54 protein-coding genes and 1 other annotated feature (1 of these 55 only partly in view) are annotated in these 57,671 nt (G+C 35.0%); of the genes, 11 read left to right on the top strand and 43 right to left on the bottom strand.

Features of this window, described 5'->3' with window-relative positions; genetic code table 11:
* From trxB to BM305_RS06955, 3 genes are all read right to left on the bottom strand, one after another.
* Nucleotides 1-83: the 5' end (the start) of a thioredoxin-disulfide reductase gene (gene trxB, locus BM305_RS06965; RefSeq protein ID WP_092559972.1), read on the bottom strand. It extends 841 nt beyond the left edge of the window; only the first 83 of its 924 coding nucleotides appear in the window; its start codon is at nt 81-83; its stop codon lies beyond the left edge, outside the window.
* Nucleotides 84-109: 26 nt separating this feature from the next.
* Nucleotides 110-1,069, bottom strand: coding sequence for a CPBP family intramembrane glutamic endopeptidase (locus BM305_RS06960; protein WP_177214600.1), 960 nt, complete (start codon nt 1,067-1,069; stop codon nt 110-112).
* 63 nt (nt 1,070-1,132) lie between these two features.
* Nucleotides 1,133-1,510 (bottom strand): RidA family protein, encoded by a 378-nt coding sequence (locus BM305_RS06955; RefSeq protein WP_092559970.1) that lies wholly within the window; start codon nt 1,508-1,510, stop codon nt 1,133-1,135.
* A gap of 137 nt (nt 1,511-1,647) precedes the next feature.
* Here BM305_RS06955 and BM305_RS06950 point away from each other — a divergent pair, with 137 nt between their 5' ends.
* On the top strand, nt 1,648-2,352 hold the full coding sequence (locus tag BM305_RS06950; protein ID WP_092559969.1) for an acyl-[acyl-carrier-protein] thioesterase: 705 nt from the start codon (nt 1,648-1,650) through the stop codon (nt 2,350-2,352).
* A gap of 10 nt (nt 2,353-2,362) precedes the next feature.
* Nucleotides 2,363-3,214, top strand: coding sequence for a CvfB family protein (locus tag BM305_RS06945; protein WP_092559968.1), 852 nt, complete (start codon nt 2,363-2,365; stop codon nt 3,212-3,214).
* A gap of 51 nt (nt 3,215-3,265) precedes the next feature.
* Here BM305_RS06945 and BM305_RS06940 read toward each other — a convergent pair whose 3' ends face one another.
* The 8 genes from BM305_RS06940 to mreB all read right to left on the bottom strand — a co-directional run bounded on the left by BM305_RS06940 (nt 3,266) and on the right by mreB (nt 10,754).
* Entirely contained in the window at nt 3,266-3,676 is a 411-nt protein-coding gene (locus BM305_RS06940; protein WP_092559967.1) for a flagellar protein, read from the bottom strand.
* A gap of 13 nt (nt 3,677-3,689) precedes the next feature.
* Nucleotides 3,690-4,406: a ComF family protein gene (locus BM305_RS06935; RefSeq protein WP_092559966.1), complete on the bottom strand. Its 717-nt coding sequence runs from the start codon at nt 4,404-4,406 to the stop codon at nt 3,690-3,692.
* Nucleotides 4,407-4,431: 25 nt separating this feature from the next.
* Nucleotides 4,432-5,346: a nucleotidyltransferase family protein gene (locus BM305_RS06930; RefSeq protein ID WP_092559965.1), complete on the bottom strand. Its 915-nt coding sequence runs from the start codon at nt 5,344-5,346 to the stop codon at nt 4,432-4,434.
* Between the two features lie 67 nt (nt 5,347-5,413).
* A complete protein-coding gene (gene recD2 / locus BM305_RS06925; protein ID WP_092559964.1) occupies nt 5,414-7,663 on the bottom strand; it encodes an SF1B family DNA helicase RecD2 in 2,250 nt (749 codons plus the stop codon).
* Between the two features lie 54 nt (nt 7,664-7,717).
* Nucleotides 7,718-8,059 (bottom strand): rod-binding protein, encoded by a 342-nt coding sequence (locus BM305_RS06920; RefSeq protein WP_092559963.1) that lies wholly within the window; start codon nt 8,057-8,059, stop codon nt 7,718-7,720.
* 25 nt (nt 8,060-8,084) lie between these two features.
* Nucleotides 8,085-8,900, bottom strand: coding sequence for a flagellar basal-body rod protein FlgG (flgG, locus tag BM305_RS06915; RefSeq protein WP_092559962.1), 816 nt, complete (start codon nt 8,898-8,900; stop codon nt 8,085-8,087).
* Between the two features lie 10 nt (nt 8,901-8,910).
* Nucleotides 8,911-9,687 carry a flagellar basal-body rod protein FlgF gene (gene flgF, locus BM305_RS06910; RefSeq protein ID WP_092559961.1) on the bottom strand — a complete coding sequence of 259 codons (777 nt, stop codon included), beginning with the start codon at nt 9,685-9,687 and terminating at the stop codon, nt 8,911-8,913.
* Between the two features lie 77 nt (nt 9,688-9,764).
* Nucleotides 9,765-10,754, bottom strand: a complete 990-nt coding sequence (mreB, locus tag BM305_RS06905) for a rod shape-determining protein MreB (RefSeq protein ID WP_092560006.1) — start codon at nt 10,752-10,754, stop codon at nt 9,765-9,767.
* A 273-nt stretch (nt 10,755-11,027) separates the two neighbouring features.
* Here mreB and BM305_RS18955 point away from each other — a divergent pair, with 273 nt between their 5' ends.
* On the top strand, nt 11,028-11,198 hold the full coding sequence (locus tag BM305_RS18955; protein WP_177214599.1) for a hypothetical protein: 171 nt from the start codon (nt 11,028-11,030) through the stop codon (nt 11,196-11,198).
* Between the two features lie 131 nt (nt 11,199-11,329).
* Here BM305_RS18955 and BM305_RS06900 read toward each other — a convergent pair whose 3' ends face one another.
* From BM305_RS06900 to BM305_RS06875, 6 genes are all read right to left on the bottom strand, one after another.
* The gene (locus BM305_RS06900) at nt 11,330-12,892 is read right to left on the bottom strand and encodes a methyl-accepting chemotaxis protein (RefSeq protein ID WP_207649462.1); all 1,563 of its coding nucleotides are present in this window, start codon (nt 12,890-12,892) and stop codon (nt 11,330-11,332) included.
* 305 nt (nt 12,893-13,197) lie between these two features.
* Entirely contained in the window at nt 13,198-14,121 is a 924-nt protein-coding gene (locus BM305_RS06895) for a CPBP family intramembrane glutamic endopeptidase (protein WP_177214598.1), read from the bottom strand.
* A 41-nt stretch (nt 14,122-14,162) separates the two neighbouring features.
* Nucleotides 14,163-16,145, bottom strand: coding sequence for a fructose-1,6-bisphosphatase (locus tag BM305_RS06890; protein ID WP_092559958.1), 1,983 nt, complete (start codon nt 16,143-16,145; stop codon nt 14,163-14,165).
* A gap of 750 nt (nt 16,146-16,895) precedes the next feature.
* Entirely contained in the window at nt 16,896-17,033 is a 138-nt protein-coding gene (locus BM305_RS06885; RefSeq protein ID WP_092559957.1) for a cyclic lactone autoinducer peptide, read from the bottom strand.
* A 67-nt stretch (nt 17,034-17,100) separates the two neighbouring features.
* Nucleotides 17,101-17,823: a LytR/AlgR family response regulator transcription factor gene (locus BM305_RS06880; protein ID WP_092559956.1), complete on the bottom strand. Its 723-nt coding sequence runs from the start codon at nt 17,821-17,823 to the stop codon at nt 17,101-17,103.
* Nucleotides 17,824-17,836: 13 nt separating this feature from the next.
* Nucleotides 17,837-19,156, bottom strand: coding sequence for a sensor histidine kinase (locus BM305_RS06875; RefSeq protein WP_092559955.1), 1,320 nt, complete (start codon nt 19,154-19,156; stop codon nt 17,837-17,839).
* 231 nt (nt 19,157-19,387) lie between these two features.
* On the opposite strand from BM305_RS06875, the gene BM305_RS06870 reads away from it, so the two are divergent.
* The gene (locus tag BM305_RS06870) at nt 19,388-20,707 is read left to right on the top strand and encodes an MATE family efflux transporter (protein WP_092559954.1); all 1,320 of its coding nucleotides are present in this window, start codon (nt 19,388-19,390) and stop codon (nt 20,705-20,707) included.
* Here the strand turns inward: BM305_RS06870 and BM305_RS06865 are convergent, their stop codons facing one another.
* Nucleotides 20,708-22,606 (bottom strand): glycoside hydrolase family 127 protein, encoded by a 1,899-nt coding sequence (locus tag BM305_RS06865; protein WP_092559953.1) that lies wholly within the window; start codon nt 22,604-22,606, stop codon nt 20,708-20,710. It lies immediately after the preceding gene.
* Nucleotides 22,607-22,799: 193 nt separating this feature from the next.
* Between BM305_RS06865 and BM305_RS06860 the strand changes: the two genes are divergently transcribed.
* On the top strand, nt 22,800-23,498 hold the full coding sequence (locus BM305_RS06860; RefSeq protein ID WP_207649461.1) for a helix-turn-helix domain-containing protein: 699 nt from the start codon (nt 22,800-22,802) through the stop codon (nt 23,496-23,498).
* A gap of 23 nt (nt 23,499-23,521) precedes the next feature.
* On the opposite strand, the gene BM305_RS06855 is transcribed toward BM305_RS06860, so the two are convergent.
* The 4 genes from BM305_RS06855 to BM305_RS06840 all read right to left on the bottom strand — a co-directional run bounded on the left by BM305_RS06855 (nt 23,522) and on the right by BM305_RS06840 (nt 25,156).
* Nucleotides 23,522-24,139 carry a manganese catalase family protein gene (locus BM305_RS06855; RefSeq protein ID WP_092559951.1) on the bottom strand — a complete coding sequence of 206 codons (618 nt, stop codon included), beginning with the start codon at nt 24,137-24,139 and terminating at the stop codon, nt 23,522-23,524.
* Between the two features lie 3 nt (nt 24,140-24,142).
* Entirely contained in the window at nt 24,143-24,406 is a 264-nt protein-coding gene (locus BM305_RS06850; protein ID WP_092559950.1) for a spore coat protein CotJB, read from the bottom strand.
* On the bottom strand, nt 24,407-24,784 hold the full coding sequence (locus BM305_RS06845) for a spore coat associated protein CotJA (RefSeq protein WP_242940481.1): 378 nt from the start codon (nt 24,782-24,784) through the stop codon (nt 24,407-24,409).
* A 114-nt stretch (nt 24,785-24,898) separates the two neighbouring features.
* Nucleotides 24,899-25,156 carry an HPr family phosphocarrier protein gene (locus tag BM305_RS06840; RefSeq protein WP_092559949.1) on the bottom strand — a complete coding sequence of 86 codons (258 nt, stop codon included), beginning with the start codon at nt 25,154-25,156 and terminating at the stop codon, nt 24,899-24,901.
* 246 nt (nt 25,157-25,402) lie between these two features.
* Here BM305_RS06840 and BM305_RS06835 point away from each other — a divergent pair, with 246 nt between their 5' ends.
* Complete coding sequence (locus tag BM305_RS06835) at nt 25,403-26,434, top strand: sugar kinase (protein ID WP_092559948.1); 1,032 nt, start codon at nt 25,403-25,405, stop codon at nt 26,432-26,434.
* A gap of 70 nt (nt 26,435-26,504) precedes the next feature.
* Here the strand turns inward: BM305_RS06835 and BM305_RS06830 are convergent, their stop codons facing one another.
* The 4 genes from BM305_RS06830 to BM305_RS06815 form a co-directional block, all read right to left on the bottom strand.
* Nucleotides 26,505-28,487 (bottom strand): FtsX-like permease family protein, encoded by a 1,983-nt coding sequence (locus BM305_RS06830; protein WP_242940485.1) that lies wholly within the window; start codon nt 28,485-28,487, stop codon nt 26,505-26,507.
* 1 nt (nt 28,488) lies between these two features.
* On the bottom strand, nt 28,489-29,274 hold the full coding sequence (locus tag BM305_RS06825; RefSeq protein ID WP_272481949.1) for an ABC transporter ATP-binding protein: 786 nt from the start codon (nt 29,272-29,274) through the stop codon (nt 28,489-28,491).
* A gap of 118 nt (nt 29,275-29,392) precedes the next feature.
* Entirely contained in the window at nt 29,393-30,394 is a 1,002-nt protein-coding gene (locus BM305_RS06820; RefSeq protein WP_092559946.1) for a sensor histidine kinase, read from the bottom strand.
* Nucleotide 30,395: 1 nt separating this feature from the next.
* Complete coding sequence (locus BM305_RS06815; protein ID WP_092559945.1) at nt 30,396-31,073, bottom strand: response regulator transcription factor; 678 nt, start codon at nt 31,071-31,073, stop codon at nt 30,396-30,398.
* Between the two features lie 138 nt (nt 31,074-31,211).
* Between BM305_RS06815 and BM305_RS06810 the strand changes: the two genes are divergently transcribed.
* Nucleotides 31,212-31,811: a DNA-3-methyladenine glycosylase gene (locus BM305_RS06810; protein ID WP_092559944.1), complete on the top strand. Its 600-nt coding sequence runs from the start codon at nt 31,212-31,214 to the stop codon at nt 31,809-31,811.
* Here the strand turns inward: BM305_RS06810 and BM305_RS06805 are convergent.
* From BM305_RS06805 to BM305_RS06755, 11 genes are all read right to left on the bottom strand, one after another.
* Entirely contained in the window at nt 31,808-32,416 is a 609-nt protein-coding gene (locus BM305_RS06805; RefSeq protein ID WP_092559943.1) for an ABC-2 transporter permease, read from the bottom strand. The two genes, BM305_RS06810 and BM305_RS06805, sit on opposite strands and share 4 nt — an antisense overlap.
* On the bottom strand, nt 32,413-33,291 hold the full coding sequence (locus BM305_RS06800; RefSeq protein WP_330393433.1) for an ABC transporter ATP-binding protein: 879 nt from the start codon (nt 33,289-33,291) through the stop codon (nt 32,413-32,415). The genes BM305_RS06805 and BM305_RS06800 overlap by 4 nt, the downstream gene beginning before the upstream one ends.
* Nucleotides 33,281-33,655 (bottom strand): GntR family transcriptional regulator, encoded by a 375-nt coding sequence (locus BM305_RS06795; RefSeq protein ID WP_092559942.1) that lies wholly within the window; start codon nt 33,653-33,655, stop codon nt 33,281-33,283. Before BM305_RS06795 ends, BM305_RS06800 begins: the two co-directional genes overlap by 11 nt.
* 106 nt (nt 33,656-33,761) lie before the next feature.
* A complete protein-coding gene (locus tag BM305_RS06790) occupies nt 33,762-34,559 on the bottom strand; it encodes an ABC transporter permease subunit (protein ID WP_177214596.1) in 798 nt (265 codons plus the stop codon).
* A gap of 13 nt (nt 34,560-34,572) precedes the next feature.
* Nucleotides 34,573-35,373, bottom strand: a complete 801-nt coding sequence (locus tag BM305_RS06785; RefSeq protein WP_092559940.1) for an ABC transporter permease subunit — start codon at nt 35,371-35,373, stop codon at nt 34,573-34,575.
* A gap of 16 nt (nt 35,374-35,389) precedes the next feature.
* Nucleotides 35,390-36,274 carry an ABC transporter ATP-binding protein gene (locus BM305_RS06780; protein ID WP_092559939.1) on the bottom strand — a complete coding sequence of 295 codons (885 nt, stop codon included), beginning with the start codon at nt 36,272-36,274 and terminating at the stop codon, nt 35,390-35,392.
* A gap of 96 nt (nt 36,275-36,370) precedes the next feature.
* Complete coding sequence (locus BM305_RS06775) at nt 36,371-37,216, bottom strand: transglutaminase domain-containing protein (protein ID WP_177214595.1); 846 nt, start codon at nt 37,214-37,216, stop codon at nt 36,371-36,373.
* 159 nt (nt 37,217-37,375) lie between these two features.
* Nucleotides 37,376-37,591, bottom strand: coding sequence for a heavy-metal-associated domain-containing protein (locus tag BM305_RS06770; protein WP_092559937.1), 216 nt, complete (start codon nt 37,589-37,591; stop codon nt 37,376-37,378).
* 22 nt (nt 37,592-37,613) lie between these two features.
* Complete coding sequence (locus BM305_RS06765) at nt 37,614-39,854, bottom strand: heavy metal translocating P-type ATPase (RefSeq protein ID WP_092559936.1); 2,241 nt, start codon at nt 39,852-39,854, stop codon at nt 37,614-37,616.
* A 28-nt stretch (nt 39,855-39,882) separates the two neighbouring features.
* Entirely contained in the window at nt 39,883-40,155 is a 273-nt protein-coding gene (locus BM305_RS06760; RefSeq protein WP_092559935.1) for a metal-sensing transcriptional repressor, read from the bottom strand.
* 262 nt (nt 40,156-40,417) lie between these two features.
* A complete protein-coding gene (locus tag BM305_RS06755) occupies nt 40,418-41,023 on the bottom strand; it encodes a TetR/AcrR family transcriptional regulator (RefSeq protein WP_092559934.1) in 606 nt (201 codons plus the stop codon).
* Between the two features lie 179 nt (nt 41,024-41,202).
* Here BM305_RS06755 and BM305_RS06750 point away from each other — a divergent pair, with 179 nt between their 5' ends.
* The gene (locus tag BM305_RS06750; RefSeq protein WP_092559933.1) at nt 41,203-43,278 is read left to right on the top strand and encodes an efflux RND transporter permease subunit; all 2,076 of its coding nucleotides are present in this window, start codon (nt 41,203-41,205) and stop codon (nt 43,276-43,278) included.
* A gap of 2 nt (nt 43,279-43,280) precedes the next feature.
* Nucleotides 43,281-45,191 carry a YhgE/Pip domain-containing protein gene (locus BM305_RS06745; RefSeq protein ID WP_092559932.1) on the top strand — a complete coding sequence of 637 codons (1,911 nt, stop codon included), beginning with the start codon at nt 43,281-43,283 and terminating at the stop codon, nt 45,189-45,191.
* A gap of 49 nt (nt 45,192-45,240) precedes the next feature.
* Here the strand turns inward: BM305_RS06745 and BM305_RS06740 are convergent, their stop codons facing one another.
* A complete protein-coding gene (locus BM305_RS06740; protein WP_092559931.1) occupies nt 45,241-49,371 on the bottom strand; it encodes an Ig-like domain-containing protein in 4,131 nt (1,376 codons plus the stop codon).
* A 309-nt stretch (nt 49,372-49,680) separates the two neighbouring features.
* Nucleotides 49,681-49,939, top strand: a binding site (T-box leader).
* 76 nt (nt 49,940-50,015) lie between these two features.
* Here BM305_RS06740 and ilvB point away from each other — a divergent pair.
* Together ilvB and ilvN are read left to right on the top strand one after the other, a co-directional pair.
* Nucleotides 50,016-51,740, top strand: coding sequence for a biosynthetic-type acetolactate synthase large subunit (gene ilvB / locus BM305_RS06735; RefSeq protein WP_092559930.1), 1,725 nt, complete (start codon nt 50,016-50,018; stop codon nt 51,738-51,740).
* 30 nt (nt 51,741-51,770) lie between these two features.
* A complete protein-coding gene (ilvN, locus tag BM305_RS06730) occupies nt 51,771-52,271 on the top strand; it encodes an acetolactate synthase small subunit (RefSeq protein ID WP_092559929.1) in 501 nt (166 codons plus the stop codon).
* Nucleotides 52,272-52,330: 59 nt separating this feature from the next.
* Here ilvN and BM305_RS06725 read toward each other — a convergent pair whose 3' ends face one another.
* From BM305_RS06725 to BM305_RS18950, 5 genes are all read right to left on the bottom strand, one after another.
* Complete coding sequence (locus BM305_RS06725) at nt 52,331-53,551, bottom strand: HD-GYP domain-containing protein (protein ID WP_092559928.1); 1,221 nt, start codon at nt 53,549-53,551, stop codon at nt 52,331-52,333.
* A 23-nt stretch (nt 53,552-53,574) separates the two neighbouring features.
* A complete protein-coding gene (locus BM305_RS06720; RefSeq protein ID WP_242940484.1) occupies nt 53,575-54,543 on the bottom strand; it encodes a DHH family phosphoesterase in 969 nt (322 codons plus the stop codon).
* 125 nt (nt 54,544-54,668) lie between these two features.
* Nucleotides 54,669-56,012 (bottom strand): sensor histidine kinase, encoded by a 1,344-nt coding sequence (locus BM305_RS06715; RefSeq protein ID WP_092559926.1) that lies wholly within the window; start codon nt 56,010-56,012, stop codon nt 54,669-54,671.
* Complete coding sequence (locus BM305_RS06710; RefSeq protein ID WP_177214594.1) at nt 55,999-56,727, bottom strand: LytR/AlgR family response regulator transcription factor; 729 nt, start codon at nt 56,725-56,727, stop codon at nt 55,999-56,001. Before BM305_RS06710 ends, BM305_RS06715 begins: the two co-directional genes overlap by 14 nt.
* Before the next feature lie 425 nt (nt 56,728-57,152).
* Nucleotides 57,153-57,671: cellulose binding domain-containing protein (locus BM305_RS18950; protein WP_272481948.1), on the bottom strand; the 519-nt coding region annotated here is incomplete at its 5' end.

Genomic DNA, 57,671 nt, shown 5'->3' with positions numbered 1-57,671 from the left:
AATTCTGCACGGCTTGCATAAATGCCTGCTGTCAGACCTGCTGGGCCAGAACCAATAATAATTAAATCTAAAATATTTTCCATTTAACAACCTCACCTTCATATATTTTTCAGCTGACTTCGGTTAAAATCATTATTAAAATGCAAATTCCCATCCCCATAGCAAGTGGAATCGTAATTAGCTTCTGTCCTGATTGTCCTTCTACATTTTTAACCTGATTTTTTTGTCCAAAAACTTTCTTTATATACTCCCATCTTCCTTCATTTTTTACAATAACAGTATACAGTATAATTGCAATCATTAACGTTGCAATTGCATAAAAGCTATAGCCAAAGCTAGCAGTCAATATCTCTTTTTTAGTTAAAGTTCTATTTAGCATCAACTTATCTGCCATATCCTCTCCATATACCTTAATTGCTGCCTCCTGCAAGTATGGCTTGATATAAAGTGTCATTACAGAGGTAGCATTAATGCAGAAATGCACAATCATAGAACTTACAATAGACCCCGTGCCTTCCACTAGAATGGCAAAAATCATTCCCATTACAAATGCATATGAGAATTGATTGAAATTTAAATGCAAAAGTCCAAAAAGTAATCCGCAAAGCAGCACACCTCGTCTTGCATCTATCTTTCTATATTCCGTAAGAAATGCACCGCGGTAAACGCTTTCTTCTAATAACGCTGGTATTACAGCAATAATTATAAGACTCAGTACTAATGGTTTTCCCTCTACAATACTTTCCAATTTTTCATTAATTACATTTTCAGAAAATAATAGAGAAAGCATATTAATTAATTGCATAATTGGCGTAATAAAGAAGGAAAACAATATTAGCAAAAAAACATTAACTATTTTAATTTTGTTAAAGCGAAAAAATTCTTTAGCATTAATCTTATTTTTTAAAACATAGGCAAAAGTTGGAATCACTAGTATGATCTGATTAAATGCCAATGAGAGAAAAAAATCGTCTCTAGGCAAACCTAGTAAAACATATAAAACAGAGCCGCCTACTGCTGAAACAATTGTCCACAAGAAAATTTGATTTATTTCATTTACTCTAGTCATTTTATTCTCCTGTCGTTCCTTTTGAAGGTTTACCATACTCTAGCTTTTATACGTAAATAAAACTTATTTGTAAGCAATTGCTTCAATTTCAATTAATACATCCTTTGGCAGCCTGGCAACTTCAACACAGGATCGTGCCGGATACTCTTTTGTAAAATATTTTGCGTAAATTTCATTTATTTTTGCAAAATCGTCCATGTTTTTAATAAATACAGTTGTTTTAATTACCTTTTCTACACTTGTTCCAGATTCAGTTAATAATGCTGCTAAATTTTTAAATGCCTGTTCTGCCTGAACTTCAACAGGTCCTGTAATAAGCTGACCAGTTGCTGGATCAATAGGGATAATTCCTGATGTATAAACCATATTATTAAATTCTATTGCCTGTGAATATGGTCCAATTGCTGCTGGTGCTTTGTCAGTACTAATTATTTTCTTCATTTTTCTACCTTCCTTTTCTATTTATCCTATCTAACTTTGGTTTTCTTATCCATTATAGCTTATATTTTTTTTCTTTTCACTAGTTTTTTTTTATAGAAATGCTATAATAAGAGAATCATATTACAAAGGAGATTACCATGTATAGTTTTAAAAGCAGAATTCGGTATAGTGAAGTTAATGAAAGAAAGACTCTTGATTTGTCATCTGTAATCAATTATTTTCAAGACTGTAGTACTTTTCATTCAGAAGATACCGGTAATGGCATTGATTATTTAACCAGTCAAAATCGAGTTTGGCTTTTAAATTCATGGCAGATTATTGTTTATCGTTATCCTGTCTTATTTGAAACCATAAAAGTGAGTACTAATCCTTACTCATTTAAAAGTATGTTTGGATACCGGAATTTTATGATTCAAGATGAAAATGATGCGGTATGTGTTGTTGCAGATTCAAAATGGATTTATTTGAATTCAGATACACTGCGTCCCGTCCGCGTAGCAGAAAGTGATATTGCTTCTTATGGTCTAGGTGAAAAAATACCAATGGATTATAAACAAGGTAATATTATTCTCCCAGAACAGCGTGTCAGTAAAGAACCTTTTCCTGTTGTACCAGCTAATATTGATACCAATCATCACGTGAATAACGGGCAATATATTAAGATGGCAGAAAACTACCTTCCTGACCAGTTTTCAATACGCCAGATGCGTGCTGAATACCGTTCTGCTGCAACTTTGGGAGATGTAATTTATCCTGAAGTTGCTTTGACAGATACATCTTGTACTGTTTGTCTGGCTTCAGAAAACAAAAAGCCTTACGCCATTATAGAATTTATTAGCTAAGGAGGCTGACATGATAGAATTAGGCAAAGTTCAAACCTTACAAATTGTAAGTGAATCAAAATTTGGTGTTTATTTGAAAGACACCAACTCCCCAAAAGAAGAAAAAGTTTTACTACCTAAAAACCAGGTAACAACAGATATGAAAATAGGAAGTGAGGTAGAGGCCTTTATTTACAAAGATTCTGAAGATAGAATAATTGCAACTACCTCTGTTCCTGCTTTAACACTTGGAGAAATTGCACTACTAAAAGTGAAAGAAACTACCCAGATAGGTGCCTTTTTAGACTGGGGCCTTTCAAAAGACTTATTCCTGCCCTTTAAAGAACAGACAAGACGGGTTCAACAGGATCAGCAGGCACTTGTAGCCCTTTACTTAGACAAATCAAGCAGACTATGTGCTACCATGAACGTTTATAACTACTTATCGAATACCAGCCCTTATAAAAAGGATGACAAAGTGTCTGGAATTATATATGAGATCATTGACAGCTTTGGTGCTTATGTTGCTGTTGATAAAAAATACTCTGCAATGATTCCTAATAAGGAACTGTTTTCACAGTTAAAAATTGGAGACTGGGTTGAAACAAGGGTTACTGAGGTAAAAGAAGATGGACGTTTAAATCTTAGTATTCGTGACAAATCTTTTCTTCAGATGGATACGGATGCTTTACAGATTTATAAGGAACTTCTGAAATATGGTGGCTTTCTGGGCTTTAATGATAAGAGTTCACCTGAGGAAATTAAAAATCGTTTTAATCTAAGCAAAAATGCTTTTAAACGTGCCATAGGTCATTTGTATAAAGAACGGAAAATTACCATCTGTGATGATGGCATTGAAGCTACTGAATATTCAAGAAAATAATAATTATATAAAAAACAGTGTACTGACCATCTGGCGGTACACTGTTTTTCGTTATTCGTGATCTAAAAATCTCATTTTATGGTTCACACCAGTATTCTTTTTAAGTGTTCCCTCAATTTTAGGTTTTGCATAAAGATTTTCCAAGCCAGACGCCATCTTATTTTTACAGTCCTTACAGAATCGCCCTGTCTTAATCATTGCCCCACATTTTTCACATGCAATTCCAATTGGCGAATCATCAGAAAAGCTTAGTCTTTCATCACGTATCCACTTTTTTATCTGGTTGACTGTTACATCATTTTCTTCTGCAACCTCCTGTATCCCTGCATTTGGATTATCATAAACGTAAGCTTTCACTTCTTGATATTTTTCTTCCAAAGCATTCTCACATTTTGGACATATTGGTGCTCCTCCCATATAATTAAAAAGTCTTCCACACATTTTACAGTTTCGTACTTCCATCTCATTCACCTCCTTAAATACCTCGGCCAATACACAAACTTACAAAATACACTTTTTTTACTCCTGCTGAAATTAATACCTTGGTACATGCTTCTATCGTGCTTCCCGTTGTGTAAATATCATCTACAAGTATTACTTTTTCAAATTCTTTTGACTGCCAAGTATCCATCTTACCTATACAAAAAGCCTGTTCAAGGTTTAAAAAACGCTCCTTGTTGCTTAATTCCTTCTGAGGTGTCGTTTTTCTTTTTCTAATTATTATATCAGAACAAACTGGAACTTTTAATTCCATACTTAATTTCTCCGCAAAGAGCTGAGCTTGATTAAACCCACGTTGTCTTTGCTTTGAAATATGTAATGGTACTGGCACCAGCACATTGGCATTTAGTTGTAATAGTTTATCCTTAAATTTCTTTAAAAATTCCTCCGCATAAAAGTCAATATACTCACGCCTTCCACTGTACTTATAATGTCCAATAGATTTTTTGGCAACCTCATCGTATATCCACAGAGCATATCCTGCTTCATAATGAAACTGTTTCTGATTACAATCATAACAATATTCTGCTTCCTCATCCTCAATAGGTTTACTGCACTTCTTACATCTTGGCTCCTCTATTACAATAAGGCCGGGCATACACTCGGGGCAGGCTTTCTTTCCCCTCTGGGCAATAATATCATCACATATGGGACATCGTCTTGGGTATAGTAGCCGTATTCCTGTTTCCATTATCTCATAAATAAGCTACCGCCTCCTAAGAAAACAATTTTTCAGGATAAACACCTTCAGATACAAGACGTTTAAAGGACTCTACCACAACTTCCTTATCTTCTTTATAGGTAACACCAAACCATTTGTCACCTGTATTTAAAACAGAAACTTCCGCTTTTCCCTCTTTTATCATATCATCAATAATTGCAGGCAATAAAAACTCTGCTTTTAAATCGCCCTCTTTGACATTGTCTAAGAATCTCCTAAAACGGCTTTCTAATTCATTTAGAAAATCTGGCGTTAACCCCCACATATTCATGGATACAGGAACATCTAACTCCAATTCAATCTCTTTTCCATCTCTGATAGCAGCTGCCTTATCTCCTTTATGGCGAATCTCGTGAGTTTCCGTCACTTCTCTTAATATCCCGTCTTTACCCACAGAGCAAACTCCTCTTGTTACGGTTCCATTCTCACTTAACGTATTCCCCAACAAAAAACCTGCCATGCAAAAATGGTACTGTCTGTCTGTTGCTGGAGGATCATTTAAAAATGTGCTAATAATCTTAAAGCCTTCTTTTCCATAATAATCATCTGCATTAATTACAACAAAGGGCTCCTTTACCTGTCCCAAACAGCTTAAAATTGCTTGTCCTGTTCCCCATGGCTTTGTCCTGTCTTCTGGCTTTTGATATCCTTCCGGAAGATTATCTAATTCCTGAAATACATACTCTATCTCAATATATTTTGATAAACGGTTTCCAATTACTTCACGAAAATCTTCTTCCAAATCCCTTCGAATGATAAAAACCACTTTCTTAAAACCAGCCTCGATTGCATCATAAATGGAATAATCCATAATTATTTCACCACTTGGCCCAACTGGTTCAAGTTGTTTTACCCCGCCAAATCTGCTTCCCATTCCAGCAGCCATTATTACTAAAGTATTTTTGCTCATAGCTACCTCCTTTATTATTCTGCTCTAATTTCATTATACCTCACAGCAAGAAAAAATGCACGCGCTTTTACTCTTGCATTTGTATTTCTGCCAATCTCAAATCAAGGCTTGAATAACGTTTTGTTTCACTAATGTTTTCAATCATTTTCTCAATCGTTTCTCTCTTACCAACAATTGTCACACACTTTTTAGCTCTGGTAACGGCCGTATATAATAAGTTTCTGTTAAAAAGCATTCTAGGGCCTGTTAAAAGAGGCATCACAACAGCTGGGTATTCACTTCCCTGAGATTTATGGATAGTAACCGCATATGCCAGCTCCAGTTCATCTAATGCTGAAAAACCATACTGAATCGCCTTTCCTTCTTCAAATATAACCGTAAGTGTTTCCGCAAACGTATTGATTTCCTTAATTGTTCCCATATCACCATTAAAAACACCAGTTCCCTGATCTATTGTAAACCCATGTTTATTCTTAATTTCCCACTCAATCTGATAATTATTCTTAATCTGCATAACTTTATCCCCTACTCGAAAAAATCCCTCACCTATAACTTTTTCATTTTTATCAGGAGACGGTGGGTTTAAATATTGCTGTAATACCTGATTAAGTTTTTCAACCCCTAACTCTCCTTTTCGCATTGGCGTTAAAACTTGTATATCATAAGGTGCCGCATTTACGTAACCTGGAAGTTTCTGCATGATAAGCTGCAACATCACATTGATAATAACCGGCGCAGTTTCTCTTTGAAGCAAAAAAAAGTCTTTACTTTTGTTATCTAATGCAATACTTTTTCCTTCATTTATTTTATGTGCATTTATTATAATATCACTTTCAGCCGCTTGTCTGAATATTGTTGTAAGCCTCACCATCGGAAAACAGTTAGAATAAATAATATCCCTCAGCACATTGCCCGGACCAACGCTAGGAAGCTGATTCTCATCACCAACTAATATTAATCTGGTTCCAACTGCTGTCGCTTTTAACAAAGAATTCATGAGACTAATGTCTACCATTGACATTTCATCTATTATCAAAACATCTGTTTCTAGGGGATTTGTTTCATTTCGTTCAAAATGGTTTCCCTTTTCACTTTCCACAGAACTTCCAGATATCTCCAGCAATCTATGTATTGTCTGGGCTTCAAATCCTGTTGTTTCAGACATCCTTTTTGCTGCTCTTCCTGTTGGTGCTGCTAAAAGAATCTCCATCCCCTCCGACTCAAAAAATCGAATTATTGTATTGATGGTTGTGGTTTTTCCTGTACCTGGTCCACCTGTTACAATTAAAACACCATTTCTAGCTGCCTCCATAACAGCTTTCCGCTGCATTTTATCCAATTCTAATTTTGTGATCTTTTCTAAATTTTTCAATCTCTCTTCTAAATCATCCTCATAAACAGAATATGGAACATTTAAATCCAGCAGCATTCTGGCACAGTTCAATTCCATATAATAAAATGCAGATGCATATATCATAACATCTTCTTCTGTTTCCTTCGCAACGATCTTCTTATCGATCACTAAATCCATTATCTGATTTTCTATCTTTTCCTTATCCACCTGTAATAACTCTTGCGTTTGTGCAAATAATTCTCTCTTAGGCAGATAGACATGCCCATTGGTGCTTGCGTATAATAGAACATGATGGATTCCTGCCTTTACTCGATAATCTGAGTCTGTGTTAATTCCTATTTTTTCAGCTATTTCGTCAGCCTGTTTAAACCCCACTCCATTAATGTCTTCTGCCAACTGATATGGATTTTCTTTTATAACTTCATATAACCGATTACCATAGGTCTGATAAATTTTAATTGCCAGATTCATTGTAATACCATACTGCTGCAAGAAAATCATCGCACTTCTCATTTCTTTCTTTTCTTCAAACTGCAAGCTTATTTCTCTGGCCATCCGCTCACTAATACCTTTAATTTCTGACAGTCTTTCTGGTTCTTCTTCAATGATTCGAAAGGTATCTTTTTTAAATCGTCTGACAATTCTGGCTGACAATCCTGGACCAAGACCTTTAATTGCACCTGATCCTAAATATCGTTCAATAGAAAGCATATCTTCTGGCTCTTTTATTTCATAATTTAAAACCTTCAGCTGTTCACCATATACCGAATGAGAAGTTAGTTCCCCCTCCACTTCAATAAAGTCTCCTTCATTAATAAAAGAGAAAGTTCCTACACAGGTCATCTCTCCCTCTTCTCCTGATATATTTAATACAGTATACCCATTGTCCTTATTCTGGTATACAATTCGCTCAACATATCCACTAATTTTTTCTGCCAACGTAATCTCCTCATTACCATTCATTATTCCTCACATTATTACAAATGCGTCCAATAACTGGACGCATTCCTTACTTTATTATAATCCGTTTCGCTTCATTGATTCATACAACATCTGAGCAATCCCATAACCACTGTTTTCTGTGGCTTCCTCGGCATAAGACTCCGTCATCATATCACCAAAATATTTCATATATTCATTATCCTCGTCAGAACTCTGTACTGTCTTCTTCATCGCCTTAAAAACTTGTTCTACAAAATAAGATTCAAAACTCTTGCATACATCCAGTAATTCTTCATCTGTGGAATTAACCAACTGACTCTCTGACAATGTATTTTGTAAATTCTGTGCTTTATTTGTTGAAGAAAGACTGCTGGATTGATACAAATCCAAATTGCTATTTCCAATTGAAATCGACATAATATACAATCCTTTCCTACTCAGTCTATTGCTTTAAGTTATTCGCCATTTGAAGCATGTCATCTGAAGCAGTAATTACTTTAGAATTCATCTCATATGCTCTTTGAGCTACAATCATACTTACCATTTCATCTACTGCCTGAACATTGGATGCTTCCAGATATCCCTGCCAAATGGAACTTTTCATCTTTGTAGTACCATCTACTTCTATATTCGCAACTCCTGATGCATCTGTCTCAACTACTAAACTGTTTGAAACCTTTTCAAGTCCCGCACTGTTTGCAAACTGTGCCAAACCAATCTGAATCCCAATTGGCTGTGGATTATTATTAGCATCTGGATAACACAAACGTCCACTGGAATCAATGCTCAACTTATCGGCGGAATATGTATCAGGCACGACTATTGGCTGTCCATTCGTGTCCAATACAGGATTACCTTCTGCGTCACTTAATGTAAGACCCTCATTTCCAATTGACATTTGAAAAGCTCCACTTCTTGTATATCCTGTTCTTCCATCACCCATCTGAACCATAAAAAAACCAGTTCCCTGAATTGCAAAATCAAATGAATTTCCTGTCTGGGTCATATTTCCTTGTGTATACTGTGAAGTAATAGCTGCTGTCTTAACACCTAACCCCACCTGAACACCTACTGGTTTCTGCTCTCCATCTGCATCTGTGGATGTTTTCTGTATTGTTTGATATAATAATGATTTAAATTCAGCCGTTTCTTTTTTATATCCAGTCGTATTAATATTTGCCAGGTTATTAGAAATTGTATCAACACATAGCTGCTGTGCCGCCATACCGGATGCAGCTGTCCATAATGATCGAACCATATTCAGCCTCCTAATTTACTTTTCCCATTTCATTTACGACTTTCTGTAAAGTCGAATCTACACTTTGAACAACCTTATAATTTGCTTCATAAGCTCTTGTAATGTTAATCATTTCTACCATTTCTGAAACAACATTCACATTAGACTGTTCTGTATAACCCTGAAGTATAGAACCCGTATTTTCCTTTGGAGTCGCACCGTCCACTGCCCTATACAAGTTTGTTCCATATTTTTCAAGATAATCATAATCCTCAAAATCCGCAAGTTGAATTTTATCAATGTATTCTTCATCTGCATAGACAGTTCCATCGCTATCTATCACAATTTTCCCTGAATCTACAGGTACTTGAAGATATCCCCCTGCTGTCATGAGATGATTCCCTTCTGAATCTACCACATACCCATCTTGTGACACTTTAAACGTTCCATCCCTTGTATATAAAATGGATTCATCTCCATTTTCATCAGCTACACTTACCTGAAAGAATCCATCTCCTTCTATTGCTAAATCAAATGTATTCCCAGTATTCCTTAATGACCCTTGTCCATAATCTGTATAAACCTCGCCCACTTTAACTCCAAGACTCATGCTGCCAACTGTTTTATTGGCATATGCCTCTGATCCGTCTCTGATTTTAATGGTAAGTAATTCATCGAAAGCCTGATTTGAAACATTTTCCTGCTTATATCCAACCGTTGCAGCATTAGCCAGATTATTACTGATAATATCCAATCTTTTTTGTTCATTCTTCATACCACTATAAGCAGTATATAAGCCTCTTACCATGGTTAAGCTCCTTCCTTCAATAACTACTTTTCACTTCCCCTATATATATCGACAAATCTGCTTCAGAGTTTATAGGCTCAGTCTTTTTTTCCGCTTAAAAATTCAACATATTTTCCCGTTCCAATTGCTACAGCAGTCATAGGATCTTCCGCAGTCATAGTTGTAATTCCTGTTTTCTCCTCTATCAATGTTTCCAAGCCATTTAATAAGCTTCCTCCTCCTGTTAAAACAATACCTCTGTCTGCTATATCTGCTGCCAATTCTGGAGGTGTTCTCTCCAAAACGCTGTGTACTGCCTCTACAATTTGTGAAGTGGCTTCTTTTAAAGCTTCCTCTGTCTCTTCTGAAGTCACTGTAATTGTCTTTGGAAGACCTGTTATTAAATTTCTTCCCCTTACATCCAAGGATTCAGACTCTGGTCTTGGAAACGCCGTTCCAATTTTAATTTTAATATCTTCAGCTGTTCTTTCACCAATCAATAAATTATGTTTTTTACGCATATATCTTACAATTGCTTCATCAAAATCATCACCAGCTATCTTAATAGAAGTACTTACTACAGTACCGCCAAGAGAAATTACGGCAATGTCAGATGTCCCGCCACCGATATCTACAATCATATTACCACAAGGTCTTGTAATATCAATTCCTGCTCCAATAGCTGCTGCAATTGGTTCTTCAATAATTGCAACGTCCCTTGCCCCTGCCTGATATGTTGCATCTTCAACTGCTTTCTTCTCGACTTCTGTTACCCCACTAGGTACACAAACACTAATTCGAGGCTTTCTAAATCTTTGCTTTCCTACGGTCTTTTGTATAAAATACCGCAGCATCTTTTCAGTTACATTATAATCAGAAATAACGCCCTGTCTTAACGGACGTACTGCAACAATATTACCTGGTGTTCTACCAAGCATTAGCCTGGCTTCTTCACCAATTGCTCTAATTTTATTAGTATCACGGTCAAAAGCCACAACAGATGGCTCCTTCAAAACCACACCTTTTCCTTTTATATAAACAAGTACACTAGCTGTGCCTAAATCAATTCCAATGTCTGAACCTAACATGATATAACTCCTTTCAACACCATTCTGACAACCACCAATTGCCAAAATAATAACTCTATCCATATTTGCTATCATACTCATAACCAGTATGCCGCTTATTGTTCTATTCTTTATTCATTTTCACCATTCGTAAGATAAATAAACATATACATTTTCATTATAAACATATTCCTAGTATTTTTCAAAGGATATTTTTCAAAATATAAATTTTTTTTTTACTATATTGATGTATATTTTTATTATTTTAGGGAATTCTCTTATTGAGGTGATAATATGTCTTATGTGGCACCAGCAATTCGTGAAAAGTTTGAAACTTTATCTGTGAACCTTAAAAATGCAATTTTAGAAAGAAATGTGCAGCTTAATACCATTCACGACCTAATACATGTCTTAGAAGATATTGTTCGAGAAGGAGAGGCTGAAGAGGTTCATACAACAAGTTAATAGTTAGAAGGCAAAGACGTTTACTAATGATGACTTGTAATAATCGGAGTATTATTTCACGAACTTAGTAACCTCAGCAAAGGGCATGTCACAAACTTACTGTTTTGTAAGTATGTGGGATGTCCTTTCTTTTATCTTTTAACAAAGCTTTCCACAATGCTTTGCAGATTGTGAGTCTGTTGAGAAAAGTCCCGGCTGACGGCATAACTTTCTTCTGCCGCAGACTGATTACTATTAGAAATATCTGAAATCCTATCCAGGTGCTTTCTCATTCTATCTACATATGCATTTTGACTTATACATGCCTTTGTAATTGCATTTACGAAAACATCCGTCTCACCACATACCTCTTTTATCTGTTCTAAATCATCCTCTGTCCGATTCGTTACTTCTACACATTCTGTAACAATATTTAAATTTTCACAAAGAAGCCTTTTTGTATCATTGGCAGCCTTTGCACAATTCAGTGCTAATTTTTGAATTTCGGACGCAACAACATTAAATTCTTTTCCGTGAATGCCTGCTCGTGCCGCCTCAATGGACGCATTTAGAGCTACTAGTTTCGTTTGGCGTGTAATTTCTTCAATAATAATTATAATAGAATGAATTTCTTTTGATTTTTCATCTAGTTTTTTAACACAGTCCTTTAGCTGTCCCATGTTTTCTCTTCCCCTTTGAACTACATAAACCGTATCAGAAAACCGATCTGATAAATTTGCAGATCGTTCTTTTGTCTGCATCACCTCATTGCAAATTTTGTCTACATGCCCGAATAACTTGTTTACAGAACGAGTTTGTTCATTTGCTCCTTCCACAATATCAAAGGAAACATTAGACAATTCATTAGATGCACTTGCTATCTGACTAGAGCTGTCATTAATTTGATTTAACATCTGAGCAATAAAGCAGCATATTCTTTCCAGAGAAGTCTGAATTGGTACAAAACTTCCGACATAATGATATTTAGGCGAAAAAGCTATATCCTTTTCTTCTATTTTCTTTAATGTTGTTGTGATATCTTCGATGTACTGTTTCAAGTTTTGTACCATTTTTCTGACTGAACTACATAGAACGCCCAGTTCATCCTTTGACCTATGTTGAATTATTACTTCTAAATTTCCTTTTGAAACCTGAATCATTGCCTGCTCAATTTCTTTAAGTGGCTCAATAATGCTCTTTGTTGTTTTTTTACAAAGATAGATTCCACTCACTACCCCGCCAGTACTCAAAAGAAGAAAAAGTATAATCGTAATACCCATCTGCATTTCAGACGTATCCATATATAACGCCGCATATTTATCTGCCTGCAATATTACATCATCTAGCGTCTTTGTAATAGTTGTTAGGATAGGTGCATAATCATTTTTATATATCTTTAGTACATTCTCCATATCATTCCTGTCTGCTGCTTTTAATATTTTTTCCCTATATCTCACGGCCTTCTCTAACTCTTGCTCTAATGTTTTTTTTGACTCCTTTGTTATGCTTTTAATGCTGTCACTGCTTGTATATATTAATTGTAAGTGGTGTACCATAACCTGGTACTCTTTTTCTGCCTCTTCCACATACTTTTTCTGCATAGCTTCCTTTTCTGTCAATAATGATTTATAAATATATTGCTGAATTTGTGAAGCTGCTTCCTTAGCACACATTGAATTAGTTACCATAAAATAAGAATCTTTATTAAACTGCATGAGTCTGGTGTGCATAAAAAAGATACTACATATGCTAATCAGAATAATCAAAACGGTAATAATCAGATTGTATACATTTGCATATTGCAATCTTTTGGCTATAGATATATTTCGAAAAAATAAGTTCCTTTTTTTTATTGAAAAAGGAACTCTCTTTTTTTTCATTGGTATACGATTAACAAGACTCCCTAGCAAAACCGTCATAGCTTATGCCTCCTTCATTTGATTTCTCAAATACTTCATTTAAAGAGAGTTTATCTTGTTATAATTAACCTGGTATCATAGCAAGGTTAAGAATGTGTAAATTATTCTTCTATGAAATTTTTGACACTTTTTCTATAATAGAACTGCACAAACAAAAGCATTACTATGCTGATAATGGTCACCAATATGCCACCTTCTGGTCCAAAATTACCTCCTGTGAAAATGTCTTTCCTTTTTACAGCCAAATTAATTACTGTTGGTGTTTCAATCCCACTTACCAAAAATCCATATATGCATCCCTGAAAAATATTCCATGTAATGTGGCACCCTATCGGAAGCCATATATTCCCTGACTTATAAAATGCCAGCGAAAACGCAAAACCTATCAATATTAAATTAATCATTGCTGCCCACGATACTCCATTATTGCCTAAATGGAGCACCCCAAAAATAATTGCAGGTGCTGACATTATACACCATTTATTTTTAGAACGTCTTAATGCCCCCATCACAAAACCCCTGGACAAAATTTCTTCTGCAAAACCTACTGCAACAAACATAATAATATAAAATAGAAAATTCCATGAAACAGGTGATTGGATAGAACGGATTGTAACTCTTTTTGTTACAAATAGAAATATGAAAATAATACTCATGGCAACAGTTCCCATTAGTAAACCCACTACAAAATCTTTTTTTCCCTCTTTCCAACTCACAAGTCCAATTTTAGTAAGAGGCTCCTTTACGAAATGACGCCAAGAAAAAATAGGCGCAAAAATAAGAACAAATTCCTGTATTACTGCACTTAAATAATAAAATATTTTCAAAATAAAACGTTGCTGAGATACATCACTATTTAGTACATTCATCAACTCATTGAGAGTAAACCAGCCTGTAATACTTCCTACCACTGCATACACTAACTCTAGTATAGAAGTTAATCCAACAAGTGATATCAGTAAGATACAAAACCCCAGCATTAATATCCAACCACTTCTTAATTTTCCGTCTTGACTTTTAAACATAATTTTCCTCCCAGTCATAATACATTTTCTACATATACAGTTTAATCATACCCTCTTATTTCTGATTCTCTTATCTCACCTTCCTTATACGCTGTCACCAACATTTTTAAATCCTCTATCCTCTCTGCAAGCTCTCTTCCAACATCAGTGTCTGCAACCATAATTCTCCTTGGCATCTTTTCTGTAATATAAATAGCCGGGGACACAGGCTGGAAATCATTTTTTGTACCTAATAAGTTAGACAGGCCCTTAGAAGGAATTTTGTGTTCTGCAAGAGCTAGATGATGCGAAGTAAAAATCAAAGTATATCCCGCAATTCCTGTCTTAGATTGATATGCCTTTGAAATTCCTCCATCAATTACATACAGCTTTCCTTCTGCCTTTACAGGATGCTCTCCTTCCTTTATCTTTACTGGTACATGCCCATTAATAATATGAGACTTATCTATATCTAACTGAAATTCCTCTAATATTTTTGTGCATACACGTGCTCCATTACTTAACCGATAATAAGGGTTATATTGTTCCACCGCTGCACTGTTGTCTGCTATAAAATATTTTTCAAATACCGCCAGTTTACTCTTCCCAAATAGGGGAGAATTTTTTCCACACCATAAATACCACATTATATCAACCGCATCCTGCTTGTCACTATCATTTTCTGGAAGAAAATAAGCATTTTGAGCCTGCTGGTTGAAAAAATCAAATAGAGGTTTCCCAGAATATATCTCTTCTTTAAACTGTACCTTAGTAAAACTCCCGTCCTCTTCCATAGGAATACAGCCATGATATAGTAAATTAGAGTTCACACATTTGTACATACTTCCATGGGAATATAAAAACTTTACATGTCTGTTAAGCAATTCACTATGAACAAAGGATATTCGAAGAATATTGATTAGTTCCTTTTCTCCATCCGATAATTCAAGTGGATGTTCCCAGCATATAGTAGGAAAGTTCATATCTATCATTGGATATTCTATCCCTTCCACTATAACCCTTCTCATTTTGCTGTCAACTTTATTCAGACAATCTCTTTCATCCATATTATACTCAGGATGACGTTTAATCAACTGTCCTTCCAGTTTAAGTTGAATCACTGTAATTGCCTTATGCATTTTCGCAGTAAGACTGGTATCTACATTATCATATTTATTCTCATCTAATAATCGCGGATAAAAAGCACTACAAGGATCTGAGTGATACGTCTCGGAAGCAAATATAGATAATGCACGGAGATTAATTCCATAGCCATCCTCTAAAAGATCATAGTTATTATAACTTAGTGCAATTCTAAGCACATTTGCAATGCATGCCTCATTACCACAGACAGCTCCCATCCACGAAATGTCATGATTTCCCCACTGTATGTCTATGTCCGGAAAAGTCATTAGTTCATTCATAATAATATCTGCCCTGGGTCCACGATCAAAAATATCACCAATAATATGAAGTTTGTCCACACACAATTGTTGAACCAGCTTGCACAGTGCTATTATGAAATCCTTTCCTGCTCCAGAATCAATGACTGAATGTATAATTTCATTATAATAAACTTTTTTATCCTGATCCTCATGATTCACATTTAACAATTCTTCAATTGCATATGCATAATCAATCGGAAGCTTTTTCCTTACTTTAGATCGGGTATATTTTGAAGATGTTTCTCTGCATAGCAAAACAAGTCTAAATATCGTAATTCTTTCCCAATACCCATACTCTGTTTTTAAGAACTCCATTTGCCCTAATACTTCTCTTGGATAATAGACTAACTTTGCAAATTCTTCCTGCTCCTTTTCTGTCATAACATTTTCAAATAGCAGTTTAACTTTTTCACGTATTGTTCCAGACGCACTTTTCAGCAAGTCTAAAAAGGATTCATATTCACCATGAATATCACTAAAAAAATACTCTGTTCCTTTAGGAAGTCTTAAGATAGCATTCAAATTAATTATTTCACTTGTAGCTGCACGTATATTAGGATATTTTAATGACAATAAGCGTAAATACTTTTCCTTATTCATATTAAATGTGCCTTTCTTTCCGTTTTGAATTCACATAACACAAATAATTTTATCACACTTATTGGATTTTCGTCTACATATAGATTGGAGCATTACAGTCGAAAAGACTGTGAAATTGCCTTCACAGTCTTTTCTTTAAGTTCATGATAACAAGCCTTGCCGTATTACTTATTAAAGGGTTTAGGGGGCCCTTTTAGGGTATTACACTACAATAAGTAAGATACAACTTTCTAGTCTCGCTCAGTAAAGTAAAATTAGGAAATTAACTTTCTAATGACAAGCAATTCTATCGCTCTTATCAGTTATTTCAAGTTCAATCCATGTTGTTCTTGAGCTCTAATCCAGGGATTAATTACCTTTTCCTTTATTAGTTAGAATTATTATTAGTATGTTATGCGTTCTTTCATCATTCAAGTTTGTTCTTATCATTTAATCAGCCATTCAACCACAACATTGGGTTGGTATCACCCATATCATTATGAGAACAGCTTGTCACTAGTACACTATTATTTTAGTTCATACATTTTATTATATCAAGATAGATATACTACATTACATTGTATCTTAATGAATTTACATAAGAATCGTTATTATTCTATTCAATATGTTATAATCTGCGTCTTTTCCATGTTAAAATGCATTTTTAGATTAAAACAAAGAACAAACCTATCTGTAGAAAGGAATAGCGTATCCTATCCTCTCTATCCCTTTCTATAAAATTAAAATGTCAATTTTCCCAAGAGCTGTATTCTATTTCTTAGCCTTTATTATTCCATTCGGAAGCTTTGGCTGATAAAAGAAAAAAAAACAAGACGAATTCACATTTTGATTAATCACTTGTTCTGCCATTTTACTAATTACTTTACTCACCTTTTTCTGCATAGCCATGTTAGCACCACCCTTCAAATCCCTGTTGTAATGTTTGATTTGACATTTTTGTTGTTTTTATGTATATTTAGCTTTTTGGGAACTTTGAATAAAGAGATTTTGCCCTTTTGGAGTACGTCCTTCCTACAATTAAATTCTCTCCCGTTTTCAATGTAGCTTGTCTACTGCTTAAAATGGCAATCTCTTGCATGTTAACAATTGTGCTGCTGCTAATTCGTAAGAATAAATAACCCAGTTTATTCTCTAATGACGTAACTGTATCATAAATTTCATATTCTTCCTGCATTGTTACTATTTTTATTTTTTGTCCAACCTTTTCTATGTATATAATATCTGTTTGTCTGAGGGTAAATTGCTTTTTTCGTATCGTAAAACTAATTAAGGAATCCACCCTTTTGTACTTAACACTCTGCATCTGCACAATTGCTTTTGCAAAAAGCTTTTCAAATTTACTAGAATCTATTGGTTTTGCCAGATACCCAAAGGCTAACAGATCAAACGCATCTAATGCATATTCCGTGTATCCTGTTATAAAAATCAGCACACTCCATGGATTCTTTTTTAACAGATCCTTTGCCAACACCAAACCGTTTATTTCCTTTAAATCAATATCCAGTAGAATAAGATCCATTTTTACTTTATTAATTGTTTCTGTATAGGTATCATCAATCTCATTAAAACAATATAAACATGTGGAAATTTTAAACTTTTTACTAAGTTCCTCTACATATGTCTGGTTAATTTTCAAACTAAGCCTGTCATCATCACATATTAACACATTATAGCCCATACTTTCCTCCTAATTATGTTGGTATAAATATAGTGATGATATAATGGTTGTCATCATAATCTATTCTTAATCTACCATTAACAGATTTAACTATATTTTTCATTATGGCAATCCCTACCCCATGTGTTCTTTTATCTTGCTTTGTTGTAATAAATTTATCCATCTTTTGTATTGGTTTTTTTATTAAAGAATTTTCGCACTCAATTGTGTATCCTTTTTTCTCAGGCCGAATTAATAGACTTATATAACGCTTATCAAGCTCAACTTGTTCCGCAGCTTCAATCGCATTATTTAAAATATTAGATAAAAGAGAGCAGATTTCAATATCACTTATTACAAAATCACTTATCATAATTACAAAATCAAATTTAATTGATTTTTGTTTCGCCAGTTTCTGCTTTTGATTTAAAATAATAGAAACATTTTTATTAGTAAGCACAGCAATTTCTTCAGCAATCTCGATATCTTTATACAAATCATTTACATATTGTTTTACCTCATCATAGCAGCCATCATTCAATAACGTTTTTATCAGCACAAAGTGAGAACAAACATCATGCTTCAAACTGCGCAGTTTTTCCGTTACTTCAATCATACTTTTATTTAATTCCAATTCCTTTTCCATCTGCTGTATGTAGAACCTATGCTCCATCTCTCTTTTTGATTGCTTTTCAAATAAAATCACTATATATAATGTTGTAATCAGCAACAATGCTATTTGTGTCATCGCAACTATAAACAACAAATATACTTGGTTTTTTAACAACTCTATATTAGTAAATACATATAAACTAGGTGCACTTAATGCCAAATTTCCAATTATGACAGGTATTAATTCTTTACTGCACATTGCTTCTTTTCTAAGTATATTTTTCCTATTTGCAATAATGATTTCACAACATATTAATGTGCTGACTTTAGCTATAAATGTTCCAATTAAATAGTTCATTCCATTATTATTCAAATCAATAATTGTAACATGCAATATACCTGTCATTATGACCATTGAAAAAAGATCTGATAATACGTATAAAACACAAATAATACCAATACTAACAAATGCCTGAATAATTTTTGCGTCAAATAGTAATACCGTAGTTATCAATAAATATACTATTATTATAACCATTCCTAAAATTTCTAAAATAGTATCTCCTTTGCAAAATCCTATAAGATATTTTAAGACAGCTATTATATCCATGCCAGCAATTGCTGCTACATAATATAAACGATTCTTATATTTCGGGCGGTACAAGTATGACATGACACGAATCCATATTACTGGTTCAACACTAAACATCAATGCCAACAAAAGATAATACTTTTGATCCATTCATACAATCCCCTTTATTTTCTATCTTTTATTCTTATTGCATTTTAACATAGTAATTTTCATTCTTCAATCTACTCTCATCGATTCAATTTGACAATAATCTTGTTTTTAATACTTAAAATGCTATTTTTTTGTAAGGTATACTTTTATGTTTGCATCCTAGCCACTATTGAATTCAATCCCTATTAGTGATACAATTTTAACATTAAAACGAGAATATGAGGTCTGCACATGAGAAATATGACATCAGGAAACATATCAAAACATTTAATCCGTTATTCTGTTCCACTCATTCTGGGGAATCTATTTCAACTAACTTATAATGCCGTAGATTCCATCATAATAAGCCGATTTGCCAGTAAAGAATCCCTTGCAGCAGTTGGAACAGCTAACCCCATTATGAATATTATCATATTTTTTATCATTGGCATCTGTATGGGTGCTTCTGTGCTGATGAGTGAATTTTTTGGTTCTGATGACACAGACACTCTTACAAAAGAGATTTCAACTACGCTGATATTTGGTCTTATTTCTACTACTATTATAAGCATAATTTGTATTCTTTTGTCCAGACCTGTTTTACTATTGATGAATACTCCAGATGAAATACTTGAGAAATCAGCACTTTACTTAAAAATAATTTTTCTTGGGCTTTTGTTTACTTTTTTATATAATGTATTTGCTTCAGCGCTTAGAAGTATTGGAGATGCTAAAACTCCCCTTTACTTTCTTTCACTAGCTTCTGTTTTAAATGGCTGTCTGGATTTCCTATTTATTGCTTTTTTCCAATTAGATATTGTTGGTGCTGCATTAGCTACAATTATTGCTGAAGCCATTTCAGCAATTTTATGTATATTCTATATCTATAAAAAGGTTCCTGTCCTGCACCTTTCCAGGAAAGCGCTTAAAATTGACGTTGATTTATTAAAAAAAACTCTGCACTACGGCTGGGCAACTGCCATGCAGCAAACCTGCTTATATATTGGAAAACTGTTGGTTCAAGGCGCAGTTAATCCTCTTGGCGTTGATGCGATTGCTGCCTTTAATGCAGTCAACCGTGTAGATGATTTTGCCTTCACTCCAGAACAGAGTATTTCACATAGTGTTACTACCTTTGTTGCCCAGAACCGCGGTGCAAAGACAGAAGATCGCATTATGAAGGGTTTTAAAATTGGACTTGTACTTGAAATTTTCTACTGGGTTTTTATATGTATTCTTACTTTTTTATGTGCAGAACTTATCATGAAACTCTTTGCTAAATCCCATGAAACAGAAATGATTAATCTAGGAAAAAAATATCTTCAGCTTATGGCATTTTTTTATTTGCTTCCTGCTGTTACCAATCTACTCCAAGGTTTTTTCAGAGGAATAGGCAACATGAAAATAACTCTTGTCTGCACCACCGTTCAAATGATTTTTCGAGTTACCTTTGTCTACCTATTCGCTCCTTCTTTTGGAATTCCAGGAATTGCTTATGCCTGCTTACTTGGTTGGATAGCAATGCTTTCCGTTGAAGTTCCTTATTTTTTTCATTCTATAAAAAACACTTAATTACTCTTCTTGCATCCACACACGCATCTGGTTTTCTCCTCTGTTTGCCCACGCATAGTATGGAATTGCTGTAAGTTTACATGTCTCCTGCATTGGTCTCCGAAAAGAATACAGTGCATCTTCTGCATGTAATCTTACACCATCTATTTCTAATGTGGTAACTCCCCCCATCAAAATACTGTTGTTCTTTTTCTCAACAATTTTTCCATCCTTTGAAATGCGCAGGTTAGCAAGAGTTCCACCATTATCAGTTCCTTCAAAACAATACACAAGAGGGCCTCTTACTATAGCAGTGCAGCCTGCATTTTCACTTACATTTAAATTAGCATAAACTTTCTTAGGCATCATATCTAGTTGTAGAACAATTTCATCATTTTCAACAAATTTCTTTGTAATAAAAACATACCCATTTTTTTGTTCTGCATTTAATTTTTCTCCATTCACGATAAGTTGATAGGTTTCAGACCAATCTGGAATTCGAATTGCAATTGTAGTAGTTACAGCAGCCTCCACTGGCTGGAAACGATATGAAATAACATTATTATAAGGATACTCCGTAGTAACTTGTATTTTTAATTTTTTACTCTCTGACAAATCCAATTCACCACCAATAAATAAGTGAAAATAAACCGCTTCCTCTGTTTCTGTAAAGATATAACGGTTTAATGAAGCAATTAATCTAGCTACATTAGGAGGACAGCATGCACACGAAAACCAACCTGGCCGTTCTGCACAAATATGCTCAAATCCCACTATTTTTTTGGCGTATTCTGGATTTACTTCTAATGGGTTTGTATAAAAAAATTTTTTCCCATCCAATGACATTCCCGCCAACACGCAATTATATAAGGCTTTTTCTATGACATCTGCATACTTGCTTTCCAACGTAGCTTCCAACATTTTTTGTGCGAAAAAGATTAAACCTATTGACGCACAGGTCTCGGAATAAGCGGTGTCATTAGGCAAATCATAATCTTTAGTAAAGGCTTCACCAATGTGAGTGGAGCCGATGCCACCTGTTATATACATCTGTTTTTGTGTAATACTGTTCCACAATGTCTCGCAGGCCTTTATCAGACTTTCGTCTCCTGTCTCTTTTCCTACCTCGGCCATTCCAGCGTATAAATATACTGCCCTTACAGCATGACCAACAGCATCTTGTTGTTCCCTTACTGGTGCTTGATTTAATGTGTACAACACTTGTTCGGGATCGGAATTCCATACTGACCAATCCCTTTTGCCTTTCTCTTCCTTAAAGAAATTTGGAGACGTTCCCCTTTCGTTAATAAAGTACTGCGAAAGTTCTAAATAACGTTTATCTCCTGTTACCCGATACAATCGCACAAGTGCCAGTTCAATTTCTGGATGTCCTGGAAAGCCCCTGCGTTTGTCCTTCCCAAACGTATGATAAATATGATCTGCATTTTTTTTCATAATGCTTAAAAGTGTTATTTTTCCCGTCGCCTCATAATGAGCTACTGCTGCCTCAATCATATGCCCTGAACAATATAGTTCATGAGCCTCCTGCAAATTCTGCCATTTATGATTTGGTTCCTTTACTGTAAAATAAGTATTTAGATACCCATCTGGCTGCTGAACCTTTCCTATCAGTGTAATAACATTATCCAGTTTCTTCTCCACTTCAGTATTTGGTTTAAGCATTAGGGCGTAGGATGCTGCCTCAATCCATTTAGCCACATCACTGTCCTGAAATACCATTCCATAAAACTCTCCTTCTGCCTCTCCCGCTGCAATTCTAAAGTTTTCCATAGCATGACTTTTTTCAATATCCGGAACTTTATCATTTAATACTTTTTCCTGAAATGGAATAACAACTTCTTGAATTAAATTTTGATAATATGTCCAAAAATGTTCTTTAATTTGAAATTTATTTTTCATCCTGCTTTCTCCTTGTCAAATAAAATATTTAGCTTGTATTGTTGATTAAATTGTATTACAATATTTAAATTATTTGAATATTAAACTGTAGGAATAGGTGTGAAAAAGTAAGATGCTTAAACTGAATTTAGATACTCCTGTTAATTTTTTATGGTGTGGAAAGTTTGTTGCACCTTCTGACTCATGGGTGCATATGACAAGAGCTCTTCAAGAATATGAAATGATGTTTGTTACTAATGGCACTTTGTATATTGCAGATGAAAACCAAAAATATACTGTTCCGTGTGGTGAGTATCTCATTATGCAGCCAACTATACGTCAATATGGTTTTCATCCTTCTAAATGCAGCTTTTATTGGTTTCATTTTCTTTGCGGATCTGGACATATGTCTTTTTCAGAACAGGAAGTAATTCCCCACATGGAACCTTTAAACTTTCTTATTTCCCAACTTCAGGACTGCACCAGGTTATACGGTACTGGTCAACTTTCTAATTATTTATTCACCTCAATGTTACTGGAACTGAATCATCAGCTTTCCGCAAAAGAACATATAGTTAATTCCTCAAAGGAACAAATCTGTGCAAAAATAAAAAGTTATGTTGAATGGAATCCTCTTTGTAATATTCAAGTTTCTGAAATTGCAAAGCAACTAGGTTACCATGAAAAATACCTGTCAGCTGTTTTTAAATCTGTGACAGGTATTTCTCTAAAACAATATTTAATTCAAAAAAGGATGGAGTATGCAAAAAATGAACTGGCAGACTCTTCTATTTCTATTGCACAAATTTCCAACACATTGGGCTTTTCTGATTCTCACAATTTTTCTCATGCTTTTAAGAAATCAACTGGATTTTCTCCCACAGAATATCGCCAGCGTGTAAAGAAGTGCTAAAAAATGTTTTTAATTATTTTCAGCTACTGATTGTTACAACTACAAGGTTTATCAAACGCTGGATTATACATATAAAAGTTTTTCTGATTCAGTTTATCCTGCACAATTCTTGTGCATTCGCCAAACCGTTGAAAATGAACGATTTCTCTTTCTCTTAAAAATCGAATGGGATCGCATACTTCAGCATCAGAAATCAGACGAAGAATGTTATCGTATGTGGAACGGGCTTTTTGCTCTGCTGCCATATCCTCATATAAATCCGTAATCGGATCGCCTTTTACCTGGAATTCACATGCGTTAAATGGAATTCCCCCGGCAGCCTGCGGCCAAACACCTAATGTATGATCAACATAATATTTATCAAATCCAGATGCCTTAATTTCTTCTGGGGATAAACTTTTAGTCAGTTGGTGAACCATTGTGCTAATAATTTCCATATGAGCAAGTTCCTCTGTTCCTATATCTGTAAGACAACCAGCCACCTCGCGATATGGAATAGTATATCTTTGCGATAAATAACGCATGGCTGCTCCAAGCTCACCATCGGGTCCTCCAAATTGACTAATGATCACCTGAGCAATCTGAGGATTAGGTCTGGTGATATTCACGGGATACTGCAATTTCTTTTCATAGCTCCACATAAACTAACATTCTCCTTCCCATGGCCATGGATCTCTTACCCAGGTCCAATAATTATGATCTTCTACCTGATTACTGGTTAATGGTCCAAAACACTCCGAATACTCTGCTAAAGCCTGTTCTCTAAGCTCTTTATATTTATGATAATACTCTAATGCCTGCCTGTCACATGGATGTGTATCCAGATACAAACAAATATCATCCAATGCAAAGTCCACTTCACAAATGAACTTAAATAACCGCTTACGTCCTAACTGATTCATAGTCATTTAGCATCTCCTCCCTCTATTACATGGTGTGCAATAAAATGGTAAAACCAGCTCTGGAAAAATAGTGCCATGCTGAAGTCCCCTGCATGCATCCAATACGTCATTATCCCACTTTTGCCATGGTACATATCCAATACCCAATGGTAATCCATTTACCTCATTGCCAAAATCAGGTGTTGAATTACATCCACAGCCGTCTTGGCTCACCTTACAAAGGCAATCAATTCCACAAGGAGTTTCTTTACAGACACAATCTATTTCAGGCATAGCCTTAATTTTTTGAACAGGTGCGGACTTTGGTGTACATCCGCATCTACAATCGCAGGATGGCTGTTTAGACATACAATCCGTATGACAACCATAAGCTTTATTATTCATATACATTTTGCTCCTTTCAACTCTCTGGCTACATTGTGTAGGTCCAATATTATTCTATGAAAACGGATAGCATTGGTGATAGAAGCAATGTAAAAAATTTCCTTATTGTTTGTTTTAAAGATTTTCATTAAAAAACACTTGCAATGCTTTAAATGCTATTTCCTCATCTTCTCCATCTATTTTAATTGTAATTTCCTCGTTGTATTTTATCTCTAAGCTCATAATGCCAAATATTCTTTTTGCATCCACAAAATTATTCTTTTTTCCAATGCTAATATCACTGGTAAAGGTCATCGCCATTTTTACCAGTAATCCGGCTAACTTCGCATGAACTCCCTCTTGACCTGTAATTCTATAAGAAAATTGTCTCATTTTCTTTTGCTCCTTTCTCCCATCTGTGTATACCATATTATCCTAAACTTTTCCACAGTAATACCCTGCCATTATTCCCATTTTTCAATTCTCCCAACAAAACTATTATTTTTCTAATCATTGTATCTATTCTATATACTTACCTGTTGCATAGCTAAATAATTTACGAAAATTTCGTACATACTATTGCTAATCAAAAACTCCACATGTATAATATTTTATTATACATGCGAAAGGAAATGAATTATGGAAACATCGAATAAGAAGTATGATTTATTGGCTTTAGGAGAAATTTTACTAAAACTTGCTGCACCAAAAAATGAACGTTTAGTTCGTGGAGACATTTTAACAAAACAAGCTGGTGGTGCAGAATTAAATGTAATATCAGGTGCATCCTTATTAGGTTTAAAAACAGGTATTATTTCTAAATTACCAGATAATGATTTAGGAATTTTTATTCAAAATCAAGCCTCTTTTCTTGGTGTAAGTCATGAATACTTAGTATATGACAATAGTCCAGAGGCCCGGCTAGGCATTTACTATTACGAAAATGGTGCATATCCTAGAAAACCAAGCGTTGTATATGATCGTAAAAATTCAACGATTAACAATATAAGTATTCATGATTTCCCTGACTCTCTTTACAAAAGCACTAGATGTTTTCATACCAGCGGGATTACTTTAGCTTTAAGCCAACAGGCGCAACAAACAGCAATTGAAATGATTAAGCGCTTTAAAAATGAAGGCGCACTGATTTCTTTTGACGTTAATTACCGTTCTAATCTCTGGACTGGCGCCCAGGCCAAAGAATGTATAGAACAAATTCTGCCTTATGTAGATATTTTCTTTTGCTCTGAAGATACTGCCCGGCTTACTTTCTTAAAAACAGGAACCGCAAAAGAAATTAATAAAAGTTTTACAGAGGAATACCCAATTTCTATTGTGGCAAGTACTCAGCGTATTGTTCATAGTCCAAAGTCTCATACCTTTGGTTCTACCATTTATGATGCAAAGAATGACTGCTATTATGAAGAAGAGCCGTACAGAAATATTGAAGTGGTAGATCGGATTGGAAGCGGAGATGCTTACATTTCAGGCGCTCTCTATGGTCTTCTTTCCTCTGATATGAATTGCCAGACGGCCTTAGAATATGGTAATGCAACTGCCTCTGTTAAAAATACAATTCCTGGTGACTTACTTTCTTCCAGCCATAAAGAAATTGACCAAATTATTAAAGCACACAAAGATGGCGGTCCACAAAGTGAAATGAACCGATAATCACAATACCCCCCATAAAGTTCTATTGTGAAGTTTATGGGGGGTATTCTATAATATAAGATGGCTTGCATCAGACTAATTTGAAATAAGCTTTTGCTGTAGCCATATAAGATATACAATACAAAACAGCAAATACCAATGCAATTACTGCTGCACACAGTAAAATTAATGTTGTATTATAGAGGGAGAACAATGCCAGTATACGAATAAGTACGGGCATGGCAAAAGCCAAATGTATCACAGCAAAAACCAGCGGCAAAAAGAACACCATTAATACTTGTTTTGTAATAGTTGATTTTACTTCGGATCTGCTCATTCCTACCTTTTGCATAATTAAAAACCGGTCATGATCTTCATATCCTTCTGAAATCTGCTTATAATATATAATCAATATTGCCATCATAAGGAACAGTAATCCTAGAAATACTCCTAAAAATAATAATCCTCCAAATGTATAATACCAATCCCTAAAACTCAAATAATAGCTGTTAAAATCCAGTAAGAAACTTTCCTGATCCAGTTTTTCCATTAATGACTGGGTATACTGTATTCGTTTTTCCTCTTCTGCCTTTACATCAAAAAAGAAAAAGGTTTTTTCTCCACAAAATTCCTCTAATGTTTCACCTGATAAGCCTTCAGTCATACTCTTAACAACTTGTGTAATCACCTGCTCATCCTTCATAACAATATAACAATAGTCATCAAATGCCGTATTCTTTCTCTTACTTCGGAGCATGGAATCCATATTATAGGCAACCGAAAATTCTTGATTTCCCAGTAATATTGTATTGTAATTCTTCTCCTTCTTTTTACGAAATAACAATACTTGTTTCTCTGTTAAATCAATTTGTTCCTTTGCAAATTTATTATAACTTTCCTGGTCAATAAAAAATAAATTACAATATTTTAAAGCCATATTTGCACTTACATCAAAATCGCATACAAAGGTATTCTTTTCTTTATTTAGTGCCAATACCATTGTGTACTTACAACTCACCTGGTCTTCAATGAAAACCTTATCTTTTTCTGCTTGTTCCTTTATCAGACTGTTAATTATATCTTCGTTTTTATCACTCTGCTTTGTCGTAATCATAACGTGATAAGGAAACTGCTCATATAATACATCTTTCTGTCCCACATACAATGCTACCGAACCAGTAAGCATAACTAATACCATAGTTGACAAAATACAGATATTCGATAACCCAGCAGCATTCTGTTTCATCCTGTAAATCATTGTGGAAACAGAAATAAAGTTTTTAGGTCGATAATAATAGGATTTATTCTTTTTTAAAAGCTTCAGTATCACAATACTTCCCGCAGTAAAAATGCAAAAGGTTCCTATTATTACAAGTATAACTGCCACAAAAAACATCATGATTGTTTCAATCGGATTTTGAATTGTAATGGAAATATAATATGCTGCTCCTAATGTAATAACACCTACCAGTGCAAGTAGCCATGAAGCCTTCGGTTCCTTTTCCCCATGCTGTCCACCCTTTAGTAATTCGATAGGTTTTGTCATATGCACCCTAAATAAATTGCTTACTAATACAATGGCATATATACTACAATACAAAAGAATGGTGGTACCAATTGCTTTACCAGAAAGAGTAAATTCATAAACCCGATCTATTTTTAATAATCGCTGTAATCCAAGGAAAGACAGTTTTCCCATCAAAAATCCAAATAAGGTACCCGCTGTAATACTTATAACAGCCATATATACTGTTTCTAAAAAGAGTACCTTTGCCATGTGCTTTTTCTCCAAACCTAATATGCTATATAGTCCCAGTTCCTTTTTCCGTTGCTTAATTAAAAAGTTGTTGGTATAGAATATAAAAATAGTAGAAAAAATAGCAATTACCCATGAACCTAATTTTAATATTAGATATAAACTTTCTGCATGGGGAATGTTTTTAAAAGAATCACTTTTATAAACACTGTTGAGAGAAAAAAATGTAATAATGGCAAAAATACAAGATAATGCATAAGGAATATAGCTTTTTCTGTTTTTAACCAGGTTGTTCCATGCAAGTTTTGGATAAAACATTTTATTCAACCTGATCACCCCCCGTAGAAATAACCGTTAAGTTTGAAACTATTTTCTGATACAGCTCATCATTCGTCATGCCGCCTCGATAAACCTGATTAAAAACTTCTCCGTCCTTAATAAACAAAACCCTGTTGGCATGACTTGCTGCAAGTGTACTGTGAGTCACCATTAGAATGGTCTGCCCTCCCTCATTAATTTCCCCAAATATTTTTAGCAGATTCATAGATGCCTTAGAATCTAATGCACCAGTAGGTTCATCTGCCAGCACAATTTTAGGTTCGGTAATTAAAGCCCTTGCTGCTGCCACTCTCTGCTTCTGGCCTCCTGAAACTTCATACGGATATTTTTCAATCAAATTTTCAATTCCTAGTTTTTTCACCACTGAATTTAATTTCTTTATCATTTCACTGTATTTTTGATTTGCCAGCACTAACGGCAGTAAAATGTTATCCTTTATATTAAAATTATCCAGAAGGTTAAAATCTTGAAATACAAATCCTAGATTTTCACGTCGAAATTTGCAAATATCTTTATCCTTGATTTGTACTAAATTTTTACCGTCCAGCAAAACATTTCCGCTGGTAGGTTTATCCAACGACGCTAATATGTTAAGAAGTGTCGTTTTTCCCGATCCTGATTCACCCATAATTGCTACATATTCACCCTTTTCAACCGAAAAGGAAACATTGGTCAGGGCATGTACCTGATTTCCCCCAAATCTGGTTGTATAGGTTTTCTTTAAATTATTCACCTCTAAGAGAGGACGCTCATTTTTCATATTCATTTTTATACCTCCATTTCCTTACCACCCCATTATAGAAAAAAAGGAAAGTGGTCACCATAACTTTGACTTACATTTCCTTTCCAAACCTTACATCTATGTAAGACAAATGTAAGTATACTTATGAAAAAAATTCAAGACGGCTCTCTTCTAAATTTAAAATAAATTTTGTCCCCTTCCCAAGTTCAGATTCCACCCATATTGTATGACCTAGCTTGTCCAATATTTGTTTACATAGATACAAGCCTATGCCCGTTGATTTTTTATCCATTCGTCCATTATAACCTGTAAATCCTCGGTCAAAAATTCTTGGAATATCCTCTTCCCGAATTCCTATTCCAGTATCTTCAATAACCAGACTCTTTTTTTCCTCAGAATCCATGTAAATGCGTATAGAACCCTCCATTGTATACTTTAACGCATTTGAAATTAACTGTTCCAACACGTAGACCAGCCATTTCTCATCAGAAACAATAACTTCCTGAATATCTTCCAATTCCAATGCAATTTTTTTCCGAATAAACAGCACAGAATATTTTTTTACTGCCTGCTTAATCACATCTTGCAGTTCCAGACTTTTCAAAAACAAATCAGAAGACAGGCTGTCCAGCCGCTGAAACTGTAATACCATCTCCACATACTGCTCTACCTTAAACAGTTCCTGTCCCATTTCCTTTTTGTAACTGCCTTCCTCTGCTAGTTGAATTAAAAGGTGCATTGCTGCAATTGGGGTTTTAATCTGATGTATCCACATAGAATAATACTCCATTTGCTCCTCCTGCCGGCTTGCCATCTGTTCCTCCAGCTTTCTGTTATAGTCACTCAGCTGTTTTAGCAGCACCTGATAATCTTGTTCCAGCAAATTTCCTTTTGGCAGCTGGCTCATTTCAAATAATGGGGCATGCGCATAAAACTGTTGTAGTTCTAAATGCTTTTTTCGATACTTAATAAAGTCAAGTATTACTGCACACCCTGACACTGCCCCACAAAGCTGTAAGGAAAAAATAATTACCTGAAAAGACTGCTGGTATAAAAAATGATTAAGCAGAATAAGTAAGGCACAACTGCAAAATACCAGCCCCATTTTTATTCGATCCTTTATATACGTACACACTAATCTCATCCTAATCTCCTATCAAATATCCTGTTCCTTTTTTTGTGGTAATAAATTGTTTCACACCAATTTCCTCTATTTTCTTTCTTAGCCTTGTCATATTCACGGTTAAGGTATTATCATCAACAAAACAGTCACTATCCCACAGCTTTTTCATAATTTCTTCCCTGGAAACAACCTTTCCCGGATTCTGCAACAGTAATTGCAATATTTTAAATTCATTTTTTGTTAATTCCAGCTTACTTTCTTTATAATAGAGGGCATTTTCGTTTACATTTAGAATTACCCCTTTATGCTCCAGTACATTTGTTGCCTGTCCCTGAAAGTCATAAGTACGTCTTAATAAAGCCTGAATTTTTGCCACAAGCACTGTCATGTCAAAGGGTTTTGCAATAAAATCATCTCCCCCCATATTTATTGCCATAACAAGATTCATGCTATCACTATTTGATGAAATAAATACAATGGGTACCTTTGAAATTTTTCTAATTTCGCCGCACCAATAATAACCATTAAAAAATGGCAGTGCAATATCAAGTAAAATAAGCTGGGGATCATATTGTAAAAATTCTTCTATTACATTGTTAAAATTCTTTACTCCTTTAACCTGATAACCCCAGGCAGTCAGGTATGTGATCATAGCCTCTGAAATTACTTTGTCATCCTCAACAATAAAAATCTTGTGCATGGTATGCTCCCCTCTCTCCAAATTACTCTTATTATATCGTTTTCATTTTGCAGGAACAACCAAATTAAGAAAAAACTTTTTCATTTAAAGAAAATAGGCTATAATAAATAGAAAATAACTGGTGAGGTGAGAGATAAAATGAAACGATTGGATAAAGATTTTTATAGACAGGATGCACTTATCTTAGCAAAAGCTCTGCTTGGCAAAGTACTAGTGCATGAAACAGCAGAAGGCACTGTAAAAGGAATAATTGTTGAAACAGAAGCCTATATGGGTGCAATGGATGCAGGCTCTCATGCTTATCAAAACAGAAAAACACCTAGGACTAAAACTATGTATGAAGCTGGTGGAATTTCTTACGTTTATCTGATTTATGGAATGTATTGCTGTATGAATGTGGTTGCTTTTGAAGAAGGAGAAGCCCAGGCAGTATTACTCCGCGCGTTAGAACCAATAGAAGGTATTGATCTTATGAAAAAACGCCGAAACCTTGAAAAAGCTAAAAATCTTTGTAACGGCCCTGGAAAGCTTTGCATGGCAATGGATATCACAAAATCGGAAAATGCTGTGGATTTGGTTACTTCTTCCTTGTATATAGAAGATGCCATTTCCATACAGAAAAAAAACATTATAGCAGACAGACGGGTAAATATTGATTATGCTGGAGAAGCAAGAGATTACCCATGGCGTTTTTTTATAAAGGATAATCCTTACATCTCCGTAAAAAAGCAGACCTAGTCTAATTCTTTGCTTTTATAGATATGAACCGAAAGCATCATACTCAGTATAAACAGTACTACAATGATAAAGGGAGCTGCTTTCATTCCCGTTTCTATTACACTTTGATCTGGCTTTGGAAGTTTTTTTAAGTACATGACACCTATGGCAGGAATCAATAAAACGGCGAACATCACATACCTGCCTTTTTCTACTCCAAGCTTAAATACAACTGGGAGTAAAATGCAATCATATAATAAACTCAAAAATAACATAGCTCCACTTGCCAATATGGCTTCCATCAGACTTGATTTTTGAATTATAATAGATAACATAACATTGGCAATCATGCATAATCCACCAATTCCCAGCGCCAGCAGGTATTTACTTGTTACCATATCTGTTCTGGAGACAGGCATTGTTAATGCATATTTGTCCCACTTTGCTCTTTCGTCATAACCAATGGCTGATAACGGTATCATCGACATTAAAACAAATGTCATGCCCAGGAAAAAATTTATGTTCTTAATGGAAATAGAATAAACTAAATAGAAAACTAAAATAATAATGATAGACTTCAGATACCGCCTCAAATTATAAATATCCTTCAATAATAATCCGCTCATATTTTACTCTCCTTTATAAAATATAACATAATTTCTTCAATGGATGCTGCATCTATTACGTGATTTCCATGAACCTTTCTTTTTTCCACAAGAGCCTCTATTCCAAAGGAATTTCTTTTTACACCTTTTACAATACTCTTATCTATCTTAGAAAAATCTTCTTCACCGCACTTTAATATTCCATATTTGCTTAAAAGCTCATCCTTCTGCTCTACAAAAACTAATCTGCCCTTGTGTATGCAGGCAATATAATCACTAATTCTTTCCAAATCACTGATTATGTGAGTGGACATGAAAATTGAATGTTCTTCATCCTGAATAAACTCTAGAAATAGTTCCAGTATTTCATCCCGTACAACGGGATCCAAACCGCTTGTTGCCTCATCCAGTATTAGCAGCTTAGAATCATGGGACAGCGCTGCCGCAATAGACAGTTTCATTTTCATTCCTCTGGAATACTCTTTTACAATCTTTTTTTCCTCTAATGAAAATTTCTCCATAAGAGAACAAAATTTTTGCTCATCCCATGTTTTATAAAGTCTTTTCATTACTTGTTTAATATGTCTCCAGTTCATATTTTCTGGGAAACAGCACTCATCCATTACAACTCCGATATGCTCTTTTAACTGGCTTATATCCCCTTTATTGTCCTGACCCAGTATCTGAATTTCTCCTGAATCTCTTTTTATCAGATCCATAATTAATTTAATTGTTGTGCTTTTCCCTGCACCATTTTCCCCAACAAAACCCATAATACATCCCTTAGGTAATTCTAAGTTTATATTGTCAAGCTGGAATTTTTCATATGTCTTTGAAACATTTTGCAGAAGTAACGCATGTTCCATCTCATCATCTCCATTCATATTAATCACCATTATAAATAAGTGCAAACATTGCTTCTAGTTCCTGATAGCTTATTCCTGCCACACCAGCCAGTTCTACAATTTCCTGCATCTTATTTTCAATATTCTTCAATTGCTCTTCCTTTACAAAATCAAGATTTTTGCCTGCGACAAAGCTTCCTTTTCCTGTTATGGAGCTTATAAATCCTTCTCTCTCTAATTCTTCATAAGCCCGCTTGGTGGTAATAACGCTAATTCGTAATTCTTTCGCTAACAGCCGCATGGAGGGAAGCATATCCCCCTCCTTAAGTTCGCCCGAAATAATCATTCCCTTAACTTGTGCAGTTATTTGCTCATAAATAGGCTTTCCGCTGGAATTACTTATTATTATGTTCACGATAACCTCCTTAGAAAGTATATTGTTTATATATTTTTATATTGTATATATGCATTATATACAATATGCTTTATGGTGTCAATAGAATATTGATGAAAACCCTCCCTTACTTCAAATCTTTCTTTTTAAATTTTACAAAGCTTTCCGTCAGCAAAACCATGCTAAGCGCCATACAGACCAAAACATACCACCCGTCCAGCCTGGACTTTACCAAATCCTTTGCTTCAAAATATTTAAAGGGCGTAATAACTTTTATAACCCTTCCATTTTCCAGCATATCATAAACAATGGCCATCACAAATGCTGACAAAAATATAAGATTTGTGTACAGCATTCCCTTTTCTACTTCCTTAATTACAATTGAAAGAAAAACTGCCAGTGAAAAAAATAAGCTGCTCACTAAAAGAATGGATACTGCATACAAAAAAATCACCTGGTTAATCTGCTCTCCCGTATCTAAAAAAGCCACTGCCAGCAATGAAAATACAAATTCAAAAATAATAAATAAAATCAAATTAAACCAGCTGGCTGCGATTTTTATTCCTAAAACATAACTTCTGGAGCAAGGTTTCGTAAAAATAAACTCATATGTTTTATCATTTATTTCTTTGACTGCTGCATTTACTCCTAGCTGAATTCCGTAAATAACTGCACAAATCAAAACATAGTAGGCTAATATAGCGTAATATCCAGGCAGACTTGCCACATCTACTCCCACCATTCCAAATACCGCCAAGACCACCTTGGGGAACTTACTCATAACAGCATTTACATCTGCTCCTCCAGCAACCTGCCCCATTCCAGAGAATTTTGTCATACCAGCAAATAACAGCACAAATAACCCAATAATCCAGAATATAAATACTTTCAAATTAGCCTTTAACTCTCGTTTTAATATATTCATTTTAATCCCCCTTCTATACTGCATGAATATCCTGTTTGCAAAACCGAACATAAGCTATACTAATACAAACCACAGTAATTATAATTGCTGCTGCCATATAGGCATATTCAATTTTACCTGCATTTAATAAGTTGTCTGGCTCAAAATATTTTAATGGCGCTGCAAATGTCATTATTTTATCCCCAGTAATATTAGCTAAGGCGGATAAAATAAATGCAATACAGCCAAATGAAGTTGCTGCTCCTGATACTGACCGTATTTTTTTTAGGTAGACAACAGCAAAAATACCTAACACTATGAAAAAAAGCTGTGTAAAATAGAAACCAGCACCTAATACCAAAACTTCCTTTCCCCATCTGCCTGTTTGGCCAGTAAGACGGTAGCAGAAAGCTAATGCAGCTGCATAAATTATACCAAGCACAGTAGTCATAGAAATGCATGTTAGTCCTTTCATACAAAATAATTTTTTCCTTGAAATAGGTTTTACAAAAATGAAATCCAAACACTTTGACCTCTTCTCGCGTCCAAACACTGAAATTGCCATAATTAGTGACATAATTGCTCCCATTAATGAAATATAGGAAAATGTAAAATTATAAAAACCAACATAACTATTTAAATTCGACATTTCGAACCCAAACGCTAATGTATATTCTTTGGGCAGCCCCTCTATCATATTCATAATCTCCTCCAGGCTGTCCTGAAACACAGGGTAAAATCCTATCATAAAGGCAAATAAAGAAGCCACTATTACCCCGCTCCAGATCAAAAAACTCTTTATTTGTAACTTCATCTCATATAAATAAACATTCATTTTAATCTCCTCTTTCCTATTTGTTTTTATCCGAATAATAATGCATAAAAATTTCTTCTAATGATGGTTCCGAAATATCTACATTTAAAAGAGGATAGTTATTTATTTTTTCTAATAGTAAATTACAGTCTCCCCGATATATAAACCGAACAGTTTGTCCTTTTATTTCTATGTTTGTAGCTCCTTTTAATTGAAACTCGTCTAATGGATTATCCTTTACATGAAACGTTATTTTTTTATAAGAATTATCCTGTAGTTCACTTATTTTCTGTGTCTGGATTAACCTTCCATCCTTTATGATTGCAACTCTGTCACATATTTTCTGAACCTCACTTAAAATATGAGAGGAAAAGAGTACTGTAGCACCTCTCTTATTTTCTTCCTGAATCAGCTCAAAAAAAGTTTGCTGCATCAATGGATCTAACCCACTTGTCGGCTCATCTAAAATAATTAATCTTGGGCTATGCAATAACCCCTGAACAATCCCGACTTTCTTTTTATTACCTAGACTCATGTCCTCAATCTTTTTGTTCAAATCAAGACCTAGTGCATCAGCCAGTTCCTTTATTTTTTTTGAACAGTCCTTTTTATAAAAACTTGCTGAATAGCGCAAAAGATCTATCGCCTTCATATTTTCATAATAAAAAACCTCACTTGGCAGATATCCTGTCTCTTTTAATATTTTTTCCCGTTCACCCTCACAATCCATTCCAAAAATTTTAGCTTCCCCACTATCTTTATGAATCAGTCCTAAAAGCGTACGTATTGTTGTGGATTTTCCTGCTCCATTTGGTCCAATAAATCCAAAAATTTCACCTTCTTTTACTTCCAGATCTATGTCCATAATTCCTCTGGATTTACCATAGCTTTTTGTCAACTTCTTAGTTTCAATTGCATTCATTTAAAACTCCTCCTCATTTCTTCTTGAAAAACAGATATTATCATTTACCAAAAAAGACATCTTATATTCTAAGATGCCTTTCTATACTATATTCTATTATGCCTGATAATCTGCCTTACTAATTGGATATTTGTTTGCAAATTTTTCCGTAGAATATATCTCATCCAGGCTATGAGATTTATCCATCGACTTTGACCCTGTTAAAAAATAAGTATATCTTAGTACAGGCTTATCCGATACGGGATCATCCCATGTAGCATCAATATGATACCACTTATTTCCCAATTTAACAAGATTCCACGCATGATTATTACCAGTTACATATCGGCATGGTACACCTGCCTCGGTCAGCATCTTATACATAAGCAATGCATATCCCTGACAAACCGTTGTTTTCTTCAACAGTCCCGCATAGGCGGAATAGTTTTCTTCACTCAAATCATACGTTATATGATTCACAATATAATCATGAATTAATTTTACCTTCTTATATCTGCTCTTTCCGCTTAAATCCAGCTGTCCCAATACCTTTTCAACATATTTATTCACTTTATCCAACTGCTTCTTTGATTCTGAATACTCTATAGAAATATCAAATTCCGAACCATATTGATTCCCTGAAACAGATAAAGAAACACCTGTTACACAACCCCGCAAATAATCAAAATCATCTGATGTAGCTGCGTCATTAATTGCATATACCTCCTCAAGTAAACCTTCTATATCATCTTTATAAATGTCTGTCCATTCCCCGTCATAGGAAATTTGAAATGACGTCTTTCTTTTTACCATATTGTTATATAAAGCTTTGATAAATGCTTTCTTAGAGGTAACCGTATTCGATGCAGCCTTTACCTGAATTGTTTGTTGGTTCTCGTGATATGACACCATCATTCCCGTCAAAAGAATAAGTATGAAAGTTGTTCTTACTATTTTTTTCATTAAACTCCTCCTTACCACTTTTGTAACCATAGTTTAATCACTATACTATAGTAATAATTATAACATTTATCAAAAAATACCTCAACCTTTTTGTTACAATTCATGCAAAATCACAATAAAAAACCTGCAAAGCTAGTTTAAGCCCACAGGTTTTTTACATTACATAGTCTCTAGTTTTACTACATCATATCCAGCTTCCTCAACTGCTTCTTTCAGGCTGCTATCCGAAATGGATTCCTCTGCTTCAAGAACAGCTGACTGCTTTTCCAAACTAACTGAAACACCCGTTACACCATTTAATTCTTCTAAAGCAGCTTTTACATGCTTTACACAATGTTCACAGCTCATTCCTTCAATTATAATTTTCTTTTTCATTTTGACCTCCTGTAAAAACTATTTATTTTAAATGCATTGGTTTAAATCCTCTTAAACGCAAAGCATTTGTCACTACTGATACAGAACTAAGACTCATGGCAGCACCTGCAAGCATTGGATTCAGCAATGGTCCCCCAAAAAGATGCAGTATTCCCATTGCAACTGGTATCCCTATCGCATTATAAATAAATGCCCAGAATAGGTTCTGCTTAATATTCTGAATCGTCTTTTTACTTAACTGTATAGCAGTTGGTACATCCATTAAGTCACTTCTCATCAGAACAATATCTGCCGATTCCATCGCGACATCAGTTCCAGAACCAATGGCAATTCCTATATCTGCCATTGCCAGTGCTGGGGCATCATTAATACCATCTCCCACCATTGCAACCTTCTTGCCCTGTTTCATTAATTTTTTTACCTCTTGTGCCTTTTCATGAGGCAGTACTTCAGATAAAATCTCCTTTACTCCTACTTGCTCACCAATTGCATTTGCCGTCTTTTTATTGTCACCAGTAAGCATAACTACTTCAATTCCCATTTTGTGAAGGGTCTCTATTGCAGGTCTGCTATTAGGCTTTACAGTATCTGCAACTGCAATAATTCCCGCAATTTCCTGTTCAATAGCTATATACATAGGCGTCTTTCCTTCTGCTGCCATTACATTTGCAAATTCTCGTTTTTCTAAATCCTGTAGACCATTTTCTACCATGCATTTATCGTTTCCCAGAATTACCTTTTTATTCTCTATGACAGCCTCAATCCCCTGCCCTGGTATGGCACGAAACTGCTCTATTGGTAGTAACTCAATTTTTTTTATTCCAGCCTCTTTCACAATTGCTTCACCTAATGGATGCTCAGAACCTTTTTCAGCTGATGCCGCTATCTGCAATATCCTGTCAATGGAATAATTCTTAAAAACCTTAACGTCTGTCACTTTAGGTCTGCCCTCTGTAATCGTCCCTGTTTTATCTAAAACAACCGTATCTATCTTATGTGCGGTTTCTAGCGCAGTACCACTTTTTATCAAAACACCATGTTCCGCACCCTTTCCTGTTCCTACCATAATTGCAGTAGGTGTTGCTAATCCCAGTGCACATGGGCAGGCAATCACTAATACCGATATAAAAATTGTTAATGCAAAATCTGCTCCTGCTCCAGAAATCAGCCAGGCAGCGGATGCCAGAATTGCCAGAACAATAACAACTGGTACAAAGTACCCTGATATAATGTCTGCCAGCTTTGCAATGGGTGCTTTTGATCCTTGTGCTTCTTCTACCAGATGAATTATTTGGGCTAATGCAGTATCTTTTCCAACCTTCGTAGCTTTGTATTTGATTGTTCCATTTTTATTAATACTAGCACCAATAATAGAATCCCCTGATCGTTTTTCTACTGGAATACTTTCTCCTGTCAGCATAGATTCATCTACAGATGTCATTCCCTCTAACACAACTCCATCCACTGGCATTTTATCTCCAGGCTTTACCACAATGATATCACCTGTCCTAACTTCTTCTACCGGAAGAACACATTCCTTATTATCACGCAGCACCAATGCTGTTTTAGGAACCAACCCAATTAGCTTTTTAATTGCTTCTGATGTTTTACCTTTTGAACGTGTCTCCAGATACTTTCCAAGGGTAATTAAAGTTATAATTACTGCTGCTGATTCAAAATACAGCTTATGCACAAAATGATGATTTCCACCCATTATTTCTACTGCTGCATAGATTCCATATAAAAAAGCAGATGAGGTTCCTATCGCAATTAGTGAATCCATATTAGGTGTTCTGCGTATTAAAGAAGAAAATCCTACTGTATAAAATTTGTAACCAGAAATTATAACTGGCACTGTTAGTAACAACTGAATCAATACATAGGCAACAGGATTTTTATCTGGCTGTATAGCTTGTGGTAAAGGAAGTCCAAACATGTAGCCCATAGAAATATAAAGCAGGGGAACAGTAAAAATCATAGAAAAAATAACTCTTCTTAATATGTGAGTTAACTGTTCATTTTTTTGATCCTTTTCATTTTCTTTTCCTTTCTCCTGAACCACAAGCTGATAGCCTGCTTTTTCAACAGATGCCATTATAGTCTCTAAGCTTGCTGTCTCTTCATCATACTTAATATTTAGTTTTTCTGTTGCAAAATTAACGGAAGCCTCTTCTACTCCCTGAATCTTTTTCGATACACGTTCTACCGCTCTTGCACATGCAGCACACGTCATCCCATTGATCTGGTAACTTTCTTCTTTCATGTCTGCCTCCTGTTCCAAAGTAATCTGCTTAATCAGCTATTTTAGATAAAATTGAAATAACTTCTTCTATTTTTATCTGTTTTTCTTTATCATTTCCATGTTCAAACGCTTCTAATACACAATGTTCCATATGCTGCTTTAATAAAAGCATGTTTGCTTTTTTTAGTAAAGCACCTGAAGCAATTATTTGATTGGATATGTCCATACAATATCTTTCATCTTCCAACATTCTTATCGTAGCATCAATCTGCCCTTTTGCTGTTTTTAATAATTGTAGTACTTGTTTTTTTTCGTTGTTCATAGTCCCTCCTCCCCCCCTCGGTGGGGGTATAGCACTATCATATTCTTATTTTTACTTTTTGTCAATCAATTAATTTTTTCCTGTCTGCATCGTACATTAGTGGTAGTATGTGCATATAAGCATCTTATATTTTTGAAAAAATAGCCAACAAAGTGTGTGTTAGACATAATATTTCCTTTCCCATGAAAAAAATCGTGGAACAATTCCACGATTTAATATACACGTCATTATGGCATTAATCACCTTTATTGCATCCTTGCTGCTAGTCCACAATATGACTTTTAATAATTTGTTTAATAGTTCGATATAAATACGGCTTTAACTCTCCAATAGGCACAGGCTCATTATATAAAATTGAGCTGTAACAGGTAGAACTAGCCAATTCAATAATCATAAACAACATAGTCTCTGGTGCATCAAACTGAACAGGGGCTTCTTTCAGCATATTCTCGTAAACTTCTCCAAAATCAATATCCTCTTCACTGGTTGGAGAGGTTAACGCACTTTTAAAAATACCCCAGCTTAGATTTTTAGAAATAAAACTCAGTAATATCTGATTATTATTTAGCTGATTAATAATATTATCAACAATAAAAATTATCTTGTCTTCAAATGAAAGTTCTTTTTCTATATCATTCAAATCTTGTATTGCATTTTGAAAAATCTGACTTGACTTATGAGAAATTAACTTGTTACGAATATCATGCTTGTCTTTAAAATAAAGATAGAATGTTCCCTTTGCAACCCCCGCGTTATCTACAATGTCTGAGACAGAAGTCTTATTAATACCTCTTGTAATAAAAAGTTGAAATGCTGTATTCAGCAAAGAATCCCTTTTTACTTTCTTATTATGATCAATTTTTCCCAAGACCTCATCTCCTTTTCATAAAAATTATAGTATAGGCATTTTCAAAAGTCAACCGCTATAAATGACCAATAGTCATAAAATTTTTATAAAATTATTGACTAATGGTCATTTTCATCATATAATAAGTTGAATTCAAAACATGACCACTGGTCATATTACAAAAAAAAGGATGTGAGCATATGATTAAGTTTGGGAAAGGTATTGTAAGATTCAAACTGCCAATCTTAATAGTAAGTGTACTACTACTTATTCCCTCGGTATTTGGCATGATTGCTACCAGGGTAAACTACGATATTCTTTCTTATTTGCCGGAAGACATCGAAACGATGCAGGGACAAAATATTCTTCTGGATGAGTTTGAAAAAGGTGCTTTTTCTATGGTAATGGTAGATGGAATGGCTGATAAAGATGTCGTAAAGGTAAAAGAAAAAATAGAAAGTGTTGAACAGGTAGCTTCTGTCATATGGTATGATTCCATTTTGGACATTTCCGTTCCGAAAGAAATTATTCCAGATAACCTGTATCAAAAGTTTAATTCTGACTCCTCAACACTTATGGTTGTATTTTTTAAACAAACTACTTCCGCAGACGAGACTATGGATGCCATTTCAGAAGTACGTCAATTAACTGGTAAGCAATGCTTTATTAGTGGTATGTCAGCAGTAGTTACAGACACAAAGGATTTATCAAATAAGGAAACCCCTATTTATGTGCTGATAGCTGTTATTTTATCCAGTATTATTCTGGCACTCACTATGGATTCTTACTTAATTCCTCTTTTCTTCATGTTAAGTATTGGCATGGCAATACTCTACAACATGGGAACCAACTATTTTATGGGAGAAATATCCTACATAACCAAAGCATTAAGTGCCGTACTTCAGCTTGGGGTTACAATGGATTATTCCATATTTTTATGGCATAGCTATGAGGAACAAAAAGTGCGGTATTCAGGCGATAAGGATCGTGCCATGGCACATGCCATATCTAACACCATTACCTCTGTGTTAGGTGGTTCTGTTACTACAATTGCTGGTTTCGTTGCACTTTGCTTCATGAGCTTTACCCTTGGAATGAACCTTGGTTTGGTAATGGCTAAGGGTGTTATATTTGGCGTTATTGGATGTGTTACCGTTCTTCCATCTATGCTTCTGATATTTGACAGTGCATTAGAAAAGACAAAACATAAGCCTGTTGTTCCTGACTTCGGGAATCTGGCAAAGGGGATTGTAAAGCATTATCTTCTTTTTGTAATACTATTTTTAGTAATATTGGCACCTGCTATCTATGGGTATACCCATACTCAGGTCTATTACAATCTGGACTCAACATTACCAAAAACTTTAGATAGTATCATTGCAAACAGCAAGTTAGAAGAAGAATATAACATGAACACTACTCACATGGTACTTGCAAGTTCTAGCCTGGAAGCAAAAAAAGTAAATGCTATGTTAAACGAAATGTCTGATGTGGAAGGTATATCTTTTGCGCTTGGCTTCAACTCCCTTGTAGGTGCAGCGGTACCTGAAGAGGCAATACCAAAGGAACTAATTCAAACATTAAAAAGTGAAAACTGGCAGCTTATGCTGGTAGGATCGGAATATAAAGTGGCTTCTGACGAGGTTAACGATCAAATAGACGTTTTAAATGAAATTGTAAAACGCTATGACTCCACAGCTATGGTAATTGGTGAAGCCCCATGTACAAAAGACTTAATTGAAATTACAAACACTGACTTTAAGGTAGTAAGTATTATTTCCATTGGTGCTATTTTCATTTTAATTGCACTTGTACTGAAATCAATATCACTTCCTATTATCCTTGTTTCAGTTATTGAGTTTGCAATTTTTATTAATATGGGAATACCTTGTTTTATGAATACAAAGATTCCGTTTATCGCTTCCATTGTAATTGGTACCATTCAGCTTGGAGCAACGGTAGATTATGCAATATTAATGACAACACGATACAAAAAAGAACGTTTTAATGGTATGGAAAAACGAACAGCTATTGAAATTGCAGTAAGTTCTTCTATAAAATCCATCATGGTAAGTGCCTTTGGATTCTTTGCTGCAACTTTTGGTGTTGGCCTTTACTCCAATATTGATATGATTAGTTCCTTATGTACATTAATGGCAAGAGGAGCCATCATAAGTATGTTTGTAGTAATTCTTGTCCTTCCATCATTATTCGTAGTATTTGATAAAATTATTTGCAATACAAGTATAGGTTTTAAAAAGAAAGGGATGGCGTAATTATGAAAAAAACAACGAAAATATGTCTTGGTTCTCTAGCTGTACTTCTTTCAGCCAGTGCAACCTGTATCTATGCAACAAACAATAAAATTGAATTTACAGACAGTGTGATTGCGAAGCAAAGTGGTGCCGTTTCAACCACTTCTAGAGAAAGCTCTGATGCAGAACCTGAAAAGGACGAAACTGTGTATGCTTTATTAGATGCTAACGGGAATACAAACAAGATAATTGTCAGCGACTGGTTAAAAAATGCAAAAGCTCTGGACACTATTTATGACATTTCTAACTTAAGTGATATTGTAAATGTAAAAGGTGATGAAACCTTTAGTACCGATAAAAATCAAGTGGAATGGGCTGCTAATGGTGCTGATATTTATTATCAAGGAACCTCTGAAAAAGCATTACCAATTCAAATGAAGGTTACGTATACTTTAGACGGTACGGAAATAACACCAGAAGAATTAAAGGGTAAAAGCGGTAATGTTTCTATTCGATTTGATTATAAAAACACCGACAAGCGGACAGTAGAAACTGCCAGTGGCGATAACATAGACGTATATATGCCTTACATGCTTGCAACTACGACCGTTTTGAATACTGATAAATTTATCAACATTGAGGTCTCCAATGGAAAAATTGTTTCTGATGGAAATAAAGCAGTAGTCTTTGGAACCGCTTTCCCAGGGCTGCAAGAAAGTCTTGACTTGAAAAAAGATGACTTGGATATTCCTGATTACTTTGAAATAACAGCTGATGTAACAGATTTTGAATTGTCTACAACTGCCACTGTAGCAATTAATGATGTCTTTAGCCTGCTTAACCTGGACAGTATTGATAATATTGATGATTTAAATGATTCCTTGGTAAAACTAAGTGATGCATCAAATGACCTTGTAAAAGGAACAGTAGACCTTTATGATGGTGTATGTAAATTATATGATGGCGCTGGCACCCTTTCTGATGGAATTGCAAAACTTGATACTGGTGCGGCTACGTTGGAAACTGGTGCGGGCAAACTTGCTGATGGTACAAAGCAGCTTTCCACAGGTGTTAATACATTATATACAAATGTGAAAAAATTTAATAGCGGACTGACTACCGCTAAAACTGGTGCTAGTTCCATTGCATCAGGATGTACCGATTTAAGCAGTGCTGCTAAGCAGTTTACTACAGGAACAACCACAATCTCTACAGGGCTCAGTTCACTGGCAACGGGAATGGAAACTGCAAGTACTGGACTTTCTCAGACAATAGCTGCAAATAAACAGGTTCTTGCAGGTCTTGAAGCAATTTATAAAGAAAACAAAAGCCAGGATATTTATACTATGATAGCCACCTTAAAAAAGACAATTGAAACTCAGGAGCAAATTTCCGCCAGCTTACAAGATGGAAATAACGGATTAAAAGACGGAGTAACATCCTTACAGGGAGGTGTAAGTAAATTAGCTGATGGCGCAAAATCTTTTGAAACAGGAATTGGAACACTTTCTACTGGAGCCTCTTCACTGAGCAAAGGTGTATCAGACCTTTCTGCTGCTGGAACAAAGCTAGAAACTGGTACAAAGGACTTATATAATGCCAGCGTAAAAATAAATACTGGTGCATCTGATCTTGCAGCTGGAAGTAAAACATTAGCATCTGGTATTGCTTCATTAAAAACTGGCAGTTCTGACTTATTAAAAGGAATTGGTGATTTGAAAACTGGTTCAAAAGATTTAAAAGAGGGAATGAATGAGTTTAATGAAACAGGAATTCAGAAGCTGGTAAATACATTTGATGGAGACCTTAAGAAATTAATTGACCGATTGGATGTATTAAAAGAACTTGCAGAAAAAAATGAAACCTATTCTGGTGTTTCAGATGATATGGATGGTAATGTAAAATTTATATATACAACAGAAGAAATCGAATAATAATTTTCCCCCAGACATGTATCTCTAACATGCTGGGGGATTTATTAATTTATTGAATTGTTATGCTGACTGTTTTAACAATTGAGGAATTATCCTTAGATTTTATTGTAATGGTAACTGTTTTGCCTTTTCCTGCTGGCAATGCTTTAACCTTTCCATCACTTGTTACAGTGGCATACTTACTGTTACTAGAAGAATAGCTTACTTTTTGATTGGTAGCTTTTGAAGGTGATACAGTAACTGTAAGCTTCATTGTCTGTCCTGGTGCCAATTCATCCCCAGGAGTCTTTACCTCTATAGACTTTACTGGATTCTTCACTGTAATTTTTACCCGTCTTGAATACACAGTAACGGAAGTTACATCCATTTCCTCATCTGTATTTGTTATTTTACAGAAGTAATATCTGGTTCCAGTAGTCTTGTTGCTTGGTGTATAAGAATTACTTGTTGCTTTTTTAATTTTTGTTGCTTTCTTATAACTATTGGTTTTACTATAGAACCATTGGTAACTAATATTTTCACCAGTTCCTTTTACTGTTAATTTTGCTATTTTAGAACCTTTATTATATGTCTTAGCCTTCTTAGATAGATTTTTAGCAATTACAGGTTTATCTGGCTTTGTAACTGGTTCTTTACTTGGCTTAGGTGTTGCACTTGGTTCTGGTGTTGCACTTGGTTCTGGTGTGCTTGTAGCTGGAGTACTGGTACTTGGTGTACTTGGTGATGTACTTGGTGAAGGTGTATTAACCGTTGTACTTATTTCACTGCCGATTATGATTACGGTAGGATTTGCATTTGCTGTTAATACTGCGCCTACACCAGTTGGTGCGCTATCTGTCAATTCTAATAAACCATGCATATCAATGCTGCCATCCGCTGCAATAGTTGGTACAATAGAAACATCCACACTAGTAAACCAGCTGTCACTTACTACAGTACCTGCTCCATTGTTTCCATCAATGTAAGAATTTCCATCATTTGTCCACGTCTGATTTTTCCAGTCAAAAGAATCTGCCGAACCCCCCTGATAAGAAATTACATTCTGTAATACCCAGTTTGTAGTAGCAGCATTTGTGTTTAAGTATATATTACTGTCTGCACTTTTATAAGACGTGCAATTATAAATCTGACAATTTGGACCACTATTGCTGGTAATACCCTTTGCAGCGTTATTAAACGAAATACTGTTTCTTAAAATATGTGCCCCTGGCATACTTTCTCCACCAAGCTTAAATCCATTTCCTTCACCAATATCCCCAGGATTAGAGATGATATACCCATTTTTATATGCTACACAGTTTTCAATTGTTACCACACCAATGGAACCCGTTGTGGATTTAGCATATAAATCCCATCCATCATCAATGTTATTATGAGAGATACAGTAACGGAATACATTTCCATCCCCAACAGTTAATTTTGCTGCAAAACCATCTGCATCATTTTTTAAAGGATCGCAGTTATTATAAGACTCACAACTTAAAATCAAATTATTTGCCGGCCACATAGACTTTGGCTCTTCTGCAAAACCACTGATTTGAAGGCCTGTATCACCATTATCATGTGTTGTTATTTTTTCTATTATGTTATTATTGCCATTTACTATTAAAGGTTTTTTATTCCCTTGGGAATTACAAATTTCCATATTATATAACTGCCAATAGTTTCCCTTTAATGTAATTCCCCCAGTGGAAGAATTAGCAAGATTCAGTGTCGCTCTTTCATTTGGGTCTGACATTAAAACAATTGGATTTGCTGCTGTACCAGAATTTCCTCTTTCAATTATAATACCTGTTGTAAGATTATAGGTTCCACCTAATAAAACAATTTCCTGTCCTGGCTGTGCATATGCCACTGCTGTGTAAATATCAAGTGGAGATGCTTTTGTACCTTTTCCTGAAGCTGTACCAGATGGTGATACATAGACTGCATTTACACTTGTTCCAAACTTTTTATAGCTAATTGTAAAATTCAAAGTAATCGGATCATAGGAAGAAAGATCCTCTGAAATTGACAGCCCTTGTTCAGCCTTTGCACTTGGCGTTAATATTGCCCTAAATGTATTATTTCCTTCTGACAAAGTTAAATTTGCAATTGCTCTTGTTACAGAGTTAATGCTGATATTGTCAGCTACCACATTTCCCTGATTATCTTCAATCGCAATTGTTCCAACTATGTTGGAATAGAATGCCGCATCGTAGCTGCTGTTTGAGGTTGTTAAGGTAGAATCAAATCTTAATGATGGCGTAATATAACTCATTGGCCGTTCTACCTTAGGATCGTCGTCCTCTGGTGCAATTGTTGTAAACTGCATATCAGTTACAGTAACCGTTATTTTACGTGATGCAAATACACCCACATAATATTTTCCAGAATCCTGCTGCAATAATAATTCTGGTTCATAGCAGATTACTTCATTCGTTGTATCATTATTCATATAAGCATGAAAACCAGTATTGGATTTTCTTAATGTCAATGTATACGTTTCTCCAGTAAAAAATCTTGGCTGAGTCAATTGTGTTGAAGTCAATTCATCTGATCTATAATTCCAGTCAAATGGTGCACAGTCGATTTTAGTTCTATTGGCTGATGATGCATCCGCCTCTGGATCGGTATATCCTGTAATAAATCGTCCTCCTGGTATACCATTAGTAGAAGAATTTGCTCCATCTACAATTCTTGTAAACTTAGTAAACATTGCTCCCGCTGAATTAAAATACCTAGAAGCACTAACACTTGGCACAAAAGTATCTACCGCAATTACACCAAAGCCAGACTGATTATCTTTACTATCCACATTATCTAAATGAAACGTTGCTGATAAGGTGAAGTTTTCAGTCAAAGGGTCAATTTCTGTATAATAATATTCAAAGCCATCTTCACTATCTGCCAGCTTTCCACCAGAACCACTTCCCACTGGGACAGCTGCAATCGTAATTGAACCATCGGGATTTTCTGTTATAGTTCCACTTGCACCAGATCCCACTAATGCACTTTTCCATCTTTCTTCTGATGATTTTACTAATTTATCCTGTGTACCATAGGTAGAATCTGTTCCCCTATACGCCGTTACTTTAATGGTATACGTTACCCCTGCCTGTGTACCAGTAATCTGGTATTCAGTAGAAGTCAAACCTACTGCTGCATCAACATAAGTCGAATCATCTGCTCCAGCTACCTTGTAGGAAACAGAATAGTTTTCCGCCTCATTGACAGCTTCCCAGCTTACATTTAAAGATGAATTTTTGCCAGTTAGGATACTGGAAATGGTAACTGAACTTGCTAAGTCACACAAAAAACCAGCTAAGTTATAAACCTCCGAAAGAATTGTTTGATACACTCCTGTACGGGATGCCTCTAACCGAATGGTGTAGTCCCCGCTAGAAGGAATCAAAAGCTGCAACGTACCACTTGTTCCAGCATCCGTCGTTTTAGCTGTATCCATTAACTTATTTGCGCTATCATAAAGTTTTGCTGTAATTTTATCTGCTCCTCCAGTACTAATGTCTCCTGTCCATGACACATCCACGGTATTAGACAATGTTGCACTATCCGTTACCCCAGTAATTACAGGTGCCTGTACGGTACTCCAGTCTGGTCTTGTATCAGCCGCGTCTCCTTCACCACTGGTTTCCTCTGCCACACTGATGTAATAAATGTTAATTCCAGAGCTTGCAGAATAAATTGTATAAACCCCTGCCTCCTCAACAGATACCGTTGCAGCAGGAATTTTTTCTTCCACAGTCCCATACGCAGTAAATGTTTTTCCTGTATCTACTCCATCTTTATACAGAACAAGCGTTCTGTCTGCTGTACTGCTTCCACTTAATGCATATACTGTAATTACCGCTGCATCACTAGTGGTAAATTGTACTGCACGTTGTGATATGGTGCCCGTACCTGCCAGCTTTAACCGCTTAGTAAAATCACGGTTATCATCACTGACCTGTGCACTGGCATCAACCGTAACTGGTTTTGTAGGATCATTAACGAGAATCGTAAAATACCCACTCGTATCTGCTGTATTCGTTGTTATATTCCCATCGTCTAGTGAGCTCGCATTAAAAGCATATGTTTTGGTAGCTGCTGAAACCTTGATTACATTAGCTGGTAAGTTCAAACACACTAATGCTAATACCAAAATCCATGCTGTAATGCGATATGTTTTTTTCCATCCCATTTTATCTCCTCCTAAAATATTTTATAAAATTATTATGTGATATTTATAAATAGTTTTCAATAGTTTTTGTCCATATTAAAGATTTTCTCTTTAGTTCATAATAAAACTCAAAAAACTTGTAATATTTGCACAAACATTTTTGATAATTCATTTACATATTTATTCAAAACAAACTATTTATCTATAATTTTCATGTAAATAATAACAATATAAATATTTTACATTTTTTAGCATACTAAAATTTTATATTTTTTCTAAATACCCGTTGACAATTTGTTTCCAAATTGATATACTTTATAAAATATATAATAAAATGCATTGACAAGGAGGAGTACATATTTCCTGCGTTTCAGAGAAAAGATGGTTGGTGAGAATCTTTACAATGGTAATATGGAAGTAGCCTTTGAGCAGTGAACTGAACAAGATTTTATCTTTAGTAGACTTCAACGGAGTTTTCCACCGTTATCAGGAAAACAGTATCGATTGCCTTTACGCTTTCCGTACTGAATGAGTGCAGAGTTTTTCTCTGAATTTAGGTGGTAACACGGATGAATATTTCGCCCTAAGCTAATTATTAGCTTAGGCTTTTTTTATTTTCCTGGAAATTGCATGTTACAATAAGTAATAGTTAAGGAGGTTGTCAAATGAAAATAAAAGGAACTAGTTTATTTGTAAAAGCATTAAAAAAAGAAGGTGTTGATCTTATTTTTGGATATCCAGGCGGTTGTGCTATTGATATCTTTGATGAGCTTTATGAGCAGGAGGATATTTCATTAATTCTTCCACGCCATGAACAAGGATTAATTCACGCTGCTGACGGCTATGCCAGAGCAACTGGAAAGGTTGGTGTTTGCCTTGTAACCAGTGGTCCTGGAGCTACCAATCTTGTAACTGGAATTGCAACTGCAAACTATGACAGTGTTCCCTTGGTTTGCTTTACAGGCCAGGTACAAACTTACCTAATTGGAAATGATGCCTTTCAGGAAGTTGACATCGTGGGTATTACTAGAAACATATGCAAATATGCTACCACTGTCCGGAACAGAAAGGATTTGGGCAAAATTATAAAGGAGGCATTTTATATAGCCCGGACTGGCAAACCAGGTCCTGTTGTAATTGATTTGCCAAAAGATATTATGATGGAGCTGGGAGACGACTTTTATCCAGAGGAAATTCATATTCGTTCCTATAAACCAAGTACAGGTGTTCATGTGGGACAGCTGAAAAGAGCTTTTGAACTTTTATCCAACTCCCATAGACCTTTATTCTTAATTGGTGGTGGTGTAAATATTGCCCGAGCAGGAAGTCTTTTACAAGAACTAGTAGAAAAAACTCAAATTCCTGTTGTGACAAGTATCATGGGAAAAGGAGCTATTCCTACCGAGCACCCGCTATATATTGGGAATTTGGGCATGCATGGCTGCTATGCTGCCAATATGGCTGTAAGTAAATGTGACGTGCTATTATCTATTGGAACAAGATTTAATGATAGAATCACTGGAAAAATCAGTGACTTTGCAAAGCATGCAAAAATAATACACATTGATATTGATGCCTCAGCCATATCAAGAAATATCAGCGTCACCGTTCCAATTGTAGCAGATGCCAAAGAAGCAATTGCTAAAATGCTTGAAATGTCCGAATCCTTCAAAAGAGAAAGCTGGCTTCAGGAAATTAAAGAATTGAAGGAATCTCACCCTCTTACAACGAAACGAACCAATGGGTTAACTCCAGAGGTGATTATGGAACATATTAACCTGCTGTTTCAAGATGCAATTATTGTAACAGACGTTGGACAGCACCAGATGTGGACCACACAATTTTTACAAATGAGCCAGGACACACAACTTCTTACATCAGGGGGACTAGGCACAATGGGGTACGGACTCCCAGCTGCGATTGGTGCAAAGCTTGGAAGACCAGACAAAACGGTTCTATGTATTTCTGGCGATGGCGGCATGCAGATGAACATCCAAGAAATGGCTACTGCTGTAGTTCAAGAACTCCCGCTTATTTTATGTGTATTTAACAATGGCTATCTTGGTATGGTTCGTCAAATGCAGACTCTATTTTTAGATGACCGTTACTCCAGTACCTGCCTGCGGCATCGTGTGAGCTGTTCAAAAAACTGCTCTGATCCAAATCGTTCCTGCCCTCCATATTCGCCAGATTTTATTAAACTGGCAGAAAGCTATGATGCATATGGAATCCGGGTTCAGAAACCAGAAGAAATTGCTCCAGCTCTTCAGAAAGCACTTTCTAATAAAACAGCTCCAACTTTGATTGAATTTATAATTGAAGAGAATAATCTTGTATTACCTATGGTTCCTGGCGGAAATTCTTTAAACGACATGATTTTGGATTACTAATTAAATGATTGAGAACGGAGTGTGTATTTTATGAAAAAGAGAAGATGGTTATCTTTATTTGTGGAAAATGATATTGGTGTATTAGCCAGAATTTCCGGTTTATTTTCGAGTAAGTCTTATAATATTGAAACGTTGACAGTTGGCACTACCGAAGACCCTTCCATCTCAAGAATGACAATCAGCGTTATTAGTGATGAAAATACAATTGAATTAATAAAAAAACAGCTAAACCGCTGCGTTGAAGTAATTAAAGTAATGGATTTTACAGAGACGCCAATTCATGTAAAGGAAATACTTTTTATCAAAATTAAAAACTGTTCAAAGGAAGATAAAATAGAAATTTTTCGTATTGCCCAGGCATTTAAACTTGGTGTTACCGACTATGGAACAGACAGTGTTCTGATTGAATGTGTTAACACCGAAAATAGAAATAATGACATTATTCGTTTATTCCAAGAAAATTTTCTTAAAATTGAAGTAGTGCGTGGCGGAAATGTAGCAATTGAGGCCATTAGCTTATCTGACCAATAGTTTAAGTTTAAAGTGGCTCTGTTTTCTGATTCCTTCAAAAAACAGAGCCTTATGTATTATCATCGATTTAACCGGCAGATTTCTTCTATTTCATTTCTCTTTTCTAAGAAAACATCAACAATAAGTGGCTCGAAATGAGTTCCACTACTATCTTCAATTCTTTGAAAAGCTTCATTCAATGACATAGCACCCTTATAATATCTTTCTGATACAAGGGCATCAAACACATCTGCAATTGCCATGATTCTGGCACAAAGCGGGATATTTCTTCCCTCTAATCCTTCTGGATACCCTGTTCCATCCCATTTTTCATGATGATATAATGCAACATGAGCTGCACATTCTAAGAATTCCTTATTTTCAATATTAGTCAGTGTTTTTCGAATAATTTCTTCTCCACGAATGGTATGTGTTTTAATTAGTGCATATTCTTCATCTGTTAACTGGGCCGGCTTCAAAAGGACTGCATCGGGAATACGTATCTTGCCAATGTCATGGATAGGAGCTGCCAGGCAAATATATTCAACATAGGTATCGTCTAACTCATCAAAATAGAAACCACTGCTTCTTAACGCCTCTGCAACTACTTTTACATAAGCACTTGTTCTTTTAACATGCTTCCCCGTAACATCATCACGAGATTCTATCAAGTTTGCAAAGCTGTAAATCATTTCTGTCTGCATTCGTTCAATCTTATTATTTCTTGAAAATAATTTTTCTGAAAGCAACCTTGCTCTTTTTGATATTGTTACACAGATAACAGCCAGTGTTGCATATTCGATGGAAAATCCACAGGAAAATGCAAAAAAACAATTCCATCTTGTTGAATCTGGATAAGCATACTCCACTAACCCCTTTGAACGAAAAAACCATGCAAATATCATCATAAAGTATCCATATATTGCTATTCGCTTGGTCAGCTTTTTATCAAAGTATATACAACTTATAACTGGTGCAACAATATAACTCATATTAATTCCAATTCTAGGGAATATCGCCATTGTTGCTACAACCAGTTCAATTGAAATCAAACAATAGTATTTTATTATCTTGGGTGGTGCTTTCCGAAATGTTAATAATAATAAAATTAAATCAACTAATACGGTCATCAGAAAAGTACTAAGTGTATTCTTTATTGAAATATGAAAAGCCCCAATAAAACTTCCTGCAATCAAAAGAGGCCATATTCCTATCATTCCATACATAATTCTGCGCACTAATGTATTTGCCTTGAGGTCATTCTCCACAAAAAATTCTTCTTTACTTCTTCCTTGTGTCACCTTATTTCCCCCTATAGAACCTCTTATTGAATCTTATTCTGGTCTTTCATAGCATCCAAAAAGAGCATTCTGATTTTATAATCAATATTATGACCAAGCTTGCTCACATTATCTAATGGAATAAAGCCTCCTGCCATTGAAAAATGACCTCCCCCGTTTCCATACTCCATTAATGCTAAATTAGTAAGCTTTCCTGCATTTACATCATACCGTTCACTTCTAACTGAACACTTGATTCCATCTTCTCTTTTTGCATATACTACAGCTACATCTACAACATCCAATGCTAGAATAAAATCAGAAATGGTTGCAATTAGTGCATCTGGACAGTTGAATGGGATAGCTGCAAACCCCGTTTTATCATACACACTAATACTTTCGATGGCAGCACCATAGGCATGAAGATCAGCAAACTCAATTACATTATTATACATCCTGCTTAATTTTTCTTTGTCTGCAAGCTTATACAAATACGCAAACATATCGATATCAAGATCTGTAACTCCTCTTGAAAAATCTGATGTATCCATCTTAATACCATATGTTAAGGCTGCTGCTGTGTTAGGATCCATTGGTGTCTTTGTAATATAGAAATACTCCCCTATCATAGAAGCACATGCACCGTGAATACGAATATCTTTATATAAATAATCGCATTCAATAAAGGTTGGGTGATGATCAATACAAGCAACCTCACAAGCAATACAATCCGTTAAATTAGAATTGTATTTTTGTGCATCAACCATCACTATATAATCTTCTTCCCTCATGTCTGCCAGTTCTTCAATTGCAAAGATATGTATTCCATATGTCTTTAACATTCTTTTTGTACTTAGTTTATCAATTTTTCCATCATAACATAAGATAGATTCTATTTCATAGTACTTTAAAAAATTCTGTAAGCCAAAAGCGCTGGATATCGCATCCGGATCAGGGAAATTATGAGTTTGTATATATATTTTATGTCCTCTCAAGAGCCAAACTAGCTTCATGGGATCCATGGGTCCTCTCTCCTTTATGTCTTCTATAATAATATTTTACTACAATCTGACTTAGAATTAAACCTCTTGTTTACAAAAAATCCTCAAGAGGTTTTATATCTCCTGAGGATTTGCATTTAAATTGATTTTGGTAAGTAATTTAATTTTTCCAATACAAATGCAGAGGTTGGATTTAACGGAATATCCACATACATGGTAAAGGTCGAATCTGTACTTTCAATTTTTAATTTGCCGCTATGCGCTTTCACACTTTTTTCAATATTCCCAATTCCATACCCATGATTCACGGTATCCTTCTTATCCGTACACCAAAGCCGGTTACGTCTGACACAACCAGGGTCTATCGGATTAGAAATAATATATGAAAAATATCCCCTCTCAATACGTCCAACAACTTTAATATATCTAGTTTCTACATCAAAAATTTTCTCACATGCTTCTATGGCATTATCCATACTATTTGCAATAATACTGCATAGATTAGTCAAATCAATTTTGATGTCCTGTGTAAAACATATGTCTGCACTAAACTTAATATTCTTTTGTCTGGCAACTTCAATCTTTTGATTTACAATTGCATCTACTACTGTGTTTCCAGTCTGAACCAGCTTTTCAACACTTTTAACTTTTTGATCCAATTCTTTTATGTATGTTTTCAGTGCATCTATATCATTATTTTCTGCCAAGCTTTTTAGCACTACAATGTGATTATGCATATCATGCTTTATGGCACGGGTCTCTCTTGTAGTTCTCTCCAGTCTTTTGCACTGCTCCAGCTGATGGTCTAATTGCATATGTAAAATACGGTTTTCTTTTTTTAAATAGCACAAAGTTTTTTCATCATCAAACATAATGACAAAAAACATTAGGTAAACTACTCCTGCATACAAAATCACCGCAACAACTATTTCACTGTTGGAAATATATTCGCTAAACTGTGAAATAATTTGCTTTACAACTATAATTAGATTTGCCTCTAAAGCAAGTACAACTAACCCTAATTCCTCCCGTTGTGATAGCTCTCTGCTCTTTAGTCTTTTACTACAAACACGACCTTGTTTCTCTAATACAAGATAAACTGCTATTACAATAGTAAGTCTGAATAAGCTTGTCCCAGCCCAAACTCCATTCCCCAGGAGGTGCACACTTAAATTACTTATAATAATGCCAGATAGTAATTCAAACCCCTGGGCAAAAGATAATGCAAACAAATGAATCCAAGCTTTTTCAAACAAACCTCCTTCGTGTAACAGCAATGAAAACCACATTACATATACCCCAATGCAAATGTCTGGTCCACATCCTGTCATATATAATAAAAAACCAATAATTAAGCCACTCAATAAGTATTTTTTTGCCCTCTCAATGTTTAAAGCAGCACGCTCTAAAAAAATATGCACACACACTAAAATAGTAATACAAAAACATAACTTGGTAATACAGAAGTTAACTAACTCCAAGTTTATGCTCCTTTCTTAAATAGACTACGAAACTTTCTTTAAATTGTTTCAATTTAAGTCTACTTATATATACCACATCACCATTTAGCATCGTAACCGTCGATTGATCATGTTCTTGAACAAAAGCAAGATTCACTAAGTATGACTTGTGTACCCTGAAAAAATTCCGTTCACACAATAGTTTATCCAGCTCATTGATTTTATTATCCACCAAATATGTCTTTTTGGTTGTATGTACTTTTAACTTTCGCTCTACTGTCTCAAAATATAAAATATTATCGTATGGAACCTGCAAGTAACGCTGTCCTTTATTTAATATTACGATTCGTCTTGCCTTTTCCTCTTTTCTTCTGACAACCAAATCCATCGTCTTAAAAAGGATATCTTTTTGTATAGGCTTCAATAAGAAACGTAGTGCATTCACCTCAAAAGCCCGATAGGCTTCTTCTTGATGATTCGTCACAAAAACAATATCTCCTTGTGCCATCTGGGTTCGAATCTTCTTTGCAGTTTCTAAACCATTCATACCTCCCTTTATCTCAATGTCTAAATAAAAAACATGATACTCACTCAAATTGGCCTCTAATAGTTCTTCCCCACTTTGAAAGTAATCAATAGCATAAGTCTTTTCTCTAGCTTCAAAATACTCTGTTACTAAATCTCCTAATTGTTCTCTAAAAAAACTTTCGTCTTCGCACACCGCTATTTTTACCATAGCAACCACCTTTCTTCTCCTTAAACCTCCTTTAAATTTTATGGACTTATGATACGACTTTAACATAATTTTTACATTTTAATTACATGATGTTAGTAATATTTTACAAAGAATCAGCCCATATGTCAAATCAAAAGTAAAAAAATTATATTTATGATATCCTTTTGTTTAATAACTCTAATTTTTATTTTTTTGTGTTTCACAAAGAAACCCCAGTATAAAATTACCTATACTGAGATAAAAAAAAACTAATATTTTAATAAGATTATTTTCATTCATAGATTACATTTGGATCCCTTAGACTGTGCAAAATAATAATTTCTCCCATTTTTTCTGCTAAATATTCTCCCATTAGTAAAATCCCGGCAGCCCATTTTGTCTGCCGAGATTTTTAAATTCATAAATATTATAACACTTTCTATCTATTAGCTTGGTATATTACCATCTACCAATACTCCATCATAAAATACTGCTGGTCCGTTTACATAGGAGAAGTCATTTGACTGGTTGTAATTTGACCAATTTTGTTTTGCAATACGTAAAGCTAATTGAACCTGACCTGCTGGTGTTAAAGTAACATCTGCTGCGTCAAACGTAACTTCTACATAACAATCAGCTGTTGCTGTAGGTGTGGTCATTTTAACAACATTGTACTTAACGCTTGATGTTAAAGCAACATACCATGGAGCTACTGTTGTCTGTAATGCAGAATGATCTACATAAACAGTCTGTGAATCAGTTCCGTCTGCTGTGTAATAATAACGTAATGTAATTTTAGATACATCTACACTGCTTTCTGTTGTAGTGAAAGTAAAGCTTCCACCAAGTGTATTGCTAGATGCTCCGCCCTGTGGGCTAAAAGTTACATTTACATCTTTACCTGTACCAGCTGTTGGTGTTGGTGTTACTACTGGTGTTGGTGTTACTACTGGTGTTGGTGTTAC

It is taken from the genome of Anaeromicropila populeti (assembly GCF_900112775.1).
Classification (GTDB): Bacteria; Bacillota; Clostridia; order Lachnospirales; family Lachnospiraceae; genus Anaeromicropila_A; species Anaeromicropila_A populeti.
The sequence above is the reverse complement of the archived record's forward strand: the minus strand, read 5'-3'. Positions and strand labels throughout refer to the sequence as shown.

Coding starts and splice junctions, on each gene's coding strand:
- BM305_RS06960 (WP_177214600.1), bottom strand. CDS start 1,069: ATGACTAGAGTAAATGAAATAAATCAAATTTTCTTGTGGACAATTGTT.
- BM305_RS06955 (WP_092559970.1), bottom strand. CDS start 1,510: ATGAAGAAAATAATTAGTACTGACAAAGCACCAGCAGCAATTGGACCA.
- BM305_RS06950 (WP_092559969.1), top strand. CDS start 1,648: ATGTATAGTTTTAAAAGCAGAATTCGGTATAGTGAAGTTAATGAAAGA.
- BM305_RS06945 (WP_092559968.1), top strand. CDS start 2,363: ATGATAGAATTAGGCAAAGTTCAAACCTTACAAATTGTAAGTGAATCA.
- BM305_RS06940 (WP_092559967.1), bottom strand. CDS start 3,676: ATGGAAGTACGAAACTGTAAAATGTGTGGAAGACTTTTTAATTATATG.
- BM305_RS06935 (WP_092559966.1), bottom strand. CDS start 4,406: ATGGAAACAGGAATACGGCTACTATACCCAAGACGATGTCCCATATGT.
- BM305_RS06930 (WP_092559965.1), bottom strand. CDS start 5,346: ATGAGCAAAAATACTTTAGTAATAATGGCTGCTGGAATGGGAAGCAGA.
- recD2 (WP_092559964.1), bottom strand. CDS start 7,663: ATGAATGGTAATGAGGAGATTACGTTGGCAGAAAAAATTAGTGGATAT.
- BM305_RS06920 (WP_092559963.1), bottom strand. CDS start 8,059: ATGTCGATTTCAATTGGAAATAGCAATTTGGATTTGTATCAATCCAGC.
- flgG (WP_092559962.1), bottom strand. CDS start 8,900: ATGGTTCGATCATTATGGACAGCTGCATCCGGTATGGCGGCACAGCAG.
- flgF (WP_092559961.1), bottom strand. CDS start 9,687: ATGGTAAGAGGCTTATATACTGCTTATAGTGGTATGAAGAATGAACAA.
- mreB (WP_092560006.1), bottom strand. CDS start 10,754: ATGTTAGGTTCAGACATTGGAATTGATTTAGGCACAGCTAGTGTACTT.
- BM305_RS18955 (WP_177214599.1), top strand. CDS start 11,028: ATGTCTTATGTGGCACCAGCAATTCGTGAAAAGTTTGAAACTTTATCT.
- BM305_RS06900 (WP_207649462.1), bottom strand. CDS start 12,892: ATGCAGTTTAATAAAGATTCTTATTTTATGGTAACTAATTCAATGTGT.
- BM305_RS06895 (WP_177214598.1), bottom strand. CDS start 14,121: ATGTTTAAAAGTCAAGACGGAAAATTAAGAAGTGGTTGGATATTAATG.
- BM305_RS06890 (WP_092559958.1), bottom strand. CDS start 16,145: ATGAATAAGGAAAAGTATTTACGCTTATTGTCATTAAAATATCCTAAT.
- BM305_RS06885 (WP_092559957.1), bottom strand. CDS start 17,033: ATGGCTATGCAGAAAAAGGTGAGTAAAGTAATTAGTAAAATGGCAGAA.
- BM305_RS06880 (WP_092559956.1), bottom strand. CDS start 17,823: ATGGGCTATAATGTGTTAATATGTGATGATGACAGGCTTAGTTTGAAA.
- BM305_RS06875 (WP_092559955.1), bottom strand. CDS start 19,156: ATGGATCAAAAGTATTATCTTTTGTTGGCATTGATGTTTAGTGTTGAA.
- BM305_RS06870 (WP_092559954.1), top strand. CDS start 19,388: ATGAGAAATATGACATCAGGAAACATATCAAAACATTTAATCCGTTAT.
- BM305_RS06865 (WP_092559953.1), bottom strand. CDS start 22,606: ATGAAAAATAAATTTCAAATTAAAGAACATTTTTGGACATATTATCAA.
- BM305_RS06860 (WP_207649461.1), top strand. CDS start 22,800: ATGACAAGAGCTCTTCAAGAATATGAAATGATGTTTGTTACTAATGGC.
- BM305_RS06855 (WP_092559951.1), bottom strand. CDS start 24,139: ATGTGGAGCTATGAAAAGAAATTGCAGTATCCCGTGAATATCACCAGA.
- BM305_RS06850 (WP_092559950.1), bottom strand. CDS start 24,406: ATGACTATGAATCAGTTAGGACGTAAGCGGTTATTTAAGTTCATTTGT.
- BM305_RS06845 (WP_242940481.1), bottom strand. CDS start 24,784: ATGAATAATAAAGCTTATGGTTGTCATACGGATTGTATGTCTAAACAG.
- BM305_RS06840 (WP_092559949.1), bottom strand. CDS start 25,156: ATGAGACAATTTTCTTATAGAATTACAGGTCAAGAGGGAGTTCATGCG.
- BM305_RS06835 (WP_092559948.1), top strand. CDS start 25,403: ATGGAAACATCGAATAAGAAGTATGATTTATTGGCTTTAGGAGAAATT.
- BM305_RS06830 (WP_242940485.1), bottom strand. CDS start 28,487: ATGTTTTATCCAAAACTTGCATGGAACAACCTGGTTAAAAACAGAAAA.
- BM305_RS06825 (WP_272481949.1), bottom strand. CDS start 29,274: ATGAATATGAAAAATGAGCGTCCTCTCTTAGAGGTGAATAATTTAAAG.
- BM305_RS06820 (WP_092559946.1), bottom strand. CDS start 30,394: ATGAGATTAGTGTGTACGTATATAAAGGATCGAATAAAAATGGGGCTG.
- BM305_RS06815 (WP_092559945.1), bottom strand. CDS start 31,073: ATGCACAAGATTTTTATTGTTGAGGATGACAAAGTAATTTCAGAGGCT.
- BM305_RS06810 (WP_092559944.1), top strand. CDS start 31,212: ATGAAACGATTGGATAAAGATTTTTATAGACAGGATGCACTTATCTTA.
- BM305_RS06805 (WP_092559943.1), bottom strand. CDS start 32,416: ATGAGCGGATTATTATTGAAGGATATTTATAATTTGAGGCGGTATCTG.
- BM305_RS06800 (WP_330393433.1), bottom strand. CDS start 33,291: ATGGTGATTAATATGAATGGAGATGATGAGATGGAACATGCGTTACTT.
- BM305_RS06790 (WP_177214596.1), bottom strand. CDS start 34,559: ATGAATATATTAAAACGAGAGTTAAAGGCTAATTTGAAAGTATTTATA.
- BM305_RS06785 (WP_092559940.1), bottom strand. CDS start 35,373: ATGAATGTTTATTTATATGAGATGAAGTTACAAATAAAGAGTTTTTTG.
- BM305_RS06780 (WP_092559939.1), bottom strand. CDS start 36,274: ATGAATGCAATTGAAACTAAGAAGTTGACAAAAAGCTATGGTAAATCC.
- BM305_RS06775 (WP_177214595.1), bottom strand. CDS start 37,216: ATGAAAAAAATAGTAAGAACAACTTTCATACTTATTCTTTTGACGGGA.
- BM305_RS06770 (WP_092559937.1), bottom strand. CDS start 37,591: ATGAAAAAGAAAATTATAATTGAAGGAATGAGCTGTGAACATTGTGTA.
- BM305_RS06765 (WP_092559936.1), bottom strand. CDS start 39,854: ATGAAAGAAGAAAGTTACCAGATCAATGGGATGACGTGTGCTGCATGT.
- BM305_RS06760 (WP_092559935.1), bottom strand. CDS start 40,155: ATGAACAACGAAAAAAAACAAGTACTACAATTATTAAAAACAGCAAAA.
- BM305_RS06750 (WP_092559933.1), top strand. CDS start 41,203: ATGATTAAGTTTGGGAAAGGTATTGTAAGATTCAAACTGCCAATCTTA.
- BM305_RS06745 (WP_092559932.1), top strand. CDS start 43,281: ATGAAAAAAACAACGAAAATATGTCTTGGTTCTCTAGCTGTACTTCTT.
- BM305_RS06740 (WP_092559931.1), bottom strand. CDS start 49,371: ATGGGATGGAAAAAAACATATCGCATTACAGCATGGATTTTGGTATTA.
- ilvB (WP_092559930.1), top strand. CDS start 50,016: ATGAAAATAAAAGGAACTAGTTTATTTGTAAAAGCATTAAAAAAAGAA.
- ilvN (WP_092559929.1), top strand. CDS start 51,771: ATGAAAAAGAGAAGATGGTTATCTTTATTTGTGGAAAATGATATTGGT.
- BM305_RS06720 (WP_242940484.1), bottom strand. CDS start 54,543: ATGAAGCTAGTTTGGCTCTTGAGAGGACATAAAATATATATACAAACT.
- BM305_RS06710 (WP_177214594.1), bottom strand. CDS start 56,727: ATGGTAAAAATAGCGGTGTGCGAAGACGAAAGTTTTTTTAGAGAACAA.